The sequence below is a fragment of the Crocosphaera watsonii WH 8501 genome (assembly GCF_000167195.1).
Classification (GTDB): Bacteria; Cyanobacteriota; Cyanobacteriia; order Cyanobacteriales; family Microcystaceae; genus Crocosphaera; species Crocosphaera watsonii.
The window spans coordinates 57,672-115,342 of sequence record NZ_AADV02000004.1 but is presented as its reverse complement, the minus strand read 5'-3'; the positions used below and the strand labels follow the sequence as shown (position 1 = coordinate 115,342).

Below are 57,671 nucleotides of genomic sequence, written 5' to 3'. Positions count from 1 at the left end.
CCACATTAGGAGTGGTGAATTCAAAACCTTCGGGTGCGACAAAGGTGACTTTGTATTCTCCTGGGGTTAAACCAGTGAAAGCATATTCTCCATCAGCATCGGTGGTGGTGGTGATGGGGTCGCCATTGCCATCGGTTACAGGAGTACCATCGGGGTTTTGTAGTTGAACTTCTACTCCAGAGACACCTGCTTCTCCTGAGTCTTGAATACCGTTACCATTTGTATCTTCAAAAACGAAGTCTCCTAATCCTGCTGTTTTGAAGAAACCAGCATCGATGGTGGGGTTAAATTCTCCTGAAGCTAAGACGACGACATCAGACATTAAACCATCTGAGTCAATGCTGGGGTCATTTCCTGCTTGACGGGGGCTAACACCATCAAACCCACCGGGTTGAGAAAACATCACTTTGTACTCGACACCAGGGGCTAAACTAGGAAAGAAGTAACTACCATCGGCGGAGGTGGTGGTGATACCAACCACATCGTCAATTAGACCATCGTTGTCGGTATCGGCTAAGAGTTTCACCTCAACTCCGGCAATACCTACTTCTCCTGCATCTTGAATACCATTGGCGTTGCTGTCTTCAAATACGAAGTCTCCTAAAGAAGCAGGTTGAACTAACCCTGCATCTAAAGTACCGTTAAAGTCCCCTGACTCTAAGATCACGGTTTCGGTCATGCCGTCCATGGTGGGGTCGGCATCAGAGTCAATGGTGTCATCGTCTCCCACATTGGGGGTGGTGAACTTGAAGCCATCGGGTGCCACAAACTTGACTTTGTATTCCCCAGGGGTTAACCCTTCAAAGGAATAGAAACCATTAGCATCGGTGGTGGTGGTGATGGGGTCGCCATTGCCATCGGTTACAGGAGTGCCATCGGGGTTTTGTAGTTGAACTTCTACTCCTTCAACGCCGGCTTCTCCTGAGTCTTGAATACCGTTACCGTTTGTATCTTCAAAAACGAAGTCTCCTAAACCTGCTGTGTTGAAGAAACCAGCATCAATAGTAGGATTATTTTCTCCTGATGCTAAAACCACAACATCAGACAATAAACCATCGGAGTCAACGGCAGGATCTCCTCCTTGTTGACGGGGACTAACACTATCAAAGCCACTGGGTTGAGTAAATTCAACTTGGTACTCTACACCAGGGGTTAAACCAGTAAATTCATAACTGCCATCCGGTGCAGTGGTAGCTGTATCTACTACATCGTCGATGTTCCAATCGTTATCGGTATCGGCTAAGAGGGTAACTTCTACTCCTCCAATACCAGTTTCTCCTGTGTCTTGGATTCCGTTAGCGTTTGTATCTTCAAAAACGAAGTCTCCTAAAGAAGCAGTGTTGAAGAAACCAGCATCAATAGTAGGATTATTTTCTCCTGAAGCTAAAACCACAACATCAGATAATAAACCATCGGAGTCAAGAGCAGGATCTCCTCCTTGTTGACGGGGACTAACACTATCAAAGCCACTGGGTTGAGTAAATTCAACTTGGTACTCTACACCAGGGGTTAAACCAGTAAATTCATAACTGCCATCCGGTGCAGTGGTAGCTGTATCTACTACATCGTCGATGTTCCCATCGTTATCGGTATCGGCTAAGAGGGTAACTTCTACTCCTCCAATACCAGTTTCTCCTGTGTCTTGGATTCCGTTAGCGTTGCTGTCTTCAAAAACGAAGTCTCCTAAAGAAGCAGTGTTGAAGAAACCAGCATCAATAGTAGGATTATTTTCTCCTGAAGCTAAAACCACAACATCAGACAATAAACCATCGGAGTCAACGGCAGGATCTCCTCCTTGTTGACGGGGGCTAACACTATCAAACCCACTGGGTTGAGTAAATTCAACTTGGTACTCTACACCTGGGGTTAAACCAGTAAATTCATAACGGCCATCTGCGGCAGTGGTAGCTGTATCTACTACATCGTCGATGTTCCCATCGTTATCGGTATCGGCTAAGAGGGTAACTTCTACTCCTCCAATACCAGTTTCTCCTGCGTCTTGGATACCGTCAGCGTTGCTGTCTTCAAAAACGAAGTCTCCTAAACTGGCTGTTTGATAAAAACCCTGATCAATCGTAGGGTTACTTTCGCCAGAGCTTAACGTCACCACGTCGGAAATGAGGCCATCACTATCAACCGTGTCATCTGTGCCTTGGTTCGCTGGACTGACTTCAAATCCTTCTGGTTGCTCAAATTCAACTACGTAATCCCCAGCAATTACTTCAAAATGATAATTACCATCGGCATCGGTGGTGGTGGTATGAACTACATCGTCAATTTGACCATCGTTATCGGTATCGGCCAAGAGATTGACTGTGACTCCTTCAATACCATTTTCTCCTGCGTCTTGGATGCCATCGGCATCAGAGTCTAACCAAACTCTATCACCCAATTTGGCTAACTCAACCCCAATGATTAAGGGTTGTTTATCAAAAGGGTTATCATCCGTTGTATTTCTATCGGGAAAGAGCAAGACCCCCAGTTGTCCGGTTACCTGTTCCCCAAAAACCGTGGTGTAGTCATATTCGGGAACAAATCCTCCTCCATTAGCCTCGGCTAATTCTACAATTTTGTCCACTCTGGCAGAGGCATTGGGGTCTGTTGTATCATTACCCAAGTCGGGGAGGTCATTTCCGTTGGGGTTAAAGCTTTCTCCTAAAACGGTCTAGATGGCAGCCTGAACGTCACTAAAGGTAAAGGTGCCTATGTCATCACCAACCGCAGAGCTATCTTTGCCAGCAAAACACTGGTTGAGAATCCAAGAGGCTAACTCTAAGTTGGCAGGATTGTCGATAGCAGATAAAAACTCTGGAGGGATATCATCGTAAACAGAAAAAACCTCGGCTGTTAAGTCGTTTTCTCTCCGACCAATCAGGGTGTCTGTATCCACACAATAGCCATCAAAGGCTCCAGCAAGAATACTATCCTCAATTGTAATATCGGCATAGCTATCTTCCCCGGCCTGATTGCCATTGAAAGCTTGGGAGGATTCGTTACAATTTATTGTCTTAGCAACATGGTGTTGCTTAATCTATCGTTATCATCAGGAAAAAACTCTTATTAGTGTCGATTTTGATTCTTTGAAGACCCTAGAAGGTAATCAATCCTATTTTGAATTTTCCCCGATTACTCTCCCAATACTCAAATCGACAACTTTTGAGGAATTATTAAGCAATATACAACAGAAAGTCAAAGAAAATAAAGTCTTTACTAAATCCAATCAACAATCAAATGTTGGTTTTATTAATTCACACCTAGTCAATATAGATGCTTTAGGAAATAAGTTGAATTTTGATTTGCTATTATGTACAAACTGTAAAAAAGATTATAAAAAAGATAGCTATCAATTTCAATTATTTTATGATGATAATTTATTCGAGCATAAAACAATTAATCGGATTATTAGTCATTTTAAGGTGTTATTAGCTTCGATTATAGATAATCCTCAGCAATGTATTGACAAATTACCTTTATTAACAAAATCCGAAAAATACAAACTATTACATGAGTTAAATCAAACAGAGAGAAAACATCTCACAGATAAATGTATTCATCAATTAATTGAAGAACAGGTTGAAAAAAATCCTGAGCAGATTGCAGTAATTTTTGAAGATGAGCAACTTACTTATAGAGAATTGAATCAGAAAGCTAATCAGTTAGCCAATTATTTGCAAAAATCTGGCATTATTCCTGGGGACTTCATTGGTTTATTTCTAGAACCATCTTTAACAAGAATTATTGGATTATTGGCGATTTTAAAAGTAGGGGGAATTTATCTACCTTTAGATCCCAACTATCCTTTAGCTCGTTTGAGATTCATGATAGAAGATTCACAGATATCAATTTTGTTAACTCAAGAATCTTTGCACTATAAGTCGTATATAAAATCATTAAGAACGATTAATTTAGATACAGATTGGAATGAAATTGCACAAGAATATTCTAATAATATTGTAGCTAATATAGCAGAAAATAATTTAGCTTATATAATTTACACATCTGGCTCCACTGGATTGCCAAAAGGGGTTCTAATTGACCATAAATCCCTATCCCATCATTGTCAAAATATAATTGATAATAATCACTTAAATATTAAAGATCGTATTCTACAATTTGCTTCTTTTAGTTTTGATGTTTCTTTGGAGCAAATTTTACCAACCTTAGGGGTTGGGGCTAGTCTAATTTTAGTTAATGCTAAAAATTTAACTATCTTCAATTTAAACAAAATAATAATTGATTTAGGTTTAACTATTGTTAATTTTCCTCCTTCTTATTTAACTCAATGGTTAGAATTTATAGATAAAAATGAATTTAAACACTCTCTTAATCAACTCAGATTGGTAATTTCTGGAGGGGAAGCTTTACCATTAAATACTGTCAAAAAATGGAATTTGAGTCCTCTCAAAAATATCTCTTTAATTAATGCTTACGGTCCTACAGAGGCAACGATTACAGCCATTACTTTTCCTCTTCCCAAAAATACAAATTTCATAAAATCATGTAAGACAATTCCTATTGGTCGTCCATTACCTAATCGTACAACATATATTCTTGATGCACAACAAAACCCTGTTCCTATTGGTGTTTCTGGAGAATTATATATTGGAGGAGAAGGATTAGCTTGTGGTTACTTAAATCAATTGGAATTAAGCAAAGAAAAATTTATTGACAATCCATTTGGAACGGGAAAATTATATAAAACAGGGGACTTAGTTAGATACTTAACAGACGGAAATATTGAATTCTTAGGACGTATTGATAATCAAGTGAAAATTCGTGGTTTTCGGGTTGAATTAGGAGAAGTTGAAACTATCTTGAGTCAGCATTTTCAGGTAAGAGAAGCTAAAGTAATGATTCGAGAAGATAAACACAATAATCAAAGATTGGTAGCTTATATCATTAACGACTTAGGTAAAATATCTCCATCAGACAGATCCCATGAAATACGGGAATATCTTAAGAAGAGACTTCCAAATTATATGATTCCCTCTGCATTCATATTTTTAGAACCTTTTCCATTAACTCCCAATGGAAAGATTGATTACGCTGCTTTTCCTGAACCTGATTTTTCTACTTTACAAAGTAATTATGTTTCACCTAAAACTCCTACGGAAGAAATTATTACTAATATTTAGAAGCAAGTTATAAAACTAGAGAAGATCGGCATTAATGATAATTTTTTTGAGTTTGGAGGAAATTCTTTACTCGCTATTCAGGTTATTTCTAGAATTAGAGAAACTTTAAATATAGAAATATCAATTAGCTTACTATTTGAATATCCAACCATTGCCCAAATTGCTGAAAATATTGCTTTAAAAGCAGCGAATAATAATGATTTATTTATATCAGAAATTAAACCAAGAAAACAACAAGAAAATCTTATCCTTTCCTTTACTCAAAAGCGTTTATGGTTTTTGAAGCAATTAGAACCTAATAACACAGCTTATAATCTTTTCTATCGATTTCGTCTTCAAGGTTTCTTGAATATCAATGCTTTACAAAAAAGTCTCGCAGAGATCACAAAACGTCATGAAATACTACGCACAAACTTTATATCAGTGAATGGACAGCCAAACCAAAGAATTAATAATGATGATAAATTTAACCTACCGATAATTGACTTACAAGCATTCCCTAATGAAAAAAGAGGAAAAGAATTAGAAAAAATAGTTAAACAAGAACTTGATTATAATTTTAATCTAAGTAAAGATAATCTCTTTCGGGTTAAATTAATACAATTAAATACCCAAGAAAATCAACTATTATTTAATATTCATCATATTATTTTTGATGGCTGGTCTTTTGGACTATTATTCTCAGAGTTAGAGTCACTTTACACCGCTTATTGTCAAGGTTTAACTTCTCCTTTATCATCGTTACCTATTCAATATGCTGACTTTACATTATGGCAAAAAAAATATTTAAGCAAAGATGTTTTAGAAACTCAATTGAATTACTGGAAAAAACAATTAGCTGGAAGTTTACCTATACTAGAATTACCAACAGATTATACTCGTCCTAAGATACAAACCTATAAAGGAGCTACAAAAACCTTTATTTTATCATCAGAATTAACAAAAAAAATCAAAGCATTTTCCCAAGGACAAGGGGTAACAATATTTATGACTTTAGTGGCAGCATTTAAAATATTATTGGCTCGCTATAGTGGACAAGAAGATGTGATATTGGGAACAGCTACGGCGGGACGTAGAATTAAAAAGCTTGAAAGTTTAATGGGATTTTTTGTTAATACTTTAGCTTTGCAAAGTAATTTAAGTAATCATTTAAGTTTTGAAGAATTCTTAACTCAAATTAAACAAGTTTGTTTGGATGCCTATGCTCATCAAGATGTTCCTTTCGAGCAATTAGTAGAAGTATTACAACCAGAAAGAAATTTAAGTCACAGTCCAATATTTCAAGTAATGTTTGTCTTGCAAAATACAGCGATGGAGGAATTAGAATTACCAGGTTTGACGGTAAGCAGTTTAGAGACATCGAGAAAAACGTCCAAATTTGATCTAACATTATCTATGGAAGAAAATGACGAAAAACTAAGAGGAGAGTGGGAATATAATACAGATTTATTTCATTGTTCAACCATTGAAAGAATGACAACCCATTTTCAGGTTTTGCTATCAGAAATATTAACTAATCCTCAAGAAAATATTTGGGAATTACCTTTATTAACACAAGGTGAAAAACAACAATTATTAGTTGAATGGAACCAGACTAAATTACCATTAACTGAAAATCTTTGTCTTCATCAAGTTTTTGAAGAACAAGTAGAAAAAATACCAGAGGCCATAGCTTTAATCTTTGGGGAAGAGGAAATATCTTATCAACAATTAAATCAAAAAGCTAATCAATTAGCCCATTATTTAAGAAGTTTAGGAGTACAAACAGAAACACTAATTGGGTTATTTATAGAGCGTTCGCCTATAATGATTATAGCTATGTTAGCTATTCTTAAAGTAGGGGCGACTTATGTTCCTTTAGATACTAAGTATCCCCAAGAAAGATTATCATTGATTTTAGAAGATTGCCAAATATCGCTTTTATTAACACAAACTTCTTTAGAGAAGATTTTAGATGAGGAAAATTATAATATTAATCAAGTTAATATAGATAATCTTTCTCTGGATGATTATTCAGATTATAATATAAAAAATAGGGTTAAATCTCACAATTTAGCCTATATAATTTATACATCTGGTTCAACGGGAAAACCTAAAGGTGTAGCCATTGAACATCGTAGTCCTGTGGCGTTGGTTTATTGGGCAAAGGAAAGGTTTTCTCCACAAGAGTTTTCAGGAGTTTTAGCTTCGACATCAATTTGTTTCGACCTTTCTATCTTTGAAATATTTGTCACTTTAGGTTTTGGAGGCAGCATAATTATGATGGAAAATGCTTTAGAATTACCTGAATCATTACATCGGGATAAAGTTACACTCATTAATACTGTTCCCTCAATTATTAGTGAACTGATTAAAGTTAATAGCATTCCTCAAAGCGTAAAAATAGTAACCTTGGCAGGGGAACCTCTAACAGTCAATATTGTCCATCAACTATACAAAATTGACACCATTGAAAAGGTATATAATCTTTATGGTTCATCAGAAGATACCACTTACTCAACTTGTGAGTTAATTAGTAAAGAAATTACCGATAATCCCTCCATTGGTCGTCCCATTACTAATACAAAAATTTATATTTTAGATAAGCATTTTAACCCCGTTCCCTGCGGGGTATCTGGAGAATTATATATTGGTGGTGATGGTTTAGCTAGAGGCTATTTTAATCGTCCTGAATTAACTAAACAGAAATTCATAGATAGCCCTTTTGAACATGGTCAAAAGCTCTATAGAACTGGAGATTTAGCCTCTTATAGAAAAGATGGAAAAATCGATTTTCTGGGGCGTATTGATAACCAAGTAAAAATTAGAGGTTTCAGAATAGAATTAGGAGAAATAGAAGCAGTATTAAATAACTATGTCTACATCAAAGAAGCTAAAGTTACTAGCAAAAAAGATAAGCAGGGATGTCAACAATTAGTAGCCTATATTATTCTAGATAACAAGCAAATTTTGTGTCAAAAAATATCCCAGGAAATTCGTGAATATTTACAACATAAGTTACCAGCTTACATGATTCCGTATGTTTTTGTTCCCTTAGAATATTTTCCCTTAACACCTAATGGAAAAATTAACTATAGTGCTTTTCCTGAACCTGATGTTTCAACTTTTCAAAGTAATTATATTGCTCCTAGAACTCCCACAGAAGAGATTATTGCTAATATTTGGGTACAGGTTCTTGATATCAAAAATGTCGGCATTAATGATAATTTCTTTGAGGTAGGAGGACATTCTTTACTAGGAACACAAATTATTTCGAGAATTCGAGATAGTTTGAATATAGAAATCCCATTAAAGTTATTTTTTGACTTTCCAACAATTGCTAAACTTGCTGAGCATATCGAAAGTAGAAAAAGTCTCAATATTTCTGGATTATCACCCATAATTGAACCTAGAAAAAAGCAAAAACAGCTACCCCTTTCTTTTGCTCAAGAAAGACTTTGGTTCTTAACAAAACTAGAACCGAAGAGAACGGATTATAATATGCCATTTATTCTAGAAATAAAAGGGTTACTAAATATAGTTGCCTTAGAAAAAAGCATTAATACAATCATAGAGCGTCATGAGATACTGAGAACCAATTTTAGTTCGATGGATGGAAAACCAACTCAAATTATCAATAAAGATATTAACTTTAAATTATCGATTGATGATCTCAGAAATAAAAAAGAAACACAAGCAAACAAAATTGTTAATCAATTTACAGAACGTCCTTTTGATTTGGCTAAGGGTCTTCTATTTTCTGTGAAATTATTACAATTAGACACAAAAGTATATTGGCTTATATTTAATATTCATCATATTATTTTTGATGGTTGGTCTTATGAAATACTACAAAAAGAACTATTCACACTTTATCAAGCTTATGGTCAAGAAAAAAAAACAGAATTAGGGCAAATTCCTATTCAATATGCAGACTTTTCATTGTGGCAACGTCACTGGTTCACAGAGCAAAATTTAGCATCTCAATTAAATTACTGGAAAGAACAATTAAAGGGAACTTTACCCATTTTACAATTACCCACAGATTTTCCTCGCCCTTCGTTACAAACTTATCAAGCAGATTCTTATTCTTGGCATTTATCTTCAGAGTTAACGACAAAAATTAAATCTTTTTGTCAACAAGCAGGAGTCACTTTATTTATGACTTTTTTAACGGTATTTAAGCTGTTACTCTCTCGCTACACTGCTGAAAAAGATGTTATTGTAGGAACGCCTATTGCATCTCGTAATCGCACAGAAATAGAAAACTTAATTGGCTTTTTTATCAATACTGTAGCTTTACGAACAAACTTAGCTGGAAATCCTAGTTTTCAGGAATTACTTAGTCGTGTTCGACAGGTTACTTTAGATGGTTATTCTCATCAAGATTTACCGTTTGAAAAGTTAGTTCAAGAATTAAAACCTGAAAGAAATTTAAGTTATAATCCTATTTTTCAAGTTTGGTTTAATATGATTAACTTACCTAGAAAGAGGGTTAGATGTGATGGTTTACAATTCAAATCTATCCCTGTTTTTGACACAATGGCTAAGTTTGATATTAGTTTTTACCTAGAGGAAGAAAATCAAGAAATTAAACTCAAATTTGTTTATAATAAGTTACTTTTTAAGTCTAGTACCATTGAAGGAATGTCAAGACATTTCCAAACCTTATTAGAGCAAGTTATTATTGCTCCAGAAAACAATATTGCTAGTTTCTCTCTACTCAGTGAAAAAGAATGTTATCAGTTAACTCATCAAGTTAATAAAGTTACTCCTACTAACTCATTCTTAAACTTTCCTAAAACAGATATTGAGCAATCTATCCCATCTCGGTTTGAAGAGCAGGTTAAAAAGTATCCTGATAAAATTGCTGTTCAAAGTAAAGATAATCAATATACCTATCAAAAACTGAATACTGAAGCTAACAAAATTGCTAAGTCATTGCTCAATCTAGGGATTGATAAACAAGCTAAAGTCGCTCTATTTTTTGATCACAATGTGTCGATGATAGCAGCAATGCTGGGAATCCTTAAAGCGGGAAAAATTTATGTTCCTATTGATCCTAATTATCCTCAAGATAGGGTTATATATACTCTAGAAGATTCTTGTGCTGAAGTCATTTTAACCAATCAGATAAACTCAGATAATATTAAAGCTATAACTCACGGAAAACTGCCTATTATTAATATTGATAAGCTTAATGATGTTGCTGTTGAAATCAATTTAGAAATATCTCCAGATACCCTTGCCTATATTCTATATACTTCTGGTTCAACAGGACAACCTAAAGGGGTTATTCAAAATCATCTTAATGTTCTACACTTTATTAGAAATCATACTAATAATCTTCACATTTCTGCTGATGATAACTTAAATTTATTAGCTTCTTATAGTTTTGATGCTGCCGTGATCGACATCTTTTCGGCTCTTTTAAATGGTGCAACTCTTTTTGTTTTTGATATTAAAAAAGAAGGATTAAACAGTTTATATAATTGGTTAGAAACGCACAAAATTACAATCTTTCATTCTACTCCAACGGTTTACCGATATTTTTTAGAGAAATTAGGCAGTAAGGTATCACTAGCTAAAGCGCAGTTATCTCACATTCGATTAGTGGTTTTAGGAGGAGAGCCTGTTCTTAAAAAAGATGTAAAATTATATCAACAATTTTTTGCTGATAATTGCATTTTTGTTAATGGTTTAGGAGCAACAGAATCTTCTTTTTATCTCCAATATTTACTCAACAAAAAAACTCAAATACAGAAGCAAATTATTCCCGTTGGTTCTACTTTTGAAGATACAGAAATTGTTTTACTTGATGAGGAAGGAAACATAACTGATCTCTATGGAGAAATTGCCGTTAGAAGTCCCCATGTTGCGTTGGGTTATTGGCAAAAAGAAGAGCTAACACAAGCGGTATTTTTGAAAGATTTTCAAGGTAAAGATAAAAGAATTTATCGCACTGGAGACTGGGGACGTTTACGAAATGATGGCGTGATAGAATGTTTAGGTAGAAAAGATAATCAAGTTAAAATTCGAGGTTTCCGTGTTGAATTAGGAGAAATAGAAGCGTTATTAAATAAGCATCCCCAGATAAAGCAAAGTGTAGTTATTTATAAAGAAGATAGTTTAAGGGAAAAACAACTCATTGCTTATATTGTTCCTCAAGATATCTCTTTAGTCTCCAATTCTCAACCCCAAATTATCAAACAAGTCCGAGAATTTCTGCAAGAAAAACTTCCTAGTTATATGATTCCTGCTAAGTTTGTCTTATTGGAAACCTTACCCCTTACTCCCAATGGAAAAATAGATCGCCGAATTCTTACTGCTAGGGAAGAAAGTGAAGTGGTAGTTAAAGAAAGCTTTATCCCTCCTCGTAGCCCTTTAGAGGAACAAATTAGTAATATTTGGCAGAAAATGCTAGGAATTGAATTGATTGGAGTAAATGATAATTTCTTTGATTTGGGAGGACATTCTTTATTAGCTATTCGTCTTTTAGCGAGAATAGAAAAAGATTTTAAGGTTAATATCTCTTTATATACTTTCTTGAATAACCCCACTATTTCTAGTCTTGTTAACTTGATACAAGGCTCAGAAGATAGGATTACTGAATCTTCGGTTGTCCCTATTCAAACTCAAGGTAATAAACTTCCTTTATTTTTTGTTAACTCTATAAGTTATGCTCAAAAGTTTGCATCTTATCTCGATAAAGACCAACCTTTTTATATACTCAATATTTTCGGAATTACAGACTTTTTGACTCCTAAAATTAAGCAATTAAAATTAGAAGATATTGCAACTAAATTTATTGAAGATATGGAAAGTATTGCTCCCAACATTCCTTATTATCTAATCACTTACTGTGGAGATTTATCCCTTACCATTGAAATGGTAAGACAATTAGAAAAAAAAGGAGTTGAAATACCTTGTATTTTCTTAATTGATGCTTTTTGGAAACCTGAAGATTGGGGATTTCATTTACACTGGTATAATCTGGGTCAATTTGGGATAAGTTATTTAGTTGAAAAAATCAAAAATAACCTATTTGTTAGAAGAGAAAAACTAATTATTTTTGTTAATCTTATGCTTGGTAAACTTTCTTTTTCTGATGAAAAGAATTCATCTAGTGCAGCTTGGCGAAAGTAATCCACCAGATTTTTACAGAAACTTTCGTGACTAGCCACGACAATGTGTTTCAATGAAACTAACGGAAGAATCTCGAAGTTGATGTCCATGATAAAAGCATTGCCAATTAACCTCTCCAACCTACAGAAAACAGTACTCCAACAAATAGTGAGAGGGACAACAAACCCCTATCGCCTTGTTAGACGAGCCAAGCTAATCTTAGCCGCAGCATCAGGAGAGAGCAATAGTTCGATTAGTCGAAGATTAGAATTAGACCGAGTACAAGTGCGTCAGTGGCGATCGCGATGGTTTGAGGAGAGAGAAAAACTGAGTGCCGCCGAAGAACAACAGGTAACGGAGAAAGCATTAATGGTCTTGATCAAAGGAATTTTAAGCGATCGCCCAAGACCTGGAACAACAAAATCCTTTACGGTCGAACAAGTAGTCCAGATTGTAGCGATCGCTTGTGAAGAATGTGAAAAATCAGACAGACCAGTGAGCCATTGGACACCTTCAGAGTTGGCGGATGAAGCCATAAAAAGAGGAATTGTCGAAAAGATTTCCCCCCGTAGTGTGGGGCGTTTTTTAAAAAGAAGCGACATTACAACCACATCTCGTTCGTTACTGGTTAAATGCCAAAATTGATGATCCCTTAAAATTTAAAAAGCAAGTCAAATATATCTGTGAACTTCATCAAGAAGCTAAAACTTTGTTAGAACAAGGAATTCATTTAATTAGTACAGATGAAATGACAGGGATTCAAGCTCTTGAGAGATTATTTCCGAACAAAAGAATCAAGCCTAAGCAAGTAGAAAAAATCGAATTTGAATATGAAAGACACGGAACTTTAAGCTTGATTGCGAACTGGGATGTGGCAAGAGGAAAAGTTGTTAGTCCCTCTATTGGACCGACAAGAACAGAACAAGATTTTTCTGAACATATCCAGAGAACGATTAAGATTGATGAAAAAGCAGAATGGATTTTTATTGTAGATAAACTCAACACTCATAAATCGGAAAGCTTAGTCAAATTAGTAGCAGAAAGCTGTGGAATTACTATTGATTTGGGGAGAAAAGGAAAGGAGGGGATTTTGCAATCTATGGACAGCAGAGCAGATTTTTTATCAGATGAATCTCATCGAATTCGCTTTGTTTATATTCCCAAACATACATCGTGGCTTAATCAAATTGAGTGTTGGTTTTCGATCTTAGTCAGGCGTTTACTCAAAAGAATTACTGTCCGTTCAACTGAAGAACTATCCCAAAAAATTCTCAATTTTATTGATTACTTTAATCAACATTTTGCTAAGCCGTTCGTTTGGAAATTTAAGGGCTTTAAAGATCATAAGTGACTGGTGAATTATTTTTGCTAAGCTGCACTAGATGGTAAAAGTTCAAGGGATCGTGTGAAGAATGATGTGCAGGTTAAAAAGTTTGCCCCTGGCACTAAACCCCAGAATGGAATCTGTCGGAACCCAGCCTCTTCGAGTAATATATAAGCGAGATCGTAATCGCTGCGATTACTGTTATCCAAAATAATGAATCCTGTGGGTTTAAGGTAGTTGACTGCCAAAAAAGTACAGAGTCGCCGTGCCATTCCGTCAATAACGATAAAATCGAATAACTCACCGATCTCAAGAATATGATGGGCATAAGCAAGGAAGCGTTCGTCAGCCAGTCCTCCGCGAATAATCTTCTCTGGATCATAATTGGACTTTGGATAAAAAACAATTATTAGCGTAAATTTTACGCTAAACATACCTCCAGAGCTAAAATAGAGAATTAAGGTGATTTTAAAAACTCTCTTTCCATCTTTTTAGGGGATTTTAAATATTAAATAGCTTCATTCAGTTTCGGTTCCAATATAGATATCTAAGTAGCTTTCCGTTAGAGATTGAATGACTCGTTCTAATTCATCAATGAGATTTCTTCTAGTGAGTTTTTCTACAGCATCAATATGAGCAGAACTTCCGGCTCGTCCTAAATATTTATATTTGGTTTTTTTCTCATTATTAGTGGCCATAGGAAAAATTGATTCAGCAGCCTGTAGTTTATAATACCAGTAGATTGTTCCCTTTCCATTAACCTGATAACGAATAATATGACAATTAGCTGGTGCTACTTCCCCTTCCCGTTCAATTTTCTTTATTTTCTGTTTAAGAGAGCGAATTAGACTCTTAATTTGTTTGGCTCTCAGGTGGACATCTTGACTGGTCTTAAGTTCGGAATGTTATGACATTAGCCTTAACTGTAACAAACAACCTTTTTTGATGTTAGCGTATATATTACGCTAATTTATAAGGTAATAAATTTTAAAAATGACCAAAAATGAAACGGCTACGTCTGTCGAGGAATTCCTGGTGTGGAGGTCTAACCTCTTCCAAGGACTAAAAGCTAGAAAAGAAACTATTATAGAATTACTCGATGCCCTCTCCAGTAACCAACAAGCTCACTCAGTCGTTGAATTGTCTCTCAATCCTTTATTTAGAAGAGATTATAACAGTTTATATAGAGGAATTCAAGAGTTTTTACCCACTCAAACTGACCCTAATTATGAACAGAGAATTGAGACTTTATTTTCAGCGGTATCGAGAACAATTCCTCCCACTTCAAAACATTATAACTTATTTGGTATTGACAGAACTCCCTGTCCACGACGGTTTGCCGAAACGTTAGCGGATAAAACCTTTATTCATTACCCCAATCCAATTAAGGGAAATAAACCCATTAATATTGGACATTGTTATTCCGTTGTCTGCGCTTTACCTGACCAAATAGACACAGAAAAAGTCCCTTGGGCTGTCCCCTTATCAGGAGAGCTAGTCCCCTCTAAACATAAAGGAGTAAATCAAGGCAATCAACAACTAAAAAAAATCTGGCAAAGTTCTTTATTTTCTGATAAATTATCTGTCTTAGTGGCTGATAGTGACTACAGCCAAAAGGATTTTATTGGGGAACAAGTTAAGCATGAAGACGTAGTTACTATTACAAGAGTTAGAATTGACCGAGTTTTTTATCGTCAATTTATTCGGGACCAAAATCAAGCCAAAACTTCGGGACATCCCCGTTGGTATGGGGATAAATTTGACCTTAAAGATGACCAAACTTGGACTGAACCTGATGAAGTTCATCATGTTCCCTTTACAACGAAAAAAGGTCGTCAATTAACAGTGACTATTTCGGGATGGAAACAGATGTTAATGAGAGGAACTAAAAACTATAAAATGAAAAATCACCCCTTTACTTTACTCCAGATTGTTGTCAGAGCTCAAGAAAGAAATAGTATTTGGAAACCTATGTGGCTTATTGTTATTGGTTCTCGGCGCGATGAGTTAAGTTTAGTTGATTGTTATCAGTGTTATCGACAACGTTATGACATGGAACATCTTTTTCGATTTGGTAAACAAAGATTATTGATGACATCTTATTTAACTCCCGATGTACATCATGAAGAAAATTGGTTTAAACTAACACTTCTTTCTTATGTAAATTTGTGGGCTGCCAGAAAATTAGCTGTGGTTTTACCCCGTGATTGGGAACAGTATTTGAAGACTAATAAATCCATCAAAATCACCCCTAGTCTAGTTCAAAGAGACTTTTCAAGAATAATTACGACCTTGGGGACTTTTGCCAAATTTCCCAAACGTCGAGGTTTTTCTTCCGGACGTATTAAAGGTTACAAAAAAGCCCCACGAACTCGTCATGATGTTATCAAGAAAGGGAGCAAAAAATCAACTGAAAACTTAAAAGCTCCTTAGTTTTCCTCAGAATCTATAGATTAGCCCTATTTGTCAGCAAATTTTATTGACTGATACAGAGCCGATATTTTGGGATTTTAGTTTAGCGTAAAATATACGCTAACAAACTTTTTTTGTCCAAAGTCCAATTCATTGGTAACGCCAATTTGGGTGACGGTGCAATTCTCAACATTGCCACCAATCAAACCATTAATAACTCTGTAATTGACTTAGGAGGTCCAGGGGCAAGATTTGAAGTTAGTGGTGACAACAATGTTATTCTCGGTGCCGGTTCTCAACTTATCCTTGGTAACTCCGACACCAGCATTAGTAGTGATGTTACAGTCAACGGTAACGATAACTTCATTAACCAAGGTACAATTATCGCCGATGGTAGTAACGGTAATCCTAATCGTTCCATTGATGTAGCCGTTTTCGATAACCAAGGAATTATTCAAGTTGCCAATGGTTCAATCCTCAATATACTAGGTAACTGGAGCAATACAGAGGGAAGTATCGACATAGATAAAGACTCCACCCTAATTGTTAGTAATAGCTTCAATACCATTGACTTAGGAGACATAGATAATAGTGCCGGAGGAAGATTCAGCCTAGAAAACTTTAACTGGGATAACAGTAATAGTAGTTATACCTGGAATAACAGCACAGGAGATTGGGAATTCAACGGAGGGACGATTACAGGAGGAAACCTGATCTTTAGCGAAGGTAGCTGTTTAGTCTTTGGTAATGGCAATAATGTTCTTAATGATGTGGATGTTGATGGTAATCTCAATCTTAATAGTCTCAATGGGGCAAGACTGAGACTTACCAATGGTTCTAGCTTTACCGGCAACGCCAATTTAGGGGACAATGCAATTCTCAGTATCGAAAGTGATCAAACCCTCAACGATTCTGAAATTAACCTTTCAGGAAGTGGTGCAACCTTCGGGGTGAGTGGTGATGCTAACCTTATTTTAGGGAGCAATTCCCGTTTAGTCTTAGGAGAAGCTAATACATCTATTAGCAGTGATGTAGAAGTGGATGGGGATGGTAATGTCATTAACCAAGGAACAATCGTTGCCGATGGACCAGGCGATCGCACTATTGATGTGGATGTATTCAATAACGAAGGGGTGATTCAAGTTGCTAATGGTTCAATTGATTTAGGGGATATAGATAATAGTGTCGGTGGTAAAGTTTCCCTACGAAATTACAATTGGGATAATAGCAATAGCAACTATACTTTCAATAACAATACAGGTAGCTGGGAGTTCAACGGGGGAACGGTTACAGGAGGTTCCCTTACCTTTGAGGATGACACTCAATTAGTGATCGGTAGTGGTAATAATGTTTTAGACGATGTGGATGTTGATGGTAATCTCAATCTTAACAGTGTCAACGGAGCAAGACTTAGCCTAACCAACGGTTCTACCTTTACCGGAAATGCCAATCTAGGGGAAAATGCCATTCTGAGCATCGACAGCGACCAAACCATCGATAATACAATCATTAGGTTAGAACAACCCGGGGCTAAGTTTGATGTTAGTGGGGATGGCAATGTCATCATTGGAGCCAATTCCAGAGTAAGTTTGCTAAATGTAAATACCTCTATTAGCAGTGACATTGATGTGGATGGAGACAGCAATATCGTTAACCAGGGCTTAATTGTTGCCGATGGACCAGGCGATCGCAGCATTGATGTGGATGTCTTTAATAACGAAGGGGTGATTCAAGTTGCCAATGGTTCTATCCTCAATGTTCTCGGAGATTGGAGTAATACAGGAGGCACTATTGATATTGATGCTACTTCAACCCTGCAACTCAATAATAGTTTTAATACCGATGATTTAGGGGATATAGATAATAGTGTCGGTGGTAAAGTTCCCCTAAGAAATTACAATTGGGATAATAGCGATCGCAACTACACTTTCAATAACAATACAGGTAGCTGGGAGTTCAACGGGGGAACGGTTACAGGAGGTTCCCTTACCTTTGAGGATGACACTCAATTAGTGATCGGCAGTGGTAATAATGTTTTAGACGACGTAGATGTTGATGGGAATCTCAATCTCAACAGTGCCAACGGAGCAAGACTTAGCCTAACCAACGGTTCTACCTTTACCAGAAATGCCAATCTAGGGGAAAATGCAATTCTGAGCATCGACAGCGACCAAACCATCGATAATACAATCATTAGGTTAGAACAACCCGGAGCTAAGTTTGGTGTTAGTGGGGATGGCAATGTCATCATTGGAGCCAATTCCAGAGTAAGTTTGCTAAATGTAAATACCTCTATTAGCAGTGACATTGATGTAGATGGAGACGGTAATATCATTAACCAAGGAACCATAGTTGCCGATGGACCAGGAGATCGCAGCATTGATGTAGATGTCTTTAACAACGAGGGAGTTATTCAGGTTGCCAACGGTTCTATCCTCAATGTTCTCGGAGATTGGAGTAATACAGGTGGCACTATTGATATTGATGTTAATTCTACTGTCGTACTTCAGGGTAGTTTCAATACTGTTGACCTTGGCACCATCGATAATAGTGAGGGAGGACAACTAATATTCCAAGACTATGACTGGGATAATAGTAATAGCAGCTACACATTTAATAACAACACAGGTTCCGGGATCTTCAATGGTGGCACCATAACCGGGGGGACTATTACCTTTGGTGATGACACTCAGTTAATTGTTGGTAATGGTAATAATGTTTTAGACGATGTGGATGTTGATGGTAATCTCAATCTTAACAGTGTCAACGGAGCAAGACTTAGCCTAACCAACGGTTCCACCTTCACAGGTAATGCCAATCTAGGGGAAAATGCCATTCTGAGCATCGACAGCGACCAAACCATCGATAATACAATCATTGATTTAGACGGACCAGGGGTTAAGTTTGGTGTTAGTGGGGATGGCAATGTCATCATTGGAGCCAATTCCAGAGTAAGTTTGCTAAATGTCAATACCTCTATTAGCAGTGACATTGATGTAGATGGAGACGGCAATATCGTTAACCAGGGCTTAATTGTTGCCGATGGACCAGGCGATCGCAGCATTGATGTGGATGTCTTTAACAACGAAGGAGTTATTCAGGTTGCCAACGGTTCTATCCTCAATGTTCTCGGAGATTGGAGTAATACAGGTGGCACTATTGATATTGATGTTAATTCTACTGTCGTACTTCAGGGTAGTTTCAATACTGTTGACCTTGGCACCATCGATAATAGTGAGGGAGGACAACTAATATTGCAAGACTATGACTGGGACAATAGTAATAGCAGCTACACATTTAATAACAACACGGGTTCTCCAACCTTCAATGGTGGCACCATAACCGGGGGAACTATTACCTTTGGTGATGACACCCAGTTAGTTGTTGGTAATGGTAATAATGTCTTAGATGATGTAGATGTTCAAGGCAATCTCAATCTTAACAGTGTCAACGGAGCAATACTTAGCCTAACCAACGGTTCCACCTTCACAGGTAACGCGAATCTGGGTGAAAATGCGATCTTGAGCATCGACAGCGATCAGACTATAAATAACAACATCATCCGCTTAGATGGAGCAGATGCAGTGTTTGGGGTAAGTGGCGACAGCAATGTTATCCTTGGACCCAATACCGAAGTCTTCCTCAGCAATTCCAATACATCTATTAGCAGTGACATTGATGTAGATGGAGACGGTAATATAATCAATCAGGGTTTGATTGTCGCAGACGGCACTGTGGGAACACCTAACCGCAGCATTTGCCTGGATCAATTCACCAATTCTGGCAACCTACAAGCTATAAATGGGGCTGAACTCCACATTTGCGGTAGTTGGTTCAATGATGATGGCACCGTTACCGTTGATGGTACATCGGCGATCGCAACGGATGGGACTTACACCCAACTTAGGGGAACCACTGCTCTGTCAGGGGGAACGTTTAGCGCGGCTGATCTTGTCTTTGAGGGTGGTACTCTAACAGGTTTTGGCACCATCAGTGGGGATCTCAATTTCAATGCCGAAATTGCGGCAGATTTGAATACAGGTACCTTGGCGATCGCAGGGAACTACACCCAAACAGATGACAGTATCCTCAATATCGAACTGGGCAGTACAACCGCTTTTGACCAACTGGCCATCACTGGTGCTGCAGTCTTTGACGGAACCTTACAGGTGTCATTCTTAAATGGTTTCAGCGCCCAACTAGGGGATGTATTTGAGATTGCCACAGCTAGTAGTATCAGCAACAGCTTGGACTTTACAAATATTGATCTGGGTAATGGCTTAGAACTAACATTAGTAGCTGATGGTGATAGTTTATCTCTAGTCACTCAGGAAAAACCGAGTGAGCAACCCACAGAAATTTTAGGAACTCCTAATCCTGACATCCTAGTGGGAACCAATAATAATGATGTGATTATTGGAAAAGGTGGAGGTGATATTCTCACTGGTAATGGTGGTGACGACATCTTCAAATATGAAACTTTTGGCGATGCTGGCGACATTATTACAGACTTTGATAATGGAGACAAAATTGACCTAAGCGACATTATGACGGCGTTAGGGCAAGGCGGTAGCGATGGTTTAGCCACTGGAGTTGTCGGGGTTCAACCCTTGTCAACGGGAAGCAGCGTAACCATTTTTGGCATCCCATTTATTATTCTCCAAAATACATCCGTTGCAGAAGTGAATGATTCAGCCAATTTCATTTTCTAGATAACTTAATTGCTCTTGAACACAAGAGCATTATCCTTTATACTGTTCGCTCATAAAACTTTACTATTTAATTACATTATGAAAACTCTTGGTTCTTACCTCACACCAGTTATCACAATCACTACCCTTAGCGGAGTTATTGCATTCACAGAAGTAGCAGAAGCTGCTGGGATAGCAACTCGATGGAACTTTAATTTCACAGGAGACATCACTGGTGGTGGTTTCATCGAAATTGAGGGAGATCAACAAACAGAAACCTATGAAGTCATTAATATTCAATTTACCTTAGATTTTGGTACAGGTTTAGTCCCTCAAAATGTGACTTTAGATAACTTTGGACTAATACCAACACCTTTACAATTTTCTCCCCATGATACCTCTAATGAATTATCGCACACTAACCCTTTTGCCCAATTATTTCCTAATTCCGGGTTGTCTGCGATCAACCCTGGATGGAACCAAGGAATGAGTGAAGGAGGAAACTTTACTATGAGTGGTAGTGGTGATGGGGTGAATACCCCTAATGATCCTTCGGGAGTTGGTGGGATTATTCTTTTTAGTACCTCTTCTGAAACACTCACTGGAACCTGGACTGCACAAGCTATTCCTGAACCTCTAACTATCTTAGGTTCTCTAACAGCTTTAGGTTTTGGAACCTTGTTTAAACGCTCCTTAAAAGGGAAAAAATAACGCTTGATTCTTCTGATCTGAGTTCGATATAAGGAAATTTATAGACAACTGGTCTTTCATCAAGAGTCTTAAACCCTGATTATCTCATGGACAAAACTCCAACTCCGAACTCCGAACTCCTAACACCGAACTCAGGTTACTGGGTAATTTTCCATTGTCCATTGTCCATTGTAAATTGCTGCCATACAATAAAAAAGATGTGTCAAAACAGTTCAATATGAGTCAATCAACCACAATTTATCCAGGGGAAGTTTTTGCCGATACTCAAGTATTTGATATCGGTATTCGTCAATTACTGCCCTATTATGATCTCATGCTTGATACCTTGGTTGCTTGTGTTCCCTCAAACTCTAGTCGTATCCTTGAACTTGGCTGTGGTACAGGAGAACTTAGTTTAAAATTACTTAAACACTGTCCCAATGCTCAGATAGTAGCTGTTGATTATTCTCCCAGAATGATAGAGATGTCCAAATATAAACTAGGAAAAACTGAATTTTTGGAGCGTATAACCTTCATTCAAGGAGATTTTGGAGCATGGGCAAATGGGGAACTAAAAGAGGAAATAGGGACTAATTTTGATGCTTGTGTTTCGTCTTTAGCCATTCATCATCTCATTGATGAAATGAAACATAAATTATTAACTTATATCGGTAAAAATTTAGTAGATGGGGGCAGTTTTTGGAATGCTGATCCTATTTTACAAGAATCCCCACAACTACAAGAAATTTACTTAAAAATAAGAGAACAATGGACAATTAATCAAGGCACAACTATAGAGAATGTTCGCTCAAAAATTGGTAATAGTCAACCCCAAGGTTATTCAGGGCAAGATCGTCTAGCGACATTAGAAACTCATTTAAAGATGCTATCTTCAGCAGGGTTTAAAACCGTTGCCAACCCTTGGCGATTGTTCGGATTAGCTATTTTTGGAGGTTGGGTTTAGCAATTAACAATTATCCGGTCAGGACATAATAATCTTAAATTTAAGATAAAATCAATAAGAGAATAATCAATCAACAATATTTTTTTGAATGCTTTTAATTCTTTCTTCAGCTAAAACCTTAGTATTTGAGGATGCTTTTACTGTTCCTGAAACCACACAACCTATTTACCAAGAAGATGCTAATATTTTAGTTAACTCACTTAAAACATTTTCTTCTGAACAATTAGAAAAATTATTAAAGGTTAGTGAATCATTAGCAAACTTGAATCATCAACGATTCCAATCATTTTCCAACTCTCAAAAACGAGCTTCTATTTTAGCTTACCGTGGGGATGTTTTTAAACAAATAGAATTAGAAAACTTTAAGGATAATGATTATTTATTTGCTCAAGGACATTTAAGAATCATGTCAGGATTATACGGAATTTTAAGACCCCTTGATGAAATTAGTCCTTATAGACTAGAAATGAATACTCGTCTGAAAACGGAAAAATATAATAATATTTATCAGTTTTGGGCAGAAAAAGCAACTCAGCAGTTAAATAAAGAATTAGAAAAACATGACAATAAACTATTACTTAATTTAGCTTCTGATGAATATTCTCGGATAATTAAAAGCGAACAGTTTAATTATCCTATCTTAAAAGTATCCTTTAAAGAAATGAGAGATGGTAAACTAAAAACCATTGGAATAATGGCCAAGAAAAGTAGAGGATTAATGACCAATTGGATTATTAAGAATCAAATTGATGAACCATTAAAACTTAAAGATTACTCAGGTTTAGGGTATCATTATGACCAAAATTTATCCAATGAACAAGAAATAGTTTTTGTCAAATAAATCTAATATTACGCATTTTTTACTACTATAAGAAATAGAAATGTTATAACAACACACGGGATGTTCAAAACGCCTGTTTTTAAACAGGTGATGTAGAACCACTCGGCATCGCAGCGCATTCCCTTGCGCCCTAAGACGGCGCGGGGTCGCTGCTCATTTTTAAATGCCGTGAATATGGTCAAATAAAGTCAGTCAGTACAAGACTTAAAAACCTACCGGGGGACTCTCGGAAAGTACACGCCCAACACCTGAATTGGCAGGGTTTAAGGAAATATCACTACGCCCTTTGAGGCAAACGTGGTGAGCCTGGGAACTTGTGAAAACAAGATAATAACCATCCCGACAGGGATTCGTTATGAATCTCCTGCGCTTCAGCCAGGAGAGCGTCAAGTTCCGAATCTAGCCCCTCCTGGGAGGGGTTAGGGGTGGGGATGTCAATTAACCCAATGCCTTGTCAATAGCAGCTTCAAGTTGAGCATCATCAGGAGCGGTAGCTGGTTCAAAACGTGCTACCACTTCACCATCACGACCTACCAAAAACTTGCCAAAGTTCCAGGCAATATCTTCACCATCCTTGACTAGAAACTGATAAAGGGGACTACGATTACTCCCATTTACATCTTGCTTTTCCAGTAAGGTGAATTCAACATCATACTTGGTACTGGTAAACTCTTTAATCTCAGCAGGAGTTCCTGGTTCTTGTTCGCCGAACTGATTGCAAGGAACAGCAACCACCTTAAATCCACGTTCACCATATTTTTTGTCCAGTTGGACTAAACCGGAATATTGAGGGGTTAAACCGCATTTACTGGCAACATTGACAAAAAGAATCACTTTATTCTCTAATTCGCTGAGAGGGAGTGCTGTTCCCTCAAGTGTAACGAGACTGGTTGGTAAGGGCATAGTCGTTGATCGGTAGAAAAGAAAACATCGTTCTTTATTATCCTTCTTTGGGGACGCTTAAACAATGATTATCTTTTGAACCGGCCTTGGCCTTCATCCCTAGATTTTCCTTCCTCAATGGGATATTTCTCGCCGCCAAGTGGGATCAGTAATTTTTATTTTTCTGGGAACATCTGGGAGGAGAGTAACGACTAGATGAGAAAGCTGTAAAAACTCCGAATAAGAAAGGTTAACTTTTTCATAAAGTAACTCCTTAATCTTATCATCAAGACCGAGAAAAAACAGCAAATCAATGGGATATATTGTTGCCAGAATCCTATGAGAATAGGAAGCTAAAAGAGCTATCTATCACCAGACCTAAACCGCCTTTTCTTAATAACGCTTTGTAAATTCAGTGAGATGTCAAGATGATTTTAGATAAACTAAAACGCTGGGCCATTACCGAACCAGTAGAAGATGATTCTGAATACGATGATCCCAATTATGTCGAAATAGATGGTAACTCAGACTTTGATGTTGAAGAGCCAGAAAACACCTCTATGCCCCAAGAGACTGAACCCCGTCCCTGGGCCACACCAATGGCATCCAATCTGAATGCAGAATTAAACATGAGAAACAATAAAGGTAATGTCGTCGCTATGCCTGGAATTAACAACATTGCTGAAGTGGTAGTCGTCGAACCCCATTCCTTTGATGAAATGCCCCAAGTTATCCAAACCCTTCGTGAACGCAAATCTGTGGTTCTTAATCTTAATGTAATGGAACCGGAAGAAGCACAAAGAGCAGTTGATTTTGTTGCGGGTGGAACCTACGCTATTGATGGTCATCAAGAACGAATTGGGGAAAGCATCTTCCTTTTTACGCCTAACTGTGTCAAAGTTAGTAACCTCTCTGGTACAGTTCATGATGTCCCTGATATTCCTGTTAACCCTTCTCGTACCCCCTCTCCTGTTGCTAACTGGGGAGAAAGACTAACGGTTTAGTTCGGTAGTTATCAATTAATAATTAATAATTAATAATTCATACAAAGCCAAAGTTTAGTCTTTATTTTTTTAGTTAATTTTACCATTGAAAACTTGTGTCTATCAGACTAGGTATCATTGGAGGCGGGGTGATGGCAGAAGCGATACTTACCCGTCTTTTAGAATCCCAACTTTATCAGGCCAACACTTTATTGGTTAGTGAACCCCAAACTTCAAGAAGGGAGTTTCTGGCGCAAACCTATGGGGTTAACGTAACAGATAGCAACCAAGAGACTTTACAAGCTACTGAAGCCCTTTTGTTGGCTATCAAGCCCCAAATATTAGATAAGGTTATTTCTCAGTTAACCTTGGATGGAGTGGAAAATTACCCTTTAGTTTTGTCAATTTTGGCAGGAACTCCTTTAAGCCGTCTAGAAACCGCATTTGAGAACTTTCCTGTTATTCGGGTGATGCCCAACACTCCTGCTACAGTGGGGGTAGGAATGACAGCGATCGCAGCCGGAACTCGGGTTAAACCTTCTCATCTAACCCTAGCTACCTCCCTGTTTGAAGCTGTGGGGGAAGTGGTAGAAGTACCAGAATCATTAATGGACGGGGTTACAGGTTTATCTGGTTCGGGCCCTGCGTTTGTGGCCTTGATGATCGAAGCTTTGTCCGATGGGGGAGTGGCTTCTGGTTTACCCAGAGCGATCGCCAATAAACTCGCCATACAAACGGTGTTAGGAACTGCCACCTTAGTCAAAGATACCGGGTTACATCCTGGCCAGTTAAAGGATCAGGTTACCAGTCCCGGAGGAACCACCATCGCAGGAGTGGCTAAGTTGGAAGAGAAGGGCTTTCGTTCTGCTGTTATCGAAGCTGTTAAGGCAGCTTATAGGCGATCGCAAGACTTAGGAAAATAACTAATAACTAACGATGGATACTGATTTTATTTACACCTATCCTGCTCTCATTCCTGGCATTCTTAAGAAACGCTATAAACGTTTTTTAGCGGATATTGAATTAGAATCGGGGGAAACAATCACAGCCCATTGTGCCAACACAGGTCCCATGATCGGGGTGTGTGATGTTGATAGTCGGGTTTATCTTTCTAAAAGTAATAATCCCAAACGAAAGCTGGCTTATAGTTGGGAATTGATTGAGGTAGACAATACATGGGTGGGGATTAATACAGCTTTACCTAATCGGGTTATTAAACAAGTTTTAGAACAGGAAAAATTTCCTCCCCTACAAGGAAAATACAATCAGGTTCGTCCAGAAGTTCCCTACGGAAAAAACAAGAAAAGTCGCATTGATTTTCTCTTAAGCAACGAATCTGAGAAAAACCCTATTTATGTGGAAGTAAAAAATACTACCTTAGCCACAGAAAAGATGGCATTATTTCCCGATACAGTTACCACTCGGGGACAAAAGCACTTACAGGAGTTAATGGATTTATTGCCAGACGCTCAACCGATTATGTTATATTTTATTAATCGGGGAGACTGCGATCGCTTTTCCCCTGGGGACAATTATGATCCAGAGTATGGCAAATTGTTTCGGGAAGCCGTTGAAAAAGGGGTGAAAATTCTACCCTGTCGCTTTGATATTACACCCCAAGGAATTCGTTATTTAGGACTCGCAGAATTAGTTTTATAAACAAGTCAAAATTAAATCAATGACTGGAACCATTGAGATAATAATCCCTAGTTCCTTTGGCATCTTATGCGTCCCCTAAACGGTTTAAGGCATGAATATAAGCTGCTGTTCTCATAGAAACCCCATTTTGTTGTGCGATAGAATTAGGGGTCGAAAAGGTAATCACTTACCTCTCCTCCCAGTCCGAACCGTACGTGAGACTTTCACCTCATACGGCTCTCGGCAATTAGTCCCTTGTCATGGGTACTGTTAATACGTCGTCTTTCCATTCATAGCCATTATCTAGCCAATCATAGAGATAATCATTTTTGCTTTTGACATCATGACAGTGACGATGTAGAGCTTGTAGATTGTTGAACTCATCCTTTCCACCTTTCGATTTAGGGATAATGTGGTCAACTTCTATCAAGTCATCAGGTGTAAAGTGTTGCTTACATTGAGGACATATACCTTTTTGTTTCTTTAAGAGTTTTGCTACTCTAGTTGGTGTCCCAGTATATGTACCCCTTCTTTTACTCCAATAGGTCCAATTTCCGTCATAGGGTGATGCTTCAGGCTTTACCAGTGTATGTCTCTTTATTTCCGTTTCGGCATGATGGTAGAGGATTGCTCCTGTTGTTTGGAAGGTCCAAAATCCGTGTTTTCCGTGTGAGAAATATTTTCTGAGAGCTTTAATCAATGGTGTCTTTTTCTTTTTCCTGCTAACTGTCCATGCTCTAAGCATCTCCCATAGTAAATAGTCTTCGGATGCGAACGTTACTTTGCTTGTTACAGTTCGGTAGTAGTTACACCATCCTCTTATAATGGGGTTTAATCTTGCGATTAGTGCTGATTGTGGGGCTTTCTTATGGGCTTTGATAACCTCTTTGATTGCCTCATGATGAGCTAGTATTTTCTTTTTGCTAGGTTTGATTAACGTTTTGAATCCAATTGTTGTGGAATTATTTCCCCCTGTTCTACCAGAGTGGTGTTCTCCTACAGGGTATGACCTGACATTGAATCCAAGAAACTCAAAACCTAGTTTAATGGTTTTTCCGTCATGTTCGATACTTTTTAAAGTATGTCTGATGGAGGTCTTTTCTGGTTTTAATTCCAGTCCGACTTTTTCTAACCATTGTGCAATCAGTTTTTTACATTGTAGAATAACGTCGTAGTCCTTATGAAGAACTACGAAATCATCGGCATAGCGAATGATTCTAGGTTTATAGTCCCATACGATAGTTCCATTTCCTTGGCGTTTTGTGCGAGGGAAGTAGTTTTCTACGTCTTTTATCATTCCGTGTAGTGCAATGTTTGCCAGTAATGGGCTTATTACACCGCCTTGAGGTGTACCTGAGTCGGTTTCCTCAAAGATGCCTTTGTCCATAACACCACATTAATCTTTGGTTAGGTCGTAGTGACTTTTTCCCATCAACGCCAGCCGTTTTCTTGCCTTGGTTGTCTTGGGTCACTTTGCGTATGGCTAAGAGCTTTGCATAGTGTGACTTTAATAGTAACTTCTGGAGCTTTTTAGCTTTGACTTTATTACCTGATTTAACAGCTTGAAATATTCTTTTTTGAAGCTTAAACACTTTTCTTTGGACTTTTGCCCAGTTTATAGTGTTCCATTCCGGCGTAGTCTTGGTTATACTCGCATTTGACATTTAACTACCTCTAGTAGAGACTATTTCATCTAATCCACCAGTAATACGTCGGCATATCCGTACTCGTTACAAGTAGGCGTTTGCTTCTTATTACTTCTCACATCCATGACCCTTGCGCTTAAGTTTGTTCCTACTTATCTACTCGACCAGTGATAAGAGCAGTCATGGACTTAATTCGTTCCGTTGGCTTGGGTATATCGGTTTTAGGTTTCATCTCTCCCCCAGGTTACTTTTCAGGAATCGGTGTGGATGTCACTCAGAAAACTCCACTTTTCACCATGTTCTTTTTGAACGCAGCCTATCAAACAGTTTTGGCTACTTCCAGGTCTTGAGGGTTCAAGTCAATGATTCAACGTAATGTTTAACCATGACCGATTGACTTGAGGATTTCTTGTGCTGTTTCATAGTGGTTATCCCCTTTTAACCCTGCTTCCATCCTGGTTTTACTAAGTCCAAAACGGAGGGTTATGTCGTTACTCTTAGGATTTTACTCCTTTGATTCCGAGTTTGGCTCCTTTAGCCAACAAACCAACAGTTATTCTGTTATAAAGGTACAGAACGGGCTACACACTTATACTTGGTACAAGCTTTCTAGCCCAACGAATCACACCCAAACTTCCTGGGCTTCACTCATCATTTTATCTCTCATTCGTTGATTAACTTCTGTCTTTGTCCAATATAAACCACTCCGATTTTGTACCCATTCAAAATAGCTAACTGTTACCCCTCCGGCGTTGACTAAAATATCAGGAAAGACATAGATTCCTTTCTCATCTAAAATCGTGTCAGCAGCAGAATTAATCGGACCATTAGCAACTTCAAAGATAAACTTTGCCCTGACATTATCTGCATTTTCCTCTGTTATTTGGTTTTCTAAAGCTGCCGGAATTAAAACATCTACATCTAACCCTAATAACTCCTCATTGGTGATACTTTGATGTTCACCAATATTGCAAACAGTATCTTGACAATAAATAGCTGCAATACCTTGATGTTCTTCTTTATAGTTACGAATACTAACAATATCTAATCCCTGTTCAGCATAAATTCCTCCTTTAGAATCACTAACTGCTACTACTTTGTAGCCAACTTTTCCTAATAATTCTGCTACCACTGCCCCTGCTTTTCCAAACCCTTGTACGGCAACAGTTGTCTTTTCTGGTATTAGTTCAAACTTAGGGAGTATGGTTTGAATCACATAATAAGCACCTGTTCCTGTTGCTGTATCTCTTCCTTGACTACCTCCCATAGTTTGGGGTTTACCAGTAACTACACCAGGACTTATTTTTCGTTGGATAATATTATATTGATCCATCATCCAACCCATGATCATTTGATTAGTATAGACATCCGGTGCAAGGATATCGATATCAGGGCCAATAAAGTCTGCGATCGCCTCAATATACCCCCGACTGAGCCTTTCTAGTTCTTGTTTGGAAAGTTCTTTCGGATTAAGGGTTATTCCCCCTTTTGCCCCCCCAAAGGGTAGGTTTAATAAAGCACATTTAAAAGTCATCCAAAAGGCTAAAGATTGCACCTCATCCATGGTAACATTGGGATGATATCGAACCCCACCTTTTCCGGGTCCTCTGGTGTCGTCATAACGCACTCGGTACCCTTGAAAAAATTCTTAATGAACCGTCATCCATCCTCACAGGAATAGAGACACTTAAACTGGTTTTAGGATATTTTAATCGTTCAATAGCATCCTCAGAAATTCTGGTATATCTTAAAGCTTTTTCCAGTCTTGTACTAGCATCGGCAAGTAATCCATTCATAATTTTTTATTCCTTATTTTTTAGCAACTTTTTCCAGGGAAATGTAGCAACTCTTAGGTGATATCCACTCTTAAATATACCTCCTTTTCCAATTATTCCCCCCTTAAAAAGGGGGGTTAGGGGGGATCTTAAGGGATCTCCTTTATCAAAAATCACCTTAGTTAATAAAAAGCAACAGACTCTCAACATTCCTTGGCTGACTAATAAAGGAACAAAATTCGGAAGTTAAGATTTAGAAACTGTTACTCTTGACCCAATCGACAAGTTATTTTAAGCAAAGAATTTCGCTTCTTAATTAAATTTTAAGATATTAAAAGAATAATGGTCAGCCCAACTTAGCAATTGTTCATTATTTGACGCTTTTCGTAACAAAGTTAATACTTATTTTTTGAGTGTACCTGGTTCAATTTGGTGAATAATTGAGCCACTTTACCTATCTCTTTATCTCCAGGCGATCGCTCAACTCCACTGGATAGGTCGATGCCATCCGGTGCTAAATTGTCAAGAGCTTGTAAAATATTGTTAGGGTTTAGTCCTCCTGCCAAAAACCAGGGACGATCGGGCTTAAAAGTGGCTAAAATATCCCAGTTTAAGGTTTTTCCGGTTCCCCCTAACTGTTGAGGATCATAAGCGTCTAAGAGTAAAGTATCGATGGCCTCCACATATTGAGGAATATTTTCCAAAGAGCCAACGGTTTTAATTCTAAAGGCTTTAATAATTTCTAAATGAGGCCATAATTGTTTAACCTGAGCGCAAAATTCCGGTGTTTCGTCTCCATGTAGTTGTATTGCTGTTAATTGCGCTACCTGTAGAACTCCTTTAATCTTTGTTAAACTGGGGTTGGCAAAAACCCCAATAAGGTCTATATTTGTTGGGATAACTCGAATAATTTCCTGAATTTGTTGAGAGTTGATATAGCGGGGCGATCGCTCAACACAGATAAAACCGAGAGCAGTTGCACCCAGTTCTGCGATCGCCTGTCCTTGTTGGACTTGAGTAATGCCACAAATCTTAACACGCATTTTTATGAACCCCCAATAATGGTTTTGTAATCATCTCTTGACAGTGAATGACGAATAATAATCAACAAATTTAACTGATAACTGTCCACTGCTCACTGATAATGGTATTACTCAATTTTTACAAGAAGTCTTGTCTAAGCTTAACAAGGATTTATTATAATAATAGGTTTAAATACTGTGTCATACTGTTTTTTGAGCCAGGCAATGAAAACTCAGTGGTGAAACACTCTCTATAAGCTAGAATTTCGGTGATTACTCTAACTTTACTGCATCCGACCAAAACCACTCCTGTCCAAAGTTGGACATTTAAAACAACAGCGACTATTCGTATTGGTCGTTCCACTGATAATGAAGTAGTTCTCTACAGTGCCGTGGTTTCCCGTCATCATTTAGAAATTCGCCACGAAAACAATCACTGGGAAATAGTTAACTTGGGAACCAATGGGACTTATATCGAAGAAAAATTAATTGAGCAAAAACAAGTCACCGATGGTATGACGATACGCTTGGCGAGTTCTGGACCGACAATTAAAATTTGTCTTTCTTCAGAAGATTCACCCATTAAGGGTCAACTTGCTCGAATGAATCAATCTAATTTACCCCCTCCTGTTCAAAAGAGACACCCATCGGCGCGCTGTAATCATAATTTTTCTCCTTGTTGCTTTGTTTTATCCCCCAATTTTTTTTACTCGCTATGGATGTTAATTACTAGATATATAGAATTTCTATAAGCATAAGTATCTCTGAAATTCAACCAAATTCTGACGAGCAATTAGTTATTACTTCGAGAACCTATTGTGATTAGTTTAACTGATTAATACCCTAAACATTGTGATCATAGTCCATCACCGCCGTGATCGTAATCACTGGCTTTTTGTTAACTTTATATAAGTGCTTTATTTTGCTTAAATTGTTGCGTATTCATAACTATGTAATTACCATATCTTAATATCAAAAAAAAATCAACAGCTAAGATTAGAAGAAATATTAATATTTTGCTCCCCTCTCTGCCCCGTCACCCAGTCTCTACTTAGGTTAGTGAGCATCCTGCTCACACTCCCCAAACTTAATTACGGCTATCCTCACTCCATTCCTGGCCAAAAAACGATACAGTATGAATTATAGTGTTAAGAAATGTAACAAACTGTCACCCAGAAACTTATGTTTGAGAATTTTACCGATAAAGCCATCAAAGCCATCATGTTGGCCCAAGAAGAGGCGCAGCGTATGGGACAAAACTTAGTGGGAACAGAACACCTATTATTAGGGTTACTGAGTCAAGGAAACTCTTTGTCTGCTAGGGTTTTACAAAGTATGGGCTTAAACTTAACAAGCACAAGACAAACCATCGAACGCTTAAGGGGTAAAGGTGCAGGGTTTAGCCCCAGTAATTTGCCATTTACTCCTACAGTCAAACAAACTTTAGAAAAATCCTTTGAAATAGCCAGTAAAGATAATAGTTTTGTCACCCCAGAATACATTTTGATGGTGCTGTTGAGTGATGCCAACACAGTAGCAGTAAAGGTTTTAATTTCTCAAGGTATTGATATTCAGGAGTTACGCACTACCCTGGTGAAAAAGTTAGGGGAAGAGGAACCTGTACCAGTGACCGCAGGGGAAAAATCCGCTCCATCCCCTAGTTTTTCCCAATCTAAGGCTACTTTGGAGCAGTTTGCTACGAATTTGAAACAAAAGGCTAGAGACGGGCAAATAGACCCAGTTGTAGGGCGATCGCAAGAAATTGAAAGGGTGATCCAAATTCTTGGCCGTCGTAGCAAGAATAATGCTGTATTGGTAGGGGAACCTGGGGTGGGTAAAACGGCGATCGCCGAAGGGTTAGCCCAACGGATCGTAGAGGGTGATATACCCGAAATTTTACAAGATAAGCAGGTATTCGCCCTGGATATGGGGTTATTAGTGGCAGGAACTCGCTTCCGTGGGGACTTTGAGGAAAGATTAAAATCAATTGTTAAACAAGTCAAAGAGTCTGGCAACATTATCCTGGTTATCGATGAAATACACACCTTAGTCGGTGCCGGAACTATGGGTGGGGTAATGGATGCCGGGAACCTCTTCAAACCTGCTTTAGCTAGGGGTGAATTACAATGTTTAGGAACAACTACCCTGGATGAATATCGTCAGCACATCGAAAAAGACGCAGCCTTAGAAAGACGCTTTCAACCAGTGATGGTAGGAGAACCCTCCGTAGAAGAAACCATAGAAATTTTACAGGGGTTATGTAAAGAATATGAAGCCCATCATCAAGTCAAGTTTTCCCCCAAAGCTTTAGAAGCGGCCGCCAATTTAGGAGATAGATATATCAGCGATCGCTTTTTACCAGATAAAGCTATTGATCTGATCGATGAGGCTGGATCTCGTATTCATTTACGGCATTCTTTACAAACAAAAATGCAGCCTTCTTTTGAAGCAGAAAATGAAGCCCCAGTTATTAATCCTGACTCTTTAATACCCGTGGTTGATGAAGAAGATATTGCTGAAATTGTCACCGCTTGGACTGGTGTTCCTGTTAATCAACTAACAGAAACCGAGTCAGAATCTTTGATGTATTTAGAGGATAATTTACACAAGAAGATTATTGGTCAAGATGCAGCCGTTGAAGCTGTTTCTCGTGCCATTCGTCGCGCCAGAATTGGTTTACAAAATCCTAAGCGTCCCATTGCTAGTTTCATTTTTGCGGGTCCCACCGGAGTAGGTAAAACTGAATTAACCAAGGCATTAGCTGAGTTTTTATTTGGTTCAAAAGATGCCATGATTCGTTTAGATATGTCGGAATATATGGAACCTCAGACAGTATCTAAATTAATTGGAACTGCCCCCGGTTTTGTGGGTTACGAAGAGGGTGGACAATTAACCGAAGCAGTTCGCCGTAAACCTTATAGTGTGGTTCTCTTTGATGAGATCGAAAAAGCTCATCCTGATGTCTTTAATTTACTCTTGCAACTGTTAGAAGATGGACGGTTAACCGATAGTAAAGGACGGACGGTTGATTTTAGAAACACTTTAGTTATTATGACTTCTAACCTTGGCTCAAAAGTAATTGAGAAAGGGGGTTATAACTTCGGTTTTGAAACAGAAAATGATGATGACAATGTTAACTATAAACGTATTCAAGAAGCGGTGAATGATGAGTTAAAACAGTATTTCCGCCCTGAATTTTTGAACCGTTTGGATGAAATGATTGTTTTCCGTCAACTAACTAAATCTGAGGTGACAGAAATTGCTGATATTTTATTAGCAGAAGTTGCTCAACAATTGCACGAACAACGGCAAATCACTTTAACAGTTAGCGATGATTTCAAAGCTTTAGTAGCTGAAGAAGGCTACGATCCTAGTTACGGTGCAAGACCTTTACGCCGTGCGATTATGAGACGCTTAGAAGATAGTTTAGCTGAGTCAATTTTAGCTGGCAATATTCAGGATGGTGACACTATATTAGTGGATGTTTCTGAAGATAAGCAAGTAACAATTGAACCTGTTTTCCAAACTAATTATGCTTATGTTGAGGGTTAGATGATTGTTTTAAAAATCTTGAATATATAATTAATAATGCACCATGTTTTCTCTATAAATATGGTGCTTTTTTTATAATTAAATTGTAATATAAATTAATTACAATTTAATTACAATCACTGGTCGCCATTTTAGTTAGGTGGGCAACCGATACATATTCTAGATATACTGAATTAAATTATTACTTTGCCCACCCTACAATTCGTTTGAATTTATAATAATTATTTGCTCTCCCCTATTTATGGTGATCAGGAAATGTTATCCTATCGTAGGGTGGGTTAGGTGCGGATTTAATTTTGATAAAAACATCATAAGTTTTTATCTGCACCGTAACCCACCAGTTTAAATATGTAGTCTGTTATATTTTTTACATCACACTGTCGGGAGAGCAAATCTATTTTTTTATACCAATTTACTAAAGTAGGGGTTAACGGCCGTTAACCCCTACACATCCCCTACAATATAAAAATCTGTAGTCTCAGTTGATGAAAATAGTATTACAATCATTAGTCGCTATTTTATCTAGGTGGGCAACATCTCTATATTCTAGATACACTGACTTCAATTCTAATTTTGCCCATCCTACAATTCGTCTGACTTAATAATAATTATTAAACTAGCAAAATCTATTTTTTGATAATCATTAGTCGCCATTTTATCTAGGTGGGCAACATCTCTATATTCTGGATACACTGACTGAAATTCTAACTTTGCCCACCCTACAAGTTTCTACAATTTTCACAATTAATGTAAACTGTATAAATATTTACAAATAAAATTATAATCCCCGTGACACAACAATCCATCGAAACCATCAAGCGAGATTACCCTTATCAATATTTCGGGGCCCATCCTAGTCAGAATGAAACTATATTCCGAGTCTATGCACCTCGTGCAACAAGGGTTAGTCTCTTGCGTGAAGGGAACGGATGGGATTGTTTTGCCGAGACAATGACCAAAAATGATGAGGGAGTTTGGGAGATCACTATTCCTGAAAATCTCACTTGGAAGGAGTATAAGTACTATATTGAGAATCATAGTGATTATCTAGGCCAACCTTACGAAATGTCTCGTATTGACCCGTTTAGTCCTCAGTTGGCAGTCACTTGGGGAAACGATGACACCCGTAATTTTAATAGTATTGTCGGCGATCGCAACTATTTTAACTGGAGTCATAAGCATATTGATCTGCCCCATGAACCGATGAGCATTTACGAAATGCACCTATCTACCTTTCATGATGGCAACTATCGCGACATTGCCCATAAAATTGTTGGTCATTTGGGTTATATGGGTTTTACCCATGTGCAAATTATGCCCCCATTTCAAACCCCTATCCATCAATCTTGGGGATATTTGGTAGGTTGTCCTTACGCTATTTATGAACGTCACGGAACGGTAGACGACTTCAAATATTTAGTTAACCACTGCCATGCTCACGGTATTGGGGTTATTGTCGATGTTCCTTTAGGGTTTGGGGTACAAGACTGGGACTGTGGCCTAGCAAACTACGACGGCACGGATCTCTATCATCATTCTGGGTCAAAAGGTTGGAATAATCAATGGAATAGTCGTATTTATAATGTGGGGGATGTTTATGTTCAAAATTATCTCATCGGACTTTGTACTTATCTGTATCACGAGTTAGGGGTTGATGGGGCCCGTATTGATGCTGTCGCTGCTCAAATCTTTTTCGACTACGATCGCGGTTTTTGGGACTGGCCCAAAAATGATCGTGAACAGGTGGACTCAGAAAACTGGGATCTCTTTAACGGTTTAGGAGGCGATCGCTATTTTGAGGAGCGAGGATATTGGTTATCTGAGGCGGTAGATTTTGCTGGAATGCGTTTTTTAAAGGACTTACACGCCCGTTTACAGCATACTGCACCTAAATTTATTACCATTGCGGAGGAGTCACGACGGGTATTCCCTAGATTAGCTTGTCCCGTGCATGAAGGGGGACTAGGTTTTACTTACGCCCAAAATATGGGGGAAATGCACCGAGTCCGCAGTTATTTACAAATTCCCATAGAACAGCGTTTAATTGAACATATCGAGATTCTTATCCACAATAACAGTGCGGAAACTATGGTTAACGCCATGAATACCCACGATGAGTGTGCTAATGGTAAGGTACGACTAATCACAGAATTGGGGAATCATGTTCCTTTGATTGGTTTAGCGGCACTTTGTTGGTTTCGTCCCGGCGCACCCATGATTTTTCAGGGGGATGAGTTTGGAGAAGAGGGTTATTTTGATGTTTTTCAGGGGGTTGACTGGTCAAAAACTGGGGACTATGCAGCTATTCATCAACAACAAATTTCTAACAATTTTCACGATCTTAATCAGCTTCTTCGTAATGAACCGGCCTTAGCTCGTCATAACATCCATTCTATGATTCGTAATGGTTCTAATAATGAGCGAAAATGGTTTAGTTTTATCCGATGGGGTAGCGATGTTGGTTTTGATTCTGATAAGTGGGAAGATCACAAGGATGATATTATTTTTGTGCGTAACGAAACTCCTTATCAAGTTGAGTGTAATGTAGAGATTTATGTGCCGGTAGTTGGAGAATACAAGGTTATTTATAATTCTATTGATCAGCGTTATATTGGTTCTCAACACTACAACCAACACGATCCTTATTGGACGATTCATAGTTCAGGACAATTCCTTTATTTTGATGTTCATCCCTTTCAAAATATTGCTTTTAAATTGAAATGATATGATAGCAACCTGTAGGGGTTAACGGCCGTTAACCCCTACAACATTAAAGTGAATGCGATCGCACCAAGGCGTAATAATGGAAAAATTGATATTGCCATTAATAACGTCGGCTTGATGCCCCTTTCAATGGGTTAGTTTTCCACAACTACCTTGCCTATCGCTTGTCGGCTTTCCAAACGAGCATATGCCTGTGCGACTTGTTCAAGGGAATATTTTTCTTCATCAAGTACAGGCCTTAGTCCACCTGACTCGACAATCTGACTTAAATTACGAAGGATTTCCCCATGTTTTTCTCTTTTGAAATTGTGCAGCATTGGAATGAGCATAAACACGACATGTAAAGACAACCCTTTGAAGTGGGCTAACGTCAAATCTAGCTCACACATCGAAACAGTTGATGCAACTTGACCATTAAGTGCTGCTGCTTCAAATGAATTAAGCATGTTGGCACCCCCAACAGAATCGAAGACCAGGTCAAAACCTGTCCCGTCTGTGTGTTTTGAAACGTACTGTTCAACTGATTCCGTCTTATAGCCCAGATTCCGCACTTCAAAAAGTAGCATTAAATACTACAAGCCTGGGGTTAATAATTAAGTATAATTGCTTAAGCTCTTGAAGACAAAAAAGTGGGATAATTGCTTAAGTTGTTTCCTCTGTAAAAAAAGAGCGAAAAATGTCTTATTTAGAAGAAATACAAGTTAAAAATTTAGACCATTTAGGGATAGTAGCTGGTTTAATTGATGAAATAGGAATAGTCAAAATAATTAATAATAAATTAGGAATAGATGTTAGAGAAAAAATCTCAGCAGGTACAGTAGTTAAGTCTATTTTAATCAATGGACTAGGATTTGTTTCAAGACCTCTATATTTATTCAGTCAGTTTTTTCAAGATAAAGCCATTGAGAAATTGTTAGGAGAAAGAATTAAACCTGATTACCTTAATGATGATAAAATTGGGAGAGTAATGGATGAATTATATAAATATGGACTAAATGATATTTTTATTGAAGTAGTTTTAGAAGTAATTAAAAAATTTAAAATAGACCTTAAATACTCCCATTTAGATTCCACATCATTTCATTTAGATGGAGAATATAAAAGGGAAGAAGATAAAGAGAAACAGGAAGAAGAAAAAATTATTAAAGAAAGACCAATTTTTATTAAGAAAGGATATTCTCGGGATCATAGACCAGACTTAAAACAATGTGTCTTGGATTTAATAACAAGCCAAGATGGAGATATTCCATTATTTGTGAGAGCAGGAGATGGAAATGAATCTGATAAAGCTGTATTTGGAAAAGTTTTAGTAGAATTCAAAAAGCAAATAAAGTTTGATAGTATCATGGTTTGTGATAGTGCTTTATATGGTCAAGAAAATCTCCAACTAATCCAACATTTAAAATGGATAACGAGAGTTCCAATGACCATAAAAAAAGCAAAAGAATTAGTGCAAAATATAGAGGTGGAAGAAGTAAAAGATGAAGATAAAGAAAAAAGAAGTGACCTAAATTTAGAAAGTTATACCTGGAAAGAAGAAATTGTTACTTATGGTGGAATCAAGCAAACTTGGTTAATAGTCTTGAGTGAAAAAAGACAGAAAAGTGATTTGGAAAAACTAGAAAAACAACTTTCCCAAGAAGAGAAGAAATCCCAAAAATTTCTTAAAGAAATACAATCTGAAGAATTTGAACATCCTCAAGCTGCTCGATATAAATTAAAAGCTATTAATAAAAAATTGAGATTGTTGGAAATAAAAGAAGTTGAACTGATTGAAACTTACTCGAAAAAAAAGGAAAAGATTTATAAAATGATTAGTCTGATCATCAAAAAAGATGAAGAGATAAGTAGAAAGACTAAAGAAGCAGGAAAATTTATTTTAGCAACTAACTTAGTAGAGGAAAATAAATTAGAAGCTAGTGAAATTCTGATAACTTATAAAAACCAGCAATCTACGGAAAGAGGATTTCGATTTTTGAAAGATCCCTTATTTTTTACTGATAGTTTCTTCGTTGAAAAACCAGAAAGAATAGAAACAATGTTATTTTTAATGTCTTTGTGTTTGTTGATTTATAACTTGGGGCAAAGAGAATTAAGAAATTGTTTAAAAAGAGTCAAAAAAGGAATAAATAATCAAGTAGGGAAAGTAACATTGCGTCCGACTTTGAGGTGGATATTTCAATGTTTTAAAGGTATTCATTATGTGATTTTAAACGGAGTTAAACAAATTGTCAATTTAACAGAAGAAAGGCGTTTTATATTGAGTTTATTACCTGCATCTTGTCAAAGATATTATCTATAAATTGAATTGGATAAAGCAAAAATAATAAAAGAATAAGAGTCTAATGATATCAAATGAGAAGAGGAAACTCTCCTTCGTTTGTGCTGAGTCTTACTAAGTTTTCAATGAGTATAAATCTTCTTAATTTGATTATTTTTCCTAAAAATTTAATGAAAAGAGAAATATTCTTGCCCAGGTATGATTTTCGGACTTTTTGAAACTATGTATTTTTTTATACTACATTTTGAAGTGCGGAATCTGGGCTTTAATGAGGTAGGCTTTAATGAGGTTGGCGTAACTGAGGTTGGCGTTACTGAGGTTGGCGTTACTGAGGTTGGCGTTACTGAGGTTGGCGTTACTGAGGTTGGCGTTACTGAGGTCGGCGAAACTGAGGTTGCGTTACTGAGGTCGGCGAAACTGAGGTTGGCGTTACTGAGGTCGGCTTTAATATTGACTTTAAAAATTCCTTATTTTCCTTCTTATTAACCGCTTCAGCTAAAGCAAAAATCTTCTCACTCGCTTCCACTCCTCCCTTAACCGTCTCACTCCAATTAACATCATTATCCGCATTAAATATCCCCCAAATACGTCGCCAAAAACTCATAAAATGCTCCTTTTTTAGCCATTATTTGATGATACACCGAAACCATCCCTATGGGTTTAACACTGTGTTTTACCCTTACCCCCATCATTCATAATCAAAACTTATCAAAAAACAGAATAACTTAGAAAATAAAAAATTTTGAGCTTGTTTACATAACGAAATGTGTGAGAATTACTTGCAATAAGCAACGAGTTTACTGGGTTGTGGTATGATCGTAGAGACTGATAATCGAGGGAAGGTTTATCTCAAAAAAAATAGCTCAATTTATCCCCTATCTCTCGTTCCCAATATTTGACTAACTGCTGAAAATAACCTCAACTTACCCATTAACCCTCAAGATTTTGAACTTCTGTACTAAGACAAAGTAAACGAATGTAAAGCTGCTCTTGAAAGAAACATATAAATATGGTAGTGGTGCAATCCAAAAACAATTTTTCTCTAACTGATTAGAATGTTTGGCGTTTGGGTACTGTTTTATTTCTTTTTTTCCTTTCCCCAAAAAGGTAGGTTATAAGCGCACACCTTTTACATCATTCTTAGAATACCATGTCAAGTCAATCAAAAGCAAGCATTTTTAACATTAATTTATCATCAGTCTTGCCTAACTATTGCCTGGAGTAGATATAGCACTACGCATTATGGTGTTTGATGTTGACAAAGTTGCACAACCCCGTAGGCAGATGCACTGCCCACCTTACAGTGATGTCCTAACTAATTTTTGTAGTGCTATAACTGGTTAACCTGTGTTTCTAATGTTGGAAATCCATTGTCCATTGTCCATTGTCCATTGTCCATTATTGAAAGCGCGTAGCAACATCCGCGCTTGATTCCAGGGTGTTTTAACCCCTGGAGAACTCAATTACATGGATAATTGATCAACAGACTGACTATTAGCTATAGTTTCCTGGGGTTGATTAGACTTGAGGAAGACGTATAAGTTAGGGATCATGTAACCTTTTCTTTCAAAACTAATCATTTTAGTTTCTTTAACCCCATATTCTTGCTCAATACTGTTTAGAGCTTCATATAAAACCTCTCCTGTAGGATCGCCTTTAACCTCTGGATCGGGATGGAAAAAGTAACCGTAGTTGGGTTCAACAATGGCTATATTGGCTTGACGATCAACTTTAACGAAGTAATCTTGCTCTTCAATACGGGATTGGGCTAAGTTTCTTAAATTTAAACCTAAAATGGTTAGATTTGTAATGGCAAAGGCAAGTACAAGGATTGGTGCAATAACTTTTTTTAACATAATTGGTTTATTAATTTGATTAAAGTATCACGGACTTACTGTCCGTAGTTCTTATTTCTTATTATAACTCAATAAAACTTAATGATAAAGATAAATAACTCCTACCGAGATTCCTTCTCACCCAGAAATCAGATCACTGGTAACTGCTCACTGATCACTGTAGGTAATTTTGTATTATCTGACTTGGATAAGATGTAGATCCCGCCATCTCCTCCCCTACCGATGCGTAAAGTTTCATCCAGATAGGTAATATCAAAAACTGGTACTCTTCCTTTAGGATTGCGGGCTGGTACAATTTTGAAAGGATTTAACTTAGGGGTTGTTACTCCGGCAATTTTATCGATAGCCAAATAACGTTTTTTGAAGTCGATATTCAATCGTTTATCAGGGAGTGGGGAACTATTTTCTTTCGCTGATTCAAAAGTGGCAGTAATGAGAACATATCCTGATATTAATCCTAAGCGATGTTTAACAAAAGCCTGATTAAAGAAAGATTGAGTTTTCAGATCAATAACTTGATAAACCGAGCCAACTTTTAAGCCATATTTCAACTTGCTTAAGGAACGAATTTCCCTGGAAGTTGAGTATTGCAAGTGCCAAATTCCATCGAGAACGTCTACCGCATAACGTAGGGGAAATAAATGAGGGTTTTGGCCTTCTAGTTTTTCGGTTAATCCCCCAATTTCTTTGATGGTCTCTTTTTCTAAGTTAACATCAGTAATTGGAGAGCCAAAATTAACATCTGTAGCAGTTTTAAGCTCTCCAATTTTGTCTAGCAGTTCCTGTTTTAATTTCGCTTTGTCTTCCAAAATTTCAACCCATCCCTACTAATTAATTTTCCTGATGTTTCCTGTTTAAACTTTTATCTACAGTCCAATTTGTTGAATCAACTCTTGAACCACTGCCAAGTTAACCGTGTCACGAATGATAATAAAGATAGCCAAACTGAGTAATAAAACCAAACCTGTTTGCATAATTCCTTCTTGAAGTTTTAGGGGTAAAGGTTTACCAAATAATCCTTCTATAATAAGGAATACCAATTGTCCACCATCTAATGCCGGTAAAGGTAAGGTATTAATAACAGCCAAATTTATGCTAATTAAAGCACCAAACTGAAACAAGTTACCTGCATTATTTTGAGCAATGCTCGCACCATATTCGACGATTTTAACAGGGCCGGCAACCTGTTGGGCATTTTCTTGAAAATTACTAATTAATTGCCAAAATCCTTGTAGGGTTAATACGGTTACATTTTGATAAGCTTCTGCACCGTAGCTGAAAGCTTGGAGGAAATTTTGAGCGCGGTTTAATCGAACATTGGGTAATAATCCAACTCCAATTTTCCCCTCTCCTTGTTCATTACTTTGGGGAATTACAGTTAAATTTACAATCTGTTCTTCTCGTTTAACTTCTAACTCCAAAGGTTGCTCAGCAGCGTTTTTAACCTTATCAATAAAGACGGTGGTTGCTTCAGGAAAGCTGCCTAAAGATTGATTATCCACGGAGAGGACGATGTCCCCTGATTTCATTCCTGCCACCATAGCTGCGGAATTTTCATCTACTTGAGGGATCATTAAACCAGGTTGTAAATCTTGAACTCCTACGGTGGCTGTTTGTCCTACCAAGAGAAAATAGGCAAAAATAAGATTAGCGATGACTCCAGCACTAATAACGATTGCACGGTCAAAAATAGGTCTATTTCGCAGTAAATCTGGGTCATCAGGGGCAATATCGCTTTCAGGATCGTCATCGGGAATAGCGCAAAGGACAAATCCTCCTAAGGGAATAGCGCAAAGGGTGTACTCTGTTTCTTTGCCTTCGTATCGAGCCAAAACAGGTCCAAAACCGATGGAAAAGCGGGTTACATGGATTCCTTGTAACCTAGCTGCCGAAAAGTGACCCAACTCATGAACAAAAATCAATATAACTAAAACTGAGATTGCCGCCAGAACTGACATAATAAATTAAAGGGTTATCAAATATTGAACAAATTTTTTGGTAAGAAAGCAGTGAAAATTATTGGGTATCTCCACTGCTAGGAATTTTAGGTTAGTTTAAGGGACAGTGGCCTGATAAAAGCCCTATTTTCCCTAATCTTCGTAAACTCGACATTCAACGGCATCAGGATTATCATCACAATATTGTTGAAAACCGGTTTTGGGGGTTTCTTTTTCCCTTTGATGAGAAGCTTCTGCTTGAAGTTCTTCTACTGCATCCCAAGCTGCAGCACAGTCTCCAGAGCTTGCTCCCTCGGTACTACAAACGTTTCTAGCTTCTTCTGTTTCTTTTTTGATTTGTTCGTTAATGTTGCTCATAATTGCTAATCTCTTAAACACTCCTATTGATTATAGTTCATAGGGATGGTTTAACCTCTACTGTGGCAAATTATTAGCTTACTTTAGCCTGTAGGGACTTCAGATATTCTGTATTAACTCCAGATTCACGGGTTAAGGCAATTTTTCCGGTGCGGGCTACTTCTCGAATGCCAAACTTGCTTAACATTTTCATAATGGCGACCATTTTCCCAGGATCACCCACAACTTCTATGGTAACGGTATCATCGGAAATATCGACAATTCTGGCGCGGAAAACCTGAGCGACTTCTAACACTTCAGCGCGGTTAGCCGCACTCACATTGACCTTCAATAGCATCAATTCCCTTTCCACGCAAGGGGTTTGGGTGATGTCGTTAACCTTAAGAACGTTAATCAATTTGTAGAGTTGTTTAGTTAACTGTTCAATGGAGTTATCATCTCCAGGTACTACCATGGTAATACGGGATATTCCTGGTTGTTCGGCAGGCCCAACTGCTAGACTCTCAATATTAAACCCACGACGGGCAAATAAACCAGCAATACGGGTTAAAACACCTGCTTCATCTTCAACTAAGACAGAAAGGGTATGTTTCATAGTTTTTGTTTCAATCTTCGAAAATTATCTCGGTTAGGGGTTCGGGTTGAGAGCAGAGGATGGACTAGGGGAATAGCCATTTACCAATGGATAATTGAACCCATCTTCATCTTAAGCTAACTTGCTCCTGTTACAATTATGAAAATTCTATAGAAAATCTCTAGATTTTTAAAACTAAAACTTACAGTGAGTATAAAAATGAAATCTAAATTATCCATTCATTATTTATTTTTTCCGGCCAAATAAACCAAAAAACCCTCTTCCTTGTGGTTTGTCAGAGGATTTTGACTGCCCGGATTCAGGAAGAACTTTATCTAAAGCCAGTTTTGCTTTAATGACAATGGGACCTTGGGGACTGACTTTTCTGGCTTTATTAATATGAATTTTAGCCATTGTTAATTGTTCTTGTTTCAGATAAGCTAACCCTAATAAACCGTGACACTTGCCATTATTGGGATCTTGTTTGAGAATCTCTCTTAATTCAACAATTGCCTGAGAAAGATTATTACGTTCCATATCCTGCTCAGCACGTTTTAAGGCATTCTTAATCCCTGATTTATTATCGCTTTTTCTCGTTTCTTCTTTAGTTTTTTCCTGTTTTGAAGGTGAGGATTTTTTTGCTTTAGGTTTCGGTTCAGGTTTTGGCTGGGGTTTGGGTTTTGCTTTTTGTTTAACTTTCTCTCCTTGAGAAAGCATTAAATAAATTAAATTTAATTCACTAATTTGTGCAGTAATAACAAAAACATCGTCTAAGTTATCATATTGTTGATTAACTAAAGGTCCTAAAAGTCTATGATAAGTCAATTCTCGATCTTGGCTAGTTTGTAGAAGTTTCTGCGCCTCATCTGTGGCGATAGTAATACTGCTTAATTCATCGGCTAAATTTTGTCCCATTTGGGATAATACTAATTTGTATTCCTGACGATAACGATCTTTTGATAATGTTTCGTATGCCGGATTAACTAACTTTGATAAAATTTTGGTAGCTAGTTTTTGTTCTTGCTCTGTCTTACCATGAAAAGTATCAGGATGGAGAATATAAGCTATTTTTAAGTATCGCTGACGAATCTGCCGAGAATCAGCGTTAATGGGTACTCCCAAAATAGCATAGTGATCGGTTATATCATATTTAAAAAGTCCTTGTTCTATAGGAAAAGACATAAATTTAGTCGCTTATTTTTAAGATTATATTCTCTATTTCCAGAGGATTATTCTGCCATATAACAGTACAACTTAAGAGTTGGTTTTTAGATTTATGACATCATTTTTGTGGTGCTTTCAACAGTGCATTTTAGCTCAAGTTGATAGATATTTTGTTCAATTATATCAATATCAAGCTGCTTTAATGTTTTTGACAAGGTTCCACTGCTCAAGGTTCTGTCCTCTGATCATAGCATTTTCTTGGGGGGTTCGTTAATTTGTCAAGCCATAGTTTCACAAAAGTCTGATTTTTTTAAGCGTAAAACGCTTTTAACCATGATAATGCTTCTGCCAATGCTTGACTCAAACTATGATGAATCTTTCCATTAGTAGCTAATAAACGTCCTGACTCTAATTTTAGGGGACTTTCATCATAGGCAGTCACTTTGCCCCCTGCTTCCTCTAAAATGATGATTCCTGCTGCTATATCCCAGGGACTCAACCCTCTTTCCCAATAACCGTCTAATCTTCCACAGGCCACATTGGCAATATCTAAAGAAGCCGATCCCCCTCTCCGCACTCCTTGAGTAAGATGGGTTAAATAACAAAATTCTGGATAGTTAGTGTCTTTGGTTTCTCGGCGATCGTAAGCAAACCCTGTTACTAATAAACTGTTGCTTAACTGGTCGGTTTGTGATACCTTGATGGGACGATAATTGAGTGTAGCCCCTAGTCCTTTTGCTCCTCGAAATAACTCTCTATTAAAAGGATTATATACTGCACCTACAATGGGTTTTTCTTGCCACAATAAACCCACAGAAACCGCTGAAGCAGGATAACCATGAGCATAGTTAGTGGTTCCATCTAAGGGATCAATCACCCATAAGTAATCACTATCATTATCTCCTATCTTCCCTGATTCTTCAGCTAAAATTTGATGGTTGGATACTCTCTTTTTTAGGATATTTAAGACCGTAGCTTCGGCTTTTTTATCCGCTTCTGTAACGAGATCCCCTGGACGACCTTTTTCTTCAATTTTCTCTAACTTATCGACCAAATCCTCTAAAATAACTCCAGCAGTCATGGCTGCTTCTGTGGCAACATCTAGAAATATTTGTAATTCTTTTTTATCTGGTAAGTTCATAAAGATTTTTAGGATTGAGGGTGCTATCTTTATTATTCCCCATAATTGAACAATTGGAAATACTGTCTAGAATTTTAGCAATTTTTTGGGGCTTAATCATATTAAGCCCCTACGGTATTTTAATCTGTAAACTCTGAAGATTTAATCATCGTCTATGGGGAATCCTAATTTAACTTTTCCCTTACCAAAGTAGCGTCCAAATTGTAGTTCATACACTTCATCTTCGTCTTGGGTTTCTACTTCTAAGTCTGATTGAGCATAACTAACACATAACAGAGCATAACCTTTTTTTCTCAGTTCAGGGGACAAGCCTACTGCTTCGGGTTGGTCAACTTCTCCTGATAAAATACGTACAGCACAAGCGGTACAAGCTCCATTACGGCAGGAAAAAGGGAGTTCATGCCCTTGAGCTTCTGCACTATGAAGGATGTAGCGATCATCAGGCACTTCTAGGTTATATTCTCGATTAACTTGACGATGACGAATGCGAATGGTGTGATAACAACTCATGAGGCAATTTTGGAGTGATTAATTCTTATTATAAACTTTTTTTCAAGGATTGAACCAAAAATTATTTAATTGAACATTTATCAATTTTGGTTTTCTAATATTTTTAAGAGTATATTAATTTTTCCAAATTTCAAGCATTAAAAAATATTTTAAATAAATCTCTAACTGAAAATTTATTATAGAATGGTTAGTGTAAATCTGAGAAGAGAAAAATGGCAGCTAAAGATAGATTTCATACTATAGTTAGAATCGCCTTAGAAAAAGAGCAGTGGAAGATCACCGATGATCCATTGCGACTTGATGTTGGTGGAACTAAATTTGAAATTGATTTAGGTGCAGAACAACTATTAGGAGCAGAACGAGGTAAAGAGAAAATCGCTGTTGAAATTAAAAGCTTTTTGAGTGATTCACCATTAACTGATTACCATGCTGCATTAGGATAGTTTTTGAATTATCGTCTTGCCTTGGAAATCAGTGAACCTACCCGCGTTCTTTATTTAGCTGTTCCCATAGTTGCTTATGAATCTTTTTTTAGGCGAGAATTTACCCAAATATCCTTAGAAAAATATCAAATTAAACAAATTATTTATAACCCAGATTCCGCACTTCAAAAAGTAGCATTAAATACTACAAGCCTGGGTTTAATAATTAAGTATAATTGCTTAAGCTCTTGAAGACAAAAAAGTGGGATAATTGCTTAAGTTGTTTCCTCTGTAAAAAAAGAGCGAAAAATGTCTTATTTAGAAGAAATACAAGTTAAAAATTTAGACCATTTAGGGATAGTAGCTGGTTTAATTGATGAAATAGGAATAGTCAAAATAATTAATAATAAATTAGGAATAGATGTTAGAGAAAAAATCTCAGCAGGTACAGTAGTTAAGTCTATTTTAATCAATGGACTAGGATTTGTTTCAAGACCTCTATATTTATTCAGTCAGTTTTTTCAAGATAAAGCCATTGAGAAATTGTTAGGAGAAAGAATTAAACCTGATTACCTTAATGATGATAAAATTGGGAGAGTAATGGATGAATTATATAAATATGGACTAAATGATATTTTTATTGAAGTAGTTTTAGAAGTAATTAAAAAATTTAAAATAGACCTTAAATACTCCCATTTAGATTCCACATCATTTCATTTAGATGGAGAATATAAAAGGGAAGAAGATAAAGAGAAACAGGAAGAAGAAAAAATTATTAAAGAAAGACCAATTCTTATTAAGAAAGGATATTCTCGGGATCATAGACCAGACTTAAAACAATGTGTCTTGGATTTAATAACAAGCCAAGATGGAGATATTCCATTATTTGTGAGAGTAGGAGATGGAAATGAATCTGATAAAGCTGTATTTGGAAAAGTTTTAGTAGAATTCAAAAAGCAAATAAAGTTTGATAGTATCATGGTTTGTGATAGTGCTTTATATGGTCAAGAAAATCTCCAACTAATCCAACATTTAAAATGGATAACGAGAGTTCCAATGACCATAAAAAAAGCAAAAGAATTAGTGCAAAATATAGAGGTGGAAGAAGTAAAAGATGAAGATAAAGAAAAAAGAAGTGACCTAAATTTAGAAAGTTATACCTGGAAAGAAGAAATTGTTACTTATGGTGGAATCAAGCAAACTTGGTTAATAGTCTTGAGTGAAAAAAGACAGAAAAGTGATTTGGAAAAACTAGAAAAACAACTTTCCCAAGAAGAGAAGAAATCCCAAAAATTTCTTAAAGAAATACAATCTGAAGAATTTGAACATCCTCAAGCTGCTCGATATAAATTAAAAGCTATTAATAAAAAATTGAGATTGTTGGAAATAAAAGAATTTGAACTGATTGAAACTTACTCGAAAAAAAAGGAAAAGATTTATAAAATGATTAGTCTGATCATCAAAAAAGATGAAGAGATAAGTAGAAAGACTAAAGAAGCAGGAAAATTTATTTTAGCAACTAACTTAGTAGAGGAAAATAAATTAGAAGCTAGTGAAATTCTGATAACTTATAAAAACCAGCAATCTACGGAAAGAGGATTTCGATTTTTGAAAGATCCCTTATTTTTTACTGATAGTTTCTTCGTTGAAAAACCAGAAAGAATAGAAACAATGTTATTTTTAATGTCTTTGTGTTTGTTGATTTATAACTTGGGGCAAAGAGAATTAAGAAATTGTTTAAAAAGAGTCAAAAAAGGAATAAATAATCAAGTAGGGAAAGTAACATTGCGTCCGACTTTGAGGTGGATATTTCAATGTTTTCAAGGTATTCATTATGTGATTTTAAACGGAGTTAAACAAATTGTCAATTTAACAGAAGAAAGGCGTTTTATATTGAGTTTATTACCTGCATCTTGTCAAAGATATTATCTATAAATTGAATTGGATAAAGCAAAAATAATAAAAGAATAAGAGTCTAATGATATCAAATGAGAAGAGGAAACTCTCCTTCGTTTGTGCTGAGTCTTGCTAAGTTTTCAATGAGTATAAATCTTCTTAATTTGATTATTTTTCCTAAAAATTTAATGAAAAGAGAAATATTCTTGCCCAGGTATGATTTTCGGACTTTTTAAAACTATGTATTTTTTTATACTACATTTTGAAGTGCGGAATCTGGGTTATAAACACTCGAAACCCTTCCCAGGCTTGAGAAGGGTTAAAAAATTTTTTCTTAAACTTAAACTGATTCTGTCCGTAAATCTTCGATTAGTTGAGCTAATTGATTACTATCTGCTCGATAAACTTCTCCACAAAATTCGCAAGTCGCTTCGGCACCATCGTCTTTTTCAATCATGTCTTGTAATTCTTCTTCTCCTAATAGTTTTAAAGCCCCTAAAACCCTACTAAAAGAACAAGGACAATTAAACCGTAACATTTGAACATCAGGAAAAATAACTAAACCTAAATCTCCTAATAACTCTTCTAAAATATCTGGTAATGTCTTCCCTTGTCGTAATAAAGGAGTAAACCCCGAAAGCTTACCAATACGAGATTCTAAGGTGGCTACTAACTGCTCATCTCTGGCTGCTTTGGGCATCACTTGTAACAATAAACCTCCGGCTGCTGTTACTCCGTTTGCCCCCACAAATACCCCCAATAATAACGCTGAGGGGGTTTGTTCGGAGGTGACTAAATAGTGGGTTACATCGTCCCCTATTTCTCCTGACACCAACTCTACGGTACTAGAGTAAGGATAACCATAGCCCATATCTCGCACCACATACATAAAACCTTCTGGGCCAACCGCTCCCCCAACATCTAACTTCCCGAGGTGGTTGGGAGGTAGTTCAATACTGGGGTTGGCAACATAACCCCGTACTGTTCCGTCTAACCCTGCATCCACTAATAACCCTTTCAATGGACCATTTCCTTTAATGCGAATATTGACACGGGAACCTTCTTTTTTCATGCTAGAAGCCAGTAATAAACCGGCTGACATGGTACGTCCCAAGGCCGCTGTTGCCACATAAGACAGTTTATGCCGTTGTCTTGCTTCTTCTGTGAGTCGGGTGGATGTTAGGCTAACGGCCCGAATACCCCCATCTGCTGCTGTTGCCCGTATAAGTTGATCCGCCATGAAAATCCTTACATTTCTTGATATATTTTTTCTTATCTTAATCAAACTGTACAATATCAAACAAACAATTCTGGTGTATTAACGTGGCCAAAGTTACTCTAAAGGATATCAATAAAAGTTTTCCCCAGGGAGAGGGAAAGTCAAAGGGAGATCAGATCAAGGTTTTACACCATATTGATCTAGAAATAACCGATGGTGAATTTATGGTTTTGGTGGGTCCTTCTGGTTGCGGAAAAAGTACCCTTTTACGGATGATTGCTGGACTGGAAACTGCTACTTCTGGCAACATTTTTGTAGGGGAAGAAAATGTTACTCATTTACCACCTAAACAACGGGATATTGCTATGGTATTCCAAAATTATGCTCTTTATCCCCATCTCAATGTTTATGATAATATTGCTTTTGGGTTACGTCGTATGAACCAAGGGCTAAAGGAGGGGAATAAGTCGGTTTTGCCGGCAGGACTGGAAAAAGGGTTAATGGGTTTAACAAAGACGTTTCCTAAGCAATTTCGTTATCATTCAGCAATAGAAACAAGGATTAATCAAAAAGTTTATCAAGTTGCTCAATTATTACAGTTAGAATCCCTATTAAACCGCTTGCCAAAAGATTTATCAGGAGGTCAAAAACAACGGGTGGCTTTAGGACGGGCGATCGCTAGAAATCCTCAAGTTTTTTTGATGGATGAACCTATGTCTAATTTGGATGCAACTCTCAGGGCTGAAACTCGTTCTCAAATTGTGCAATTACAGCGTAAACTCGGCATTACTACTGTCTATGTTACTCATGATCAAGTAGAAGCTATGACCATGGGTGAGCGCATTGCTGTTATGAATAAAGGTAAAATTCAACAGGTTGCTTCTCCTTTGGAACTATATCATTATCCTGCTAACTGTTTCGTAGCTAGTTTTATTGGAACCCCACCGATGAACTTTTTACCCGTTACCATTGACTATCCTTTACAAATTAGTCACCGTGAATTTAGCTTGAGTATTCCTCCAGCTTGGCAAGAATATTTAAAAGAATATAATAAAAAATCTGCTATATTTGGTATTCGTCCTGAACATATTACTCTAGGGAATTCTAGTCCTCAAAATTTACAAGTTAAAGTGAAGTTATTAGAAAATTTAGGGAATGAAGTTTATTTATTTACAGAGACTTTGCAAGATACATCTTCACAAATTATTGTCCGTCTCCAGGAAGAGCAATCAGTCAAAATAGGGGAGACATTATGGTTGTCTTTTAATCAAGAAAAAATACATCTTTTTGACCGAGAAAGTGAACAATCTTTATTAAAAAGTGAAATTTTAAATTATGCCTAAATCAAACAAGTTTAAACAAATCAGTGCTAATCTTTTATTAGGATTAGGAGGGGCAATTTTTGCTCTAATAGTTGGAGAAATTGCCTTGAGAATTATGGGTATTGCTTACCCTAGTTTCTATCAAGCTGATCCCCATCGTGGCCATGCTTTAATCCCAGGAATATCGGGATGGTGGAAACACGAAGGAAAAGGTTGGATAGCTGTTAATAAAGATGGATTGAGGGATAAAGAATATAGTAAAGAAAAGCCCGACAATACCTTGAGAATTGCTCTTATTGGTGACTCATTCGCTGAAGCAATACAAGTCAATGCAGAGGATACTTTTTGGTCATTAATGGAAACTAAATTACCTCAATGTCAAAGATTTCAAAACCAAAATATTGAGGTGATTAATTTTGGTGTGGGGGACTATGGTACAGCACAAGAATATATGACTCTAAAACATCATGTTAGTGAATATTCTCCTGATTTAGTTGTCCTAGCTGTTTTCACTGGTAATGATATTATTAATAACTCCAAAAACCTAAGTCCTGATGATAGATTTAGTCCCTTTTTGCTTAAAAAAGAGGGTAAATATGTTATGGATTTATCTTTTAAGGAAACAGAAACCTATCAATGGCGAAATAGTTTGACCAGAAGAGCTATTTTCTCAACCATCAATAACTCTCGTATTTTGCAATTAGTCAACGAAACAAGAGTGGCGATGAAAAAACGTCGTCAGTTATTAGGTAGTCAAACAGAAACAGAGAATAAAGATGTACTTCAATATCTAGATTTTAACCCAGAACTATACAAAAATAGCGATCCCAACTGGCAAGAAGCATGGAATATTACAGAAGAATTAATTAAATTAATTCAACTAGAAACCCAGTCCATGAACTCAGATTTATTGGTAGTAACATTAAGTAACCCTGCTCAAGTTTATCCTGATGCTGCTTATCGAGAGCAATATTTTAAGCAAGCAGAGGTCAAAGATACCTTTTACCCCGAAGAACGTATTACAGACTTAGGAAAACAACAGGGGTTTGAAGTGCTAAGTTTAGCCCCTTTATTTCAATCCCATGCGGATAAAAACCAAGTATTTTTACACGGGTTTGATAACACGATCATGGGGAGTGGTCACTGGAATAAGTCCGGCCACAAACTAGCAGGAGAAATGATCAGCGAAAAAGTTTGTACAAAACCAGACTAAAGATTTATGATTGAGCTAGGAACGGAATTGATTTATGTTTATATTTTGAAACATGAGTAAATATTCCTAGCTGATATTTTGAACCCTACCCGATCCCCAATCAAGAGCAAAGCGGATATTGGTGATCCCCGTGCCGAAAATTCTATTGCCAGAATAGGGTAAATGGATGTAGTATAGTTCAAAGTATTTTATAAAAAGAAGATAAACACAACTGAATCAATGATGTTGTCTGTTAACGATCGCAATTTTTCCCACGTTGTTCTAGAGTCTCCTAACCCTGTTCTCGTCAACTTCTGGGCCCCGTGGTGTGGGGTATGTCTATTAATTAATCCCTTTCTCGATAAGATTCAAAAGGAATGGGATAACCCCCTAGAAGTGGTTAGTATTAATGCTGACAATAATTTTCAATTAGCTAATACTTATCGCTTAAAAAACTTACCTACTTTAATTCTGTTTAATCAGGGAAGAATTATTCAGCGCATCGAAGAAATAAAGGGAAGAGATGAACTGATACAACAGTTAAATCAGGTTAGAATGAATACTTGGCCTCGATCTGCATAATATTTGACCTAAAAATTTTTCTATAATGTCCCCACCATAGGTAAAGGGGACACATTTTAGTTGTGGCTAATGGTTTTAAGAATGGTTGCAATAGTTAGGAAAGTATTTCAATAGCTACGTTTTATATAGCACTTCTCATACTTTTGAGGTACACAGTTTTCTAGTTTTAGGAGTTCGGAGTTCGGAGTTCGGAGTTCGGAAGCGCGATATTAGGTGTACATATTGAGTCCGAGAAACGCTATATAGCACTTCTCATACTCGTGAGGCTTCGCCGTGAGCGCGGCTCCGAACGGTACATAGTTTTTGGTAGAGACGTTGCATGCAAAGTCTCTACAGGAGGGTAGGGTGTACCTCATAAGTCTAAGAAACGCTATAAGCGATCGCGCTATGGAAAAAAAATTTGCAGTAGTTAACATGAAAATATCATGCTTAGCCTCAATGAGATCCATCCTCAAATTTATATTATGTTGATGATAATTGATTTAAACAATAAAGATGTTCATAAGCTTCAAGAGGATCTTGAAAAGCAAAACGATTAGTTTCTGTTATAATTTGAAACTTTGTAGGGGTTCTTTTACACTTATAAGAATTAGTTTCTTCTGCAAAAGGAAAGTCACGGATTTTGCCAATATTAAAATACATATTAGGATCATATCTTTTTGTATCAAAATTTTCACCAATAGCTGCTACTATAAAACTTCCATTACTAATATAAAAATTAGGGCATTTTTCATCATCTGAGTAATATTTTTTAAGAAAAAGACAAAGCCAGTTTTCTACTAAGTGTTTATATCCATAAGAACTTCGATTTGTATTAATATTTTTAGTTCTTGGACAGTGCCTAAGAAATTCTCTGCATCTACTAATTTGGATAAAAGCCTCTTGAGAAGTAGAAAAATCATCACCTTTTCCTAGCCCAAACATACTTAAAGATGGATACATTCTTTGTGCTTTAGTAATGCTCTGTGTACACCACTCTACATCTACAGTGTCTAATATTTCTCTGATCATGACTTGTTATGTTTCAGATAGGGACATGGAGTTTTTTGCAGCTTGTTCAAGTTCACTTTCAGAACAGTTGTGAAGAGTTTTGAATAGTAACATATAAGTTACTGCCTGTGTCAAATCAGAAACGCCTACTTCAGCGTAGGGAGTAGGCGTAGTTTATGCAAACTATAGTTTAACTTCGATTTCCACACCAGCCGGAAGATCAAGTTTCATCAAAGCATCAATAGTCTTAGAAGAAGGCTGATAAATATCGATAATGCGTCTATGGGTTCTCGTTTCAAAATGTTCCCGTGAGTCTTTATCAACGTGGGGCGATCGCAGAACACAATAGATCCGTCTTTTTGTCGGTAAAGGTATTGGTCCGATGGCCGTTGCGTCGGTACGGTTAGCGGTATCGACAATTTTTTCACAAGAAGTATCTAATAAACGACGGTCAAAAGCTTTTAAACGGATGCGGATTTTTTGTTGTGCTAAAGTGGCCATAATGTTTAATTGTCAAGGTTCAAGAATTTACAGCAATAGATATTTTGAGAAAATTAAGTGACCAGTTAAACTTACCTTAACTGGTCACTTATTCAATGTTTGGTTGTCCTACTCAAGAATCTTAGAAACAACACCTGCACCGATAGTACGGCCACCTTCACGAATCGCAAAACGCATTCCTTGTTCAACAGCAATAGCATTAATTAACTGTACAGTCATTTTAATGCGATCGCCAGGCATAACCATTTCTACGGCACTACCATCGTCAGCAGTGTAGTCTTCAATGGTTCCGGTTACGTCGGTGGTTCGTACATAGAACTGAGGGCGATAGTTCTTGAAGAAAGGTGTGTGACGACCCCCTTCTTCCTTAGTCAGAACGTAAACCTCTCCTTCAAACTTGGTATGAGGAGTAATAGAACCGGGTTTAGCGATAACCATTCCCCGTTCGATGTCTTCTTTTTGAATACCCCGTAAGAGTAAACCAACGTTATCCCCTGCTAATCCTTCGTCTAGGGATTTTTGGAACATTTCCACCCCAGTTACAGTGGTACTACGAGTTTCTCTAACTCCAACAATCTCGACGGTTTCGCCCACTTTCACTTTACCCCGTTCAATCCGTCCGGTGGCAACAGTTCCCCGTCCAGTAATGGAGAATACGTCTTCCACTGCCATTAATAAAGGTTCATCAACTTCTCGTGGAGGTTCTGCAATATAGGAATCAACATTTTCCATCAGTTTGAGGATTTGATCTGTCCATTCATTCTCTCCTGGACCGATGTTAGGATTCTCTTTGAGAGCTTCCACTGCCATTAAAGCAGATCCAGAAACGATAGGAATATCATCCCCAGGAAAATCATACTCACTGAGAAGTTCTCTTACTTCGAGTTCTACGAGTTCGAGCAGTTCTTCATCATCCACTTGGTCTTTTTTGTTCAAGAAAACCACAAGACCAGGAACCCCAACCTGTTTAGCTAAGAGGATGTGTTCACGGGTTTGGGGCATGGGACCATCAGCAGCAGATACTACTAAGATTCCACCGTCCATCTGTGCTGCTCCGGTGATCATGTTTTTCACATAGTCAGCGTGACCCGGACAGTCAACGTGAGCATAGTGACGGTTATCTGTTTCGTACTCAACGTGAGCAGTGTTGATGGTGATACCCCGTGCTTTTTCTTCGGGGGCTGCATCAATATCTTCGTAATTACGGGCTTTTGCTTTACCTGCCGCCGCTAATGTCATGGTAATAGCAGCGGTTAAGGTTGTTTTACCGTGGTCAACGTGACCAACAGTACCGATGTTAACGTGGGGTTTAGTCCGTTCAAATTTTTCGCGTGCCATGAATTAACTGTTCCTTTTTTTTGTCTTCTGTATTCTAAGCAGTGATCTTTTTCAGTCACCAGTGACCCATAGTCTATTATCCACTATCAATGGTTAACTATGCACTGATTCCTAAATAATTAATCATTCACTGTCGTAAATGTAGGCGTTCCCTGTGTTTCTAAGGACGATCGCTTCAGCGACGTTGCGAGGAACTTCTGCGTAATGGCTAAATTCCATGGAGAAGATTCCCCGTCCTTGGGTTTTTGACCGAATATCGGTCGCATAACCAAACATTTCTGCTAGTGGGACGTTAGCAGAAAGCTTGGCAAGTCCGTCTTCCGTGTTCATCCCTTCGATGTTACCGCGACGGGAGTTGAGGTCTCCGATCACATCGCCTAAGAAGTCTTCTGGGACTTCTACTTCAACCTCCATCATGGGTTCGAGGAGAATGGGAGAAGCTTTTTTGACTGCATCTCGAATGGCCATAGAACCGGCGATCTTAAAGGCCATTTCTGAGGAGTCAACGTCATGGAAAGAACCATCCACTAAGCTGACTTTAACATCAATCAAGGGATAACCGGCAATAATACCTGAGTCACAGGCTTCTTTCATAACTTGTTCGGCCGGTCCTATAATTCTTTGGGAATTACCCCCCCAACAATTTTCGAGACGAACTCAAAACCACTGCCAGCTTCGNCCGGTTCTAGTTCGACCACCACATGACCGTATTGACCTTTCCCTCCGCTTTGACGAATATATTTGCCTTCTGCTTCGCTGGGTTTACGGATGGTTTCACGGTAGGCTACTTGGGGTTTACCGACGCTGGCTTGGACTTTGTATTCTCGCAACATCCGATCCACCAAAATTTCTAGGTGGAGTTCCCCCATTCCTGCGATCACGGTTTGATTGGTTTCGGGGTCAATACTAACTTTGAAGGTGGGATCTTCATCAGATAGGGCCTGCAAGGCTTTGGAAAGTTTTTCCATATCTTGCTTGGTTTTGG

At 37.4% G+C, this 57,671-nt stretch carries 40 protein-coding genes and 5 pseudogenes (2 of these 45 cut by a window edge); 21 read left to right on the top strand and 24 right to left on the bottom strand.

All coding sequences use genetic code 11. The features are described 5' to 3' along the window. Window positions 1-2,617, bottom strand: partial view of an SdrD B-like domain-containing protein gene (locus CWATDRAFT_RS31645; RefSeq protein WP_007304718.1) — the 5' portion only. It extends 1,382 nt beyond the left edge of the window; 2,617 of the gene's 3,999 nt are visible here — the first part of the coding sequence; the start codon lies at window positions 2,615-2,617; its stop codon lies beyond the left edge, outside the window. A 48-nt stretch (window positions 2,618-2,665) separates the two neighbouring features. Next, entirely contained in the window at window positions 2,666-2,890 is a 225-nt protein-coding gene (locus tag CWATDRAFT_RS09220) for a hypothetical protein (RefSeq protein ID WP_042711373.1), read from the bottom strand. An 82-nt stretch (window positions 2,891-2,972) separates the two neighbouring features. On the opposite strand from CWATDRAFT_RS09220, the gene CWATDRAFT_RS31640 reads away from it, so the two are divergent. The 4 genes from CWATDRAFT_RS31640 (at window position 2,973) to CWATDRAFT_RS09205 (ending at window position 13,590) form a co-directional block, all read left to right on the top strand. After that, entirely contained in the window at window positions 2,973-5,135 is a 2,163-nt protein-coding gene (locus tag CWATDRAFT_RS31640; RefSeq protein ID WP_050018343.1) for a non-ribosomal peptide synthetase, read from the top strand. A 9-nt stretch (window positions 5,136-5,144) separates the two neighbouring features. After that, a complete protein-coding gene (locus CWATDRAFT_RS09215) occupies window positions 5,145-12,260 on the top strand; it encodes a non-ribosomal peptide synthetase (RefSeq protein WP_326997407.1) in 7,116 nt (2,371 codons plus the stop codon). A 42-nt stretch (window positions 12,261-12,302) separates the two neighbouring features. After that, entirely contained in the window at window positions 12,303-12,884 is a 582-nt protein-coding gene (locus tag CWATDRAFT_RS09210; protein ID WP_007303150.1) for a helix-turn-helix domain-containing protein, read from the top strand. Between the two features lie 64 nt (window positions 12,885-12,948). After that, window positions 12,949-13,590 (top strand): transposase, encoded by a 642-nt coding sequence (locus CWATDRAFT_RS09205; RefSeq protein WP_007303468.1) that lies wholly within the window; start codon window positions 12,949-12,951, stop codon window positions 13,588-13,590. Window positions 13,591-13,607: 17 nt separating this feature from the next. Here the strand turns inward: CWATDRAFT_RS09205 and CWATDRAFT_RS09200 are convergent, their stop codons facing one another. Together CWATDRAFT_RS09200 and CWATDRAFT_RS32300 are read right to left on the bottom strand one after the other, a co-directional pair. Continuing rightward, entirely contained in the window at window positions 13,608-13,997 is a 390-nt protein-coding gene (locus CWATDRAFT_RS09200) for an O-methyltransferase (protein WP_050018342.1), read from the bottom strand. Between the two features lie 84 nt (window positions 13,998-14,081). Further along, window positions 14,082-14,435 carry a hypothetical protein gene (locus tag CWATDRAFT_RS32300; protein ID WP_042711372.1) on the bottom strand — a complete coding sequence of 118 codons (354 nt, stop codon included), beginning with the start codon at window positions 14,433-14,435 and terminating at the stop codon, window positions 14,082-14,084. Window positions 14,436-14,556: 121 nt separating this feature from the next. Here CWATDRAFT_RS32300 and CWATDRAFT_RS09190 point away from each other — a divergent pair, with 121 nt between their 5' ends. The 5 genes from CWATDRAFT_RS09190 (at window position 14,557) to CWATDRAFT_RS09170 (ending at window position 23,161) form a co-directional block, all read left to right on the top strand. Then, window positions 14,557-15,996, top strand: a complete 1,440-nt coding sequence (locus tag CWATDRAFT_RS09190; RefSeq protein ID WP_007304814.1) for an NF041680 family putative transposase — start codon at window positions 14,557-14,559, stop codon at window positions 15,994-15,996. A gap of 113 nt (window positions 15,997-16,109) precedes the next feature. Then, a complete protein-coding gene (locus tag CWATDRAFT_RS09185; protein WP_007304815.1) occupies window positions 16,110-20,687 on the top strand; it encodes a beta strand repeat-containing protein in 4,578 nt (1,525 codons plus the stop codon). A 78-nt stretch (window positions 20,688-20,765) separates the two neighbouring features. After that, window positions 20,766-21,377 (top strand): PEP-CTERM sorting domain-containing protein, encoded by a 612-nt coding sequence (locus CWATDRAFT_RS39575; RefSeq protein ID WP_007304816.1) that lies wholly within the window; start codon window positions 20,766-20,768, stop codon window positions 21,375-21,377. Window positions 21,378-21,594: 217 nt separating this feature from the next. Beyond that, window positions 21,595-22,320 (top strand): class I SAM-dependent methyltransferase, encoded by a 726-nt coding sequence (locus CWATDRAFT_RS09175; protein WP_007304817.1) that lies wholly within the window; start codon window positions 21,595-21,597, stop codon window positions 22,318-22,320. Window positions 22,321-22,408: 88 nt separating this feature from the next. Continuing rightward, window positions 22,409-23,161, top strand: coding sequence for a YaaA family protein (locus CWATDRAFT_RS09170; protein WP_007304818.1), 753 nt, complete (start codon window positions 22,409-22,411; stop codon window positions 23,159-23,161). Window positions 23,162-23,599: 438 nt separating this feature from the next. On the opposite strand, the gene CWATDRAFT_RS09165 is transcribed toward CWATDRAFT_RS09170, so the two are convergent. After that, on the bottom strand, window positions 23,600-24,064 hold the full coding sequence (locus CWATDRAFT_RS09165; RefSeq protein ID WP_007304717.1) for a glutathione peroxidase: 465 nt from the start codon (window positions 24,062-24,064) through the stop codon (window positions 23,600-23,602). A 407-nt stretch (window positions 24,065-24,471) separates the two neighbouring features. Between CWATDRAFT_RS09165 and CWATDRAFT_RS09160 the strand changes: the two genes are divergently transcribed. The 3 genes from CWATDRAFT_RS09160 (at window position 24,472) to sfsA (ending at window position 26,685) form a co-directional block, all read left to right on the top strand. Next, complete coding sequence (locus tag CWATDRAFT_RS09160; protein ID WP_007304819.1) at window positions 24,472-25,047, top strand: cell division protein SepF; 576 nt, start codon at window positions 24,472-24,474, stop codon at window positions 25,045-25,047. A gap of 95 nt (window positions 25,048-25,142) precedes the next feature. Continuing rightward, complete coding sequence (gene proC / locus CWATDRAFT_RS09155; protein ID WP_071892204.1) at window positions 25,143-25,949, top strand: pyrroline-5-carboxylate reductase; 807 nt, start codon at window positions 25,143-25,145, stop codon at window positions 25,947-25,949. A 13-nt stretch (window positions 25,950-25,962) separates the two neighbouring features. Beyond that, on the top strand, window positions 25,963-26,685 hold the full coding sequence (gene sfsA, locus CWATDRAFT_RS09150; protein ID WP_007304821.1) for a DNA/RNA nuclease SfsA: 723 nt from the start codon (window positions 25,963-25,965) through the stop codon (window positions 26,683-26,685). Window positions 26,686-26,911: 226 nt separating this feature from the next. Here the strand turns inward: sfsA and CWATDRAFT_RS09145 are convergent. The 3 genes and pseudogenes from CWATDRAFT_RS09145 to CWATDRAFT_RS09130 all read right to left on the bottom strand — a co-directional run bounded on the left by CWATDRAFT_RS09145 (window position 26,912) and on the right by CWATDRAFT_RS09130 (window position 31,128). Then, window positions 26,912-28,328 (bottom strand): annotated as a pseudogene (locus CWATDRAFT_RS09145) (group II intron reverse transcriptase/maturase). Window positions 28,329-28,938: 610 nt separating this feature from the next. After that, a pseudogene (locus tag CWATDRAFT_RS09140) lies at window positions 28,939-30,106 on the bottom strand (Glu/Leu/Phe/Val family dehydrogenase); the annotation flags it as partial. A 374-nt stretch (window positions 30,107-30,480) separates the two neighbouring features. Continuing rightward, a complete protein-coding gene (locus CWATDRAFT_RS09130; protein WP_007304712.1) occupies window positions 30,481-31,128 on the bottom strand; it encodes a phosphoribosylanthranilate isomerase in 648 nt (215 codons plus the stop codon). Window positions 31,129-31,376: 248 nt separating this feature from the next. Between CWATDRAFT_RS09130 and CWATDRAFT_RS09125 the strand changes: the two genes are divergently transcribed. The 3 genes from CWATDRAFT_RS09125 (at window position 31,377) to CWATDRAFT_RS09115 (ending at window position 37,383) form a co-directional block, all read left to right on the top strand. Continuing rightward, window positions 31,377-31,859: an FHA domain-containing protein gene (locus CWATDRAFT_RS09125; protein WP_007304822.1), complete on the top strand. Its 483-nt coding sequence runs from the start codon at window positions 31,377-31,379 to the stop codon at window positions 31,857-31,859. Between the two features lie 430 nt (window positions 31,860-32,289). Next, the gene (locus CWATDRAFT_RS09120; RefSeq protein ID WP_007304823.1) at window positions 32,290-34,659 is read left to right on the top strand and encodes an ATP-dependent Clp protease ATP-binding subunit; all 2,370 of its coding nucleotides are present in this window, start codon (window positions 32,290-32,292) and stop codon (window positions 34,657-34,659) included. Between the two features lie 789 nt (window positions 34,660-35,448). Beyond that, window positions 35,449-37,383 (top strand): alpha-amylase family glycosyl hydrolase, encoded by a 1,935-nt coding sequence (locus CWATDRAFT_RS09115; RefSeq protein ID WP_007304824.1) that lies wholly within the window; start codon window positions 35,449-35,451, stop codon window positions 37,381-37,383. Between the two features lie 134 nt (window positions 37,384-37,517). On the opposite strand, the gene CWATDRAFT_RS09110 is transcribed toward CWATDRAFT_RS09115, so the two are convergent. After that, window positions 37,518-37,949 carry a zinc-binding dehydrogenase gene (locus CWATDRAFT_RS09110; protein ID WP_198138961.1) on the bottom strand — a complete coding sequence of 144 codons (432 nt, stop codon included), beginning with the start codon at window positions 37,947-37,949 and terminating at the stop codon, window positions 37,518-37,520. 110 nt (window positions 37,950-38,059) lie between these two features. Between CWATDRAFT_RS09110 and CWATDRAFT_RS09105 the strand changes: the two genes are divergently transcribed. Further along, window positions 38,060-39,685 (top strand): IS1634-like element ISCwa1 family transposase, encoded by a 1,626-nt coding sequence (locus CWATDRAFT_RS09105; protein WP_007304825.1) that lies wholly within the window; start codon window positions 38,060-38,062, stop codon window positions 39,683-39,685. Window positions 39,686-39,901: 216 nt separating this feature from the next. Here the strand turns inward: CWATDRAFT_RS09105 and CWATDRAFT_RS41700 are convergent. The 10 genes and pseudogenes from CWATDRAFT_RS41700 to CWATDRAFT_RS09060 all read right to left on the bottom strand — a co-directional run. After that, window positions 39,902-40,009: pseudogene (locus CWATDRAFT_RS41700) on the bottom strand (pentapeptide repeat-containing protein); the annotation flags it as partial. 25 nt (window positions 40,010-40,034) lie between these two features. Beyond that, entirely contained in the window at window positions 40,035-40,268 is a 234-nt protein-coding gene (locus CWATDRAFT_RS38405) for a hypothetical protein (RefSeq protein ID WP_198138960.1), read from the bottom strand. Window positions 40,269-41,127: 859 nt separating this feature from the next. Continuing rightward, window positions 41,128-41,520 carry a hypothetical protein gene (locus CWATDRAFT_RS09095; RefSeq protein ID WP_007304711.1) on the bottom strand — a complete coding sequence of 131 codons (393 nt, stop codon included), beginning with the start codon at window positions 41,518-41,520 and terminating at the stop codon, window positions 41,128-41,130. Between the two features lie 128 nt (window positions 41,521-41,648). After that, window positions 41,649-42,329: a PAP/fibrillin family protein gene (locus CWATDRAFT_RS09090; RefSeq protein WP_007304710.1), complete on the bottom strand. Its 681-nt coding sequence runs from the start codon at window positions 42,327-42,329 to the stop codon at window positions 41,649-41,651. 57 nt (window positions 42,330-42,386) lie between these two features. Next, on the bottom strand, window positions 42,387-43,478 hold the full coding sequence (gene rseP, locus CWATDRAFT_RS09085; RefSeq protein WP_007304709.1) for an RIP metalloprotease RseP: 1,092 nt from the start codon (window positions 43,476-43,478) through the stop codon (window positions 42,387-42,389). Window positions 43,479-43,610: 132 nt separating this feature from the next. Next, the gene (locus tag CWATDRAFT_RS09080; RefSeq protein WP_007304708.1) at window positions 43,611-43,835 is read right to left on the bottom strand and encodes a Calvin cycle protein CP12; all 225 of its coding nucleotides are present in this window, start codon (window positions 43,833-43,835) and stop codon (window positions 43,611-43,613) included. A 73-nt stretch (window positions 43,836-43,908) separates the two neighbouring features. Next, complete coding sequence (gene ilvN / locus CWATDRAFT_RS09075) at window positions 43,909-44,430, bottom strand: acetolactate synthase small subunit (protein WP_007304707.1); 522 nt, start codon at window positions 44,428-44,430, stop codon at window positions 43,909-43,911. A gap of 225 nt (window positions 44,431-44,655) precedes the next feature. Next, complete coding sequence (locus CWATDRAFT_RS09070; protein ID WP_007304706.1) at window positions 44,656-45,591, bottom strand: J domain-containing protein; 936 nt, start codon at window positions 45,589-45,591, stop codon at window positions 44,656-44,658. Window positions 45,592-45,883: 292 nt separating this feature from the next. Further along, window positions 45,884-46,714: an inositol monophosphatase family protein gene (locus tag CWATDRAFT_RS09065; RefSeq protein ID WP_007304705.1), complete on the bottom strand. Its 831-nt coding sequence runs from the start codon at window positions 46,712-46,714 to the stop codon at window positions 45,884-45,886. A gap of 141 nt (window positions 46,715-46,855) precedes the next feature. Beyond that, window positions 46,856-47,224 (bottom strand): 2Fe-2S iron-sulfur cluster-binding protein, encoded by a 369-nt coding sequence (locus CWATDRAFT_RS09060; RefSeq protein WP_007304704.1) that lies wholly within the window; start codon window positions 47,222-47,224, stop codon window positions 46,856-46,858. Window positions 47,225-47,436: 212 nt separating this feature from the next. On the opposite strand from CWATDRAFT_RS09060, the pseudogene CWATDRAFT_RS09055 reads away from it, so the two are divergent. After that, window positions 47,437-47,898 (top strand): annotated as a pseudogene (locus CWATDRAFT_RS09055) (XisH family protein). Between the two features lie 57 nt (window positions 47,899-47,955). Then, a complete protein-coding gene (locus tag CWATDRAFT_RS09050) occupies window positions 47,956-49,581 on the top strand; it encodes an IS1634-like element ISCwa1 family transposase (RefSeq protein ID WP_007304828.1) in 1,626 nt (541 codons plus the stop codon). A 301-nt stretch (window positions 49,582-49,882) separates the two neighbouring features. On the opposite strand, the gene hslO is transcribed toward CWATDRAFT_RS09050, so the two are convergent. After that, window positions 49,883-50,782: an Hsp33 family molecular chaperone HslO gene (hslO, locus tag CWATDRAFT_RS09045; RefSeq protein WP_007304703.1), complete on the bottom strand. Its 900-nt coding sequence runs from the start codon at window positions 50,780-50,782 to the stop codon at window positions 49,883-49,885. Window positions 50,783-50,865: 83 nt separating this feature from the next. Between hslO and CWATDRAFT_RS09040 the strand changes: the two genes are divergently transcribed. The 3 genes from CWATDRAFT_RS09040 to CWATDRAFT_RS09030 all read left to right on the top strand — a co-directional run bounded on the left by CWATDRAFT_RS09040 (window position 50,866) and on the right by CWATDRAFT_RS09030 (window position 53,857). Beyond that, window positions 50,866-52,104, top strand: coding sequence for an ABC transporter ATP-binding protein (locus CWATDRAFT_RS09040; RefSeq protein WP_007304829.1), 1,239 nt, complete (start codon window positions 50,866-50,868; stop codon window positions 52,102-52,104). Further along, window positions 52,097-53,296, top strand: a complete 1,200-nt coding sequence (locus CWATDRAFT_RS09035; protein ID WP_007304830.1) for an SGNH/GDSL hydrolase family protein — start codon at window positions 52,097-52,099, stop codon at window positions 53,294-53,296. Before CWATDRAFT_RS09040 ends, CWATDRAFT_RS09035 begins: the two co-directional genes overlap by 8 nt. 219 nt (window positions 53,297-53,515) lie before the next feature. Continuing rightward, a complete protein-coding gene (locus CWATDRAFT_RS09030) occupies window positions 53,516-53,857 on the top strand; it encodes a thioredoxin family protein (RefSeq protein WP_007304831.1) in 342 nt (113 codons plus the stop codon). A 462-nt stretch (window positions 53,858-54,319) separates the two neighbouring features. Here CWATDRAFT_RS09030 and CWATDRAFT_RS09025 read toward each other — a convergent pair whose 3' ends face one another. From CWATDRAFT_RS09025 to fusA, 4 genes and pseudogenes are all read right to left on the bottom strand, one after another. Further along, window positions 54,320-54,799 (bottom strand): hypothetical protein, encoded by a 480-nt coding sequence (locus CWATDRAFT_RS09025; RefSeq protein WP_232287053.1) that lies wholly within the window; start codon window positions 54,797-54,799, stop codon window positions 54,320-54,322. 231 nt (window positions 54,800-55,030) lie between these two features. Next, window positions 55,031-55,348: a 30S ribosomal protein S10 gene (gene rpsJ, locus CWATDRAFT_RS09020; protein WP_007304701.1), complete on the bottom strand. Its 318-nt coding sequence runs from the start codon at window positions 55,346-55,348 to the stop codon at window positions 55,031-55,033. 108 nt (window positions 55,349-55,456) lie between these two features. Continuing rightward, entirely contained in the window at window positions 55,457-56,686 is a 1,230-nt protein-coding gene (gene tuf / locus CWATDRAFT_RS09015) for an elongation factor Tu (RefSeq protein WP_007304700.1), read from the bottom strand. Between the two features lie 123 nt (window positions 56,687-56,809). Further along, window positions 56,810-57,671: pseudogene (gene fusA / locus CWATDRAFT_RS09010) on the bottom strand (elongation factor G); it runs 1,231 nt beyond the window's last position.

Excerpts from the sequence above, each read along its gene's own strand:
- CWATDRAFT_RS09210 (WP_007303150.1), top strand. The coding sequence starts at position 12,303 with ATGTGTTTCAATGAAACTAACGGAAGAATCTCGAAGTTGATGTCCATG.
- CWATDRAFT_RS09200 (WP_050018342.1), bottom strand. The coding sequence starts at position 13,997 with ATGTTTAGCGTAAAATTTACGCTAATAATTGTTTTTTATCCAAAGTCC.
- CWATDRAFT_RS09190 (WP_007304814.1), top strand. The coding sequence starts at position 14,557 with ATGACCAAAAATGAAACGGCTACGTCTGTCGAGGAATTCCTGGTGTGG.
- CWATDRAFT_RS39575 (WP_007304816.1), top strand. The coding sequence starts at position 20,766 with ATGAAAACTCTTGGTTCTTACCTCACACCAGTTATCACAATCACTACC.
- CWATDRAFT_RS09175 (WP_007304817.1), top strand. The coding sequence starts at position 21,595 with ATGAGTCAATCAACCACAATTTATCCAGGGGAAGTTTTTGCCGATACT.
- CWATDRAFT_RS09170 (WP_007304818.1), top strand. The coding sequence starts at position 22,409 with ATGCTTTTAATTCTTTCTTCAGCTAAAACCTTAGTATTTGAGGATGCT.
- CWATDRAFT_RS09165 (WP_007304717.1), bottom strand. The coding sequence starts at position 24,064 with ATGCCCTTACCAACCAGTCTCGTTACACTTGAGGGAACAGCACTCCCT.
- CWATDRAFT_RS09160 (WP_007304819.1), top strand. The coding sequence starts at position 24,472 with ATGATTTTAGATAAACTAAAACGCTGGGCCATTACCGAACCAGTAGAA.
- sfsA (WP_007304821.1), top strand. The coding sequence starts at position 25,963 with ATGGATACTGATTTTATTTACACCTATCCTGCTCTCATTCCTGGCATT.
- CWATDRAFT_RS09130 (WP_007304712.1), bottom strand. The coding sequence starts at position 31,128 with ATGCGTGTTAAGATTTGTGGCATTACTCAAGTCCAACAAGGACAGGCG.
- CWATDRAFT_RS09120 (WP_007304823.1), top strand. The coding sequence starts at position 32,290 with ATGTTTGAGAATTTTACCGATAAAGCCATCAAAGCCATCATGTTGGCC.
- CWATDRAFT_RS09110 (WP_198138961.1), bottom strand. The coding sequence starts at position 37,949 with ATGCTACTTTTTGAAGTGCGGAATCTGGGCTATAAGACGGAATCAGTT.
- CWATDRAFT_RS09105 (WP_007304825.1), top strand. The coding sequence starts at position 38,060 with ATGTCTTATTTAGAAGAAATACAAGTTAAAAATTTAGACCATTTAGGG.
- CWATDRAFT_RS38405 (WP_198138960.1), bottom strand. The coding sequence starts at position 40,268 with ATGAGTTTTTGGCGACGTATTTGGGGGATATTTAATGCGGATAATGAT.
- CWATDRAFT_RS09095 (WP_007304711.1), bottom strand. The coding sequence starts at position 41,520 with ATGTTAAAAAAAGTTATTGCACCAATCCTTGTACTTGCCTTTGCCATT.
- rseP (WP_007304709.1), bottom strand. The coding sequence starts at position 43,478 with ATGTCAGTTCTGGCGGCAATCTCAGTTTTAGTTATATTGATTTTTGTT.
- CWATDRAFT_RS09080 (WP_007304708.1), bottom strand. The coding sequence starts at position 43,835 with ATGAGCAACATTAACGAACAAATCAAAAAAGAAACAGAAGAAGCTAGA.
- ilvN (WP_007304707.1), bottom strand. The coding sequence starts at position 44,430 with ATGAAACATACCCTTTCTGTCTTAGTTGAAGATGAAGCAGGTGTTTTA.
- CWATDRAFT_RS09070 (WP_007304706.1), bottom strand. The coding sequence starts at position 45,591 with ATGTCTTTTCCTATAGAACAAGGACTTTTTAAATATGATATAACCGAT.
- CWATDRAFT_RS09065 (WP_007304705.1), bottom strand. The coding sequence starts at position 46,714 with ATGAACTTACCAGATAAAAAAGAATTACAAATATTTCTAGATGTTGCC.
- CWATDRAFT_RS09060 (WP_007304704.1), bottom strand. The coding sequence starts at position 47,224 with ATGAGTTGTTATCACACCATTCGCATTCGTCATCGTCAAGTTAATCGA.
- CWATDRAFT_RS09050 (WP_007304828.1), top strand. The coding sequence starts at position 47,956 with ATGTCTTATTTAGAAGAAATACAAGTTAAAAATTTAGACCATTTAGGG.
- hslO (WP_007304703.1), bottom strand. The coding sequence starts at position 50,782 with ATGGCGGATCAACTTATACGGGCAACAGCAGCAGATGGGGGTATTCGG.
- CWATDRAFT_RS09035 (WP_007304830.1), top strand. The coding sequence starts at position 52,097 with ATGCCTAAATCAAACAAGTTTAAACAAATCAGTGCTAATCTTTTATTA.
- CWATDRAFT_RS09030 (WP_007304831.1), top strand. The coding sequence starts at position 53,516 with ATGATGTTGTCTGTTAACGATCGCAATTTTTCCCACGTTGTTCTAGAG.
- CWATDRAFT_RS09025 (WP_232287053.1), bottom strand. The coding sequence starts at position 54,799 with ATGTATCCATCTTTAAGTATGTTTGGGCTAGGAAAAGGTGATGATTTT.
- rpsJ (WP_007304701.1), bottom strand. The coding sequence starts at position 55,348 with ATGGCCACTTTAGCACAACAAAAAATCCGCATCCGTTTAAAAGCTTTT.
- tuf (WP_007304700.1), bottom strand. The coding sequence starts at position 56,686 with ATGGCACGCGAAAAATTTGAACGGACTAAACCCCACGTTAACATCGGT.